We start from the raw sequence: 45,510 nt of genomic DNA, 5'->3' as shown, positions 1-45,510 counted from the left end.
GGCCGCGGCAGCGGTCTTCCTCTTCGCCCTCGCCCAGTCGATCGGCGCGTCCGGCTTCCTCGCCGCCTATCTCGCCGGCGTGGCGCTTCGCTCCGCGCCGAAGCGTCGGGCGGCGGAGGCGACGGCGCGCTTTTCCGACGGGGTGGCGTGGCTTTCCCAGATCGGTCTCTTCCTGATGCTGGGCCTTCTGATCACGCCGAGCCATGCGCTCGCCGTGGCGGTGCCGGCGCTGGGCGTCGCGCTGGTGCTGATCCTGATCGCGCGGCCGCTGGCCGTGCTGATCTGCCTGTTGCCGGAGAAATTCCGGCCCAATGAGCGCGCTTTCATCGCCTGGATGGGCCTCAGAGGTGCGGTGCCGATCTTTCTCGGCGGCTTCCCGGTCCTGGCCGGGGTGGAGAATGCCAATCTCTATTTCTCGACCGCCTTCGCCGTGGTGATCGCCTCGCTGGTCATCCAGGGCTGGACCGCCGGTCCGGTCACGCGCCTTGCCCGCGTTGCCCCGCCGATCGAGGGGCGGAAGCGCTGGCGCGATTATGGCGCGATCGGCGCCGTGATGGCCGGGTTCGCCGGTGTGTCCATCGCCGCTTCGATGGCGGCGGGGCTGATCGACCGCAATGGCCCGGTCTTCACCGCCCCGACGGTGGCCGACTTACGCGAGCTGGTCGCACCGCCGACCACGGCGTCGTCAGGCGGGGTGCGGCTCGGAACGCTGCCGGACGACTGGATGGAGCTCGACATGGCGGAGCGCCGGCGTCTGTTTGCGCGCATCGTCGCCAGCCTGATCGCGGCGGAGAATGAGCGCGTCCTGCACGACCGCGAGACACTCGAGCGCTTCGCGGCGATGGAGGCGGAGGGCAACCGGCTCGATCTGTCGCAGCAGGCTGAACGCGACCGGTTGGCGCGCAAATATGGCGGCAGCTATGGCAATCTCGACGATTTGCTGGCGCGAGCCGACATCATCCCGCCCTCGCTGGCCATTTCGCAGGCGGTTCTGGCGACCGGCTGGGGCGGCAGCGAGGCGGCGCGCGAGCGCAATGTGTTGTTCGGGCGCTTCCCGGGCGCTGGCGGGTTCGACAGCCTCGCCGCCTCGGCAGAGGATTATGTCGGTTATCTCAACGCGCACCCGGCCTTCGCCGGTTTCCGCGCGGAGCGGGCGCAATTGCGCGCGGCGGGCGAGCCGATCACCGGTCCGGCGCTGGTGCACGAGATCGCGCCCTACGCCGACGATCCGGCCTATGTGGACCAGCTGCGCGCGGTGATGACCGGCCCGGATGCGCTGGATCAGTTCGATCCGGTGGCTGAGGAGTAGACCCTGCCGCGTATTCCCCTCTCCTTGAAGCGGGGGGATGCGAGTTGAGCTTCTCCGAACCCTCCAACGCTTGAATTCCCCGCGAAAGCGGGGACCCCGACAGACTGGGGAAGAGAGGCGGAACCGGTTGTGTTCGGCAGTACTCGCGGCGCCTCTGCGCCCTGCCGTTTCGAGGTCCCGGATCGCACTCGCGCGCGTCCGGGAATGCAGAATTGTTGCCCCGCTCTGATCTCCGCTTCGCGAAACCGGGGGCGAGCTTCAGCTCCCCATTTTCATGGTGACCCCATGAAAGCAAATCGACCTGATCTGCAGACGCGCCCTTAACCCTTCAAATCCGCGTTCGACGGGTCGAGCCAGCGTGCCCGTTCCAGGAGCTCGTTGAAGGCGGCAGGATCGGACTTTGCCCGCACGATCAGCGCGGCGAGCTCCCGGTCGCGGTCGAGCCGTGTCTTCGTCTCGTGATAGAGCCGGCCGGCCAGCGCATCGCGTTCGCTGAGGTGGGGCAGGATGGCGGCCAGATAGGCGCTGGCCTCCGCACCGATCCGGGAGGCGTCCGCCGGACCGTCTGCCCCGATTGCCTCATAATCCGCCAGATAATCCGCGACCGTGTTGGCGAAGGGAGCCTCGGCGCGCACCCGCGCCGAGACCCGCGCCGCGTCGTCCCAGTCGATGCCTGCGATCGCCTCGCGCAGCGCCGCCTCATCCGGCGGGTCGGTGATCGCGGCGATGCCGAAATTCTCCTGCCGCAGCGCGTCGAAATTCGCGGTCGTGACCAGCGGTCCGATCTTGCCGTAGTCCGCCAGGATGACGGCACAGCCCGACGCCATCGCCTCGATCGCGGCCCGCGCCTTGGCGAAGACCAGCCCGTAGCGCGGCAATTCGTCTTCCGGCGTGCCAAGGACTTTCCCCGCGCGCCCGGCAAAGTCGAGCGCCAGACCCTGCGCGCCGCAGGCCTTCATGAAGGGCAGGAGGTCGGCGGGCTGTGCGATGTTCGAGAACAGCAGCGCCCGTGTCTTCCGGCCTGCATCATTCGCCGCCGGCTCTCCCCGTTTGAAACGCCCGGAGTCGAAGCCGTTGAGCCGCAGCATAATCCGGTCGCCCGGCACCCCGGCGTCGAGCAGCTTCCGCCGGCAGGCTTCGCTGACCGCGGCATAGCGGCGAATGTTGGAGAATTGCGCCAGCGGTGCCTCCTGCCAGGGCAGCACGCCGTGGCAGACGAAGAGGGCTGGCGTCTGCGGGAAGGCGAGGCAAGCCAGCGCCGTCGTGTGATGGTGGTGGCCGTGCAGGATATCGGGAGCGGCCAGCCCGTCGAGCGTGTCCGTGACTTCGATCCCCGCCGCGCGGATTTCCTCCGCGACAATGCCCAGCACCGGGGCAAAGCAGACCGGCGTATGTCCGGCGGCTTTCAGTCCGAGGGCGAGATCGCGCACGTAAAGCTCGGTACCCGCTCGCCCGTCGAGCCCGTGATTGGTGATCAGGATAATCACGCCGGAACCATCATCTCCGCCAGCACCGGACGGAGATGGCTTCGGTATGTCAGCGCCGCCGTGTACTTGCCCTCGCGCACCCGTTTCAGCCCATGACGCTCGAAGAAGGGCGCTTCGTGGATCCACAACGCATCGTAGCCCCGCCAGCCGAGCGCCGGCCGCAGGATTTCCTGCGCCTGCGCCTGCTCGCCATAGAGCGCCAGCAGGTGATGGGCCTCTCCGGCCAGCTTGGCTCCGGCGAGGTCGATATAGGCCCGGATATGGGCCAGCTTCCGCGCCAGCGCTGCGTCATCGAGCGACCAGATCCGGCAATCCTCCGGCTTTGCGGAGCCGAAATCGCCCGGATCGCCGTCGAGCGCGATGTCATAGACCTCGATCCCGAGCGCGTGACCCAGTTCCAGCGTCATGAAATGACAGAGGTCGTGGGCCGGATTGTAGCCTTCAGCGGAATCCGCGATCAGGAAAGCGGGGCGCAGGCGCGACACAAGGGCCGTCAGATCGCGGCGCAGCCGGTCGAGGATCGTATCGTCCTGGTTCAGTAGCGCCGCGTAGAGCGTGGCATCGGGCACGAAGGGAAAGGCGAGCCGCTCCGGCAATCCCGCCTCGGCCAGAAGGTCGGTCGTCAGCGGGAGGCGCGAGACGCCGGTCGAACCCGACGCATCGGTGAGATAGAGGCAGGACGCCCCGAGCGCGCCGAGCGCATGCAGGATGCGCAGCTCATGTCCCGGATGGGCGAAAACCGCCACGGGGGCATTCGGCGATGTCATCGGCAGCCCCTCCGGTCAGTGCGCCTCGCCCCAATGATGGCCGGAAGCGGCCTCGACCGTCAGCGGCACGGAGATTTCCAGCGCCGGGCGCGCCGCCCCCTCCATGACGTCCTTGGCCAGCGCGATCAGCGCCGGGGCCTCGCTCTCCGGCACTTCGAACACCAGCTCGTCATGGACCTGGAGCAGCATGCGGGCGCCCAAGCCCTTCGCCTCGATCGCGCCGGGCAGGCGGATCATGGCGCGGCGGATGACGTCGGCGGCCGAACCCTGGATCGGCGCATTGATCGCCTGGCGCTCGGCGAACTGGCGCATGTTCGGGTTCTTGTCCTTGATCCCCGGCAGGTGGATGCGGCGGCCGAAAATCGTCTCGACATAGCCGCGGTCGCGCACCTCGGCCTTCTTCGCCTCCATGTAGTCGGCGACGCCGGGGAATTTCTCGAAATACTTCTCGATGAACTCCTTCGCCTCATCCCGGCCGATCGAGAGATTGGCGGCGAGGCCGAAGGCGGAAATGCCGTAGATGATGCCGAAATTGATCGCCTTGGCGCGGCGGCGGACCATCGGGTCCATGCCCTCGATCGGCACGCCGAACATTTCCGACGCCGTCATGGCGTGAATGTCGAGCCCGTCGCGGAACGCCTTCTTCAGCTCCGGCACGTCGGCGATATGCGCCAGCAGGCGCAGCTCGATCTGCGAATAGTCGGCGGAAACCAGCACATTGCCCGGCTCGGCGATGAAGGCTTCGCGGATCTTGCGCCCCTCCTCGGTGCGGATCGGGATATTCATCAGATTGGGGTCGGTCGAAGCCAGCCGCCCGGTCGAGGTCGAAGCCAGCGAGAAGGAGGTGTGCACCCGCCCCGTCGACGGGTTGATCGCCGCCTTCAGCGCGTCGGCATAGGTCGATTTCAGCTTCGCATAGGTGCGGTAGCCGAGAATCGCGCCGGGCAGTTCATGGCCGTCCGCCGCCAGCTTCTCCATCACCGACACATCGGTCGACCAGGCCCCGCCCTGCGTCTTCTTTCCGCCGGGAAGCCCCATCTCGCCGAACAGGATTTCGCCGATCTGCTTCGGGCTGGAAATGTTGAACGACCGCCCCGCAATCCGGTAGGCCTCGTCCTCATGCTCGGCCATCTTTTGCGCGAACTCGCCCGACAGGCGCGACAGACGCTGCGGATCGACCTTCACCCCGGCCAGTTCCATGTCCGCCAGCACGCGCGGCAGGGGGCGTTCCAGCGTCTCGTAGACGGTCAGCTTGCCGCGCGGACCCAGCGCGGGTTTCAGGATTTCATGCAGGCGCAACGTCACGTCCGCGTCCTCGGCGGCGTATTCCGTCGCCCTGTCCAGCGGCACCCGGTCGAAGCTGATCTGCTTCGCGCCCGAGCCGCAGACATCCTTGAAGCTCAGCGGCTTGTGGCCGAGATGCAGCTCGGAAAGCTCATCCATGCCATGGCCGTGCAGGCCCGATTCCATGACGTAGGAGATCAGCATCGTGTCGTCATAGGGGCGCACGTCGACGCCGTAGCGCGAAAGCACCGCGAGGTCGTATTTCAGATTCTGCCCGACCTTCAGCACCGCCGGGTCTTCGAGCAGCGGCTTCAGCGCCGCGAGCGCATCTTCCCGCGAAATCTGTTCCGGCGCCGCCCCGCCACCGAGAAGGTCACCCTCGTCCGGATGGACATGCGCCAGCGGGATATAACAGGCCCGCCCCGGCGCGGTCGCCAGCGAAACGCCGACGAGATTCGCCGCGCAGGCCGACAGCGCGTCGGTCTCGGTATCAACCGCGATCACCCCGGCGGCCTGCGCCTCCGCGATCCACGCTTCAAGGTCCGCCATTGTCGTCACGCAGGCATAGGCCGAGCGGTCGATCGGCGCGGTGGCGCTGCCCGTCTCGTCGGACACCGGCGCGCCCAGCGTCTCCTCGACGCGGCGAGTCAGCGTGCGGAATTCCATCGATTTCAGGAAATCGGTCAGCGTTTCGGCATCCGGGTCGCCGGTGCCGAACGCCTCCATCGGCTCGGGCAGGTCGCAATCCTGTTTCAGGATCACCAGCGTCTTCGACAGGCGCGCCGCTTCGGCGTGTTCGATCAGGTTTTCCCGGCGCTTGGGCTGTTTGATTTCCTCGGCGCGACTCAGAAGCGTTTCGAGATCGCCATAGGTCTCGATCAGCTCCGCCGCCGTCTTCGGCCCGATCCCCGGCACGCCCGGGACGTTGTCGACGCTGTCGCCGATCAACGCCTGCACCTCGATCACCTTGTCGGGTGTGACGCCGAACTTCTCGCGCACGCCTTCGGAATCGATGCGCCTGTTCTTCATCGTGTCGAACAGCGTGACCTGCCCGTCCTCGATCAGCTGCATCAGATCCTTGTCGGACGACACGATGGTGACCCGCGCCCCGGCCTTGCGGGCCTCGTGGGTATAGGTCGCGATCAGGTCGTCGGCTTCGTAATGCTCCAGCTCGATGCAGGGCACGCCGAAGGCGCGCGTCGCGTCGCGGATCAGCGGGAATTGCGGCACCAGGTCTTCCGGTGCGGGCGGGCGATTGGCCTTGTACTGGTCATAGAGTTCGTTGCGGAAGGACTTGCCGGAATGATCGAAGATTACCGCCAGATGGCTCGGCTGGTCCTCGCCCTTCAGGTCTTCCAGCAGCTTCCACAGCATGTTGCAGAAGCCCTGCACCGCCCCGACCGGCGTGCCGTCCGACCGGGTCAGCGGCGGCAGGGCGTGATAGGCGCGGAAGATATAGCCCGACCCGTCGATCAGATAGAGATGCGAGTCCTTGTCGAGCTTGCGCTGCACGGCCATGTTCGGTCCTTCGGGGGAGCTGGTTCGGGTCGGGAGCAAGCTAGAGCATTTTCAGCGGAAGTGGGAACCGGTTTCGCGGTTCGAAAATGCGGCTTCTTGGACAGCTCGCAGGTGGCGGGCAGGAACAATCGCGCCATACTGAAACGGCTGTGACCCATCGCGACTTTCTGCATATCGTTTTACGCTGCCGGCAGTGCGGTACGGACCTGACCGGACCGGTTCAGATGCAATTCTGGTCCCCCGGGCCGGACAGCGTGCCGGCCAGCTGGCCGGACGACCGACAAACCTTCTCGGGTCTCGGCGTCGCTGTGCGCGTGAAGCAGCCCTATGTCTGGCGGCACGGCGACGGACCGAGGCCGCATCTGGGACATCTGCCGATCGATTTCATACACCCGAACGATTTGGCGGACGATGTGCGCCTGACCGAAAAACAGCAATATCGCAACGGATGTTGCGGCCTTGATGGGTGCGATGGCCCGAACCAGCTTTGCCAATGCGGTGCCGAGATCGGCACACTGATGACCGACTGTTGGACGCTCTACGGCTTTGTTCCGGAACCCGGCGAAACCTATTGGGCCGTAGTGAGGCCAGACCCCGATTTTCCACGACGCCGGCCAAATCCCTGATACACTTCAAGCGTGTGAGGGGAGTGCGAGCATGGCTGAAAGGCGCAAACGACTGAAATGGGGACGCTGGCTGCTTCTGGCGCTGGTCGTGCTCTATTTCGCGCCGGTGATTCCGGACACGACGCCCGCGCCGCGGTGCTGGGCCATGGATTCGACGGCAACATGCGGCCCGGAAGACGACATCCATGAATGGGTGTCTCCCTCACGAGAGGTGGCGGGGCAGATATTTGGTATGGTGGTCGAACCACAGCGCCATCCGGGCTGGAGGTATGAGACCTACACCGCAGACGCAGCCGAAGCGCGGGCGGGACGCGCGCGTATCGGCCTGTTTCTGTCGCGGCTATCCACGTTTCGGGGGGCGACTCTGAACCGCCGGGCAAAGCGGGAGCGCGCCTTCCTCGACCAGTATAATGGGCGCCATGAGCGCGCTTCTCGCGCATTTGAGCAGCTCGCCTCAGACCCGCGCTTCAATTGGCCCGGTTATTGGCAAACTCAGATGGACTTCAACGGCGCGCTGCACAACGCGTTCCTCGCGGAGGACCTTCCGCGTCTTTATGCCTTGGCTGAAAGAGCACTCGAATTCTATTCGGAGGAGGATGCCGACGGACGGCTTTCGGTTGTTCTGGCGACGGCAAATTCGGCTATCCGTCTGGAAGACCTGGACACGGCCGAGGACTGGATTGAACGGGCAGTACCGGCGGTCACCACTCCACAGCAGCAAGCACGCCTTTACGAGGAACAGGCCAATCTGTTGCGGGCGCGGTATGCTGAAAGGAGATCGATCGACGACGCAGACGAAGCATTGCGGCTGTATTCCGAAGCGCTTGAGATCGCCTCAAGCCCACCGGGCGATGAACCGCGCCACTGGACGAACGATCAGCTTCAGGACCTTGGAACCGCGAGGGCGCGTCTGTTGTCTGATCTCGAGCGCTGCAACGAAGCCCGCGATGTTATCGAGGGGACAATTGCGAACCTGCTACCGCCGCCAGCCGACGAAATTTCGCTTTGCAGCGAACCGGAAAACGGCGTGAAGCTGGAAACTTGGTCATACGTCGCGCGCCGCTGCGTTCTTCTACAAATGATAGGCGGGGTTGAATCCGCTTCTGTCTGTGCAGAGGCCAATGATTTGGCCGCACGCGGTTGCACGGATGACCGGTGGCACCCCGACAGTGATGTGATGCCCCGGCTTGAACCGACTGAACCCCTCGCCTGTTTCGCGTCAGAGAACGACCCAGATCAGGGCGGCGCCGCCGATGAGGCTGACCGGGGCTAGGGCCGGGTAGATCCAGAGCGGCAGGCGGTCCGCCCACCACACCGCATAGGCCGCATGCCAGCGCCTCGGTGCGAGGGCGATCACGATCGAGCTGACCACGATGAACCCCCCGGCCACGGTCAGGATCAGCGGCGCCTTCGACGCCGAAGCTGCGCCGATCAGGCAGAGGCCGCCCAGCGCACGAACGGCGTGCTCGCCATAATGGATGAGCGGGGTCGACCCCATTTTCGCAAGGATCGCGCGGCAGGCGGCGGGCCGGACCGCCATCCAGCCTGCGGCGAGGATCAGGAACAGCCCGAAGGCGACAACCCCGTAACGGGCGATCTCGGCGAGCATCGCCCTAGCTGCCGAACAGGATCGGGCCGATCAGCGCGCCGACGGCGGTGATCGCCAGCGCGGCCAGCAGATTGAGCCGCACGCCCGCCTTGATCATCTGCCCCTGCGTCACCGCGCCGGAGGCGTAGACGATGGCGTTGGGCGCGGTCGCGACCGGCAGCATGAAGGCGCAGCTCGCCGCGATCGCCACCGGCACGATCAGCTGCTCGGGCGGCACCCCCGCCCCGGCGGCGAGCGCCGCCATGACGGGCAGGAAGGCCGAGATGGTCGCGACATTGGAGGTCAGCTCGGTCAGGAAGAGCACGAACAGGACGAGCGCGAAGACGAGCAGGGCGGGATGCCAGGCGGCGGCGAAACTCATCGTGCCGCCGAGCCAGTCGGCGAGCCCGGTCGAGGACAGCGCCGCGGCCAGCGAAATACCCCCGCCGAACAGGATGATGACATTCCAGGGCAGGCGCGCCGCCGTCTCCCAGTCGATCAGCGCCTGGCCCTTCGCATGTCCGCCCGCCGGGATCAGGAAGGCGGCGAGCGCGCCCATCACGGCGATCTGCATGTCGTTGAGCGCGAGCGTGATGCCGAGCCCGGCCTGTTCCGATGCCCAGGCGAGGAGCGGGTTCCAGCCCCAGTCGCCGCCGGACCACAGACCCGTCCAGGCAATCAGTTCCGGCGGCAGCACCCGGCCCATCCACAGGAGGGCCACGACGCCGAACAGCATCGCCGCGCGCGCTTCCGGTGCAGTGACGGGGCCCAGCCCGCGCAGCTCCTCGCGCACCACGTCGCGGGCGGCGGGATTGCCTTCGCCTTTCACCCGGAAGGCCCATTTCGTCAGCACGAACCAGCCCACGGGGATGACCAGAAGCGCGGCGGGCACGCCGAGCGCCATCCATTCGGGGAAGCTCATCCGCTCGGTGCCGAACTCGCGCGCCATGAATTCCAGCGCGATGAGATTGGTCGGCGTGCCGACCGGCGTCGCCACCCCGCCGATCGAGGCGGCATAGGCGACGCCCAGCGCCAGCGCCGGGGCGAAGAGTTTCGATCCCGCGCCTTCGCGCTGGATCTCCTCGGCGACCTTCAGCGCGATGGGGATCATCATCAGCGTCGTGGCGGTGTTGGAAATCCACATCGACAGGAGGGCCGAGGCCGCCATGAAGCCGGCAATCATCATCGACGGCTTGCCGCCGAAGGCCGACACGACGTTGAGCGCGATGCGCGAATGCAGATTCCAGCGCTCGATCGTCATTGCCACGATGAAGCCGCCGAGCAGCAGCATGACGGTGGTCGAGGCATAGGGCGCGGCCGCGGCGCCCGCGCTGGCGATGCCCAGCAGCGGGAAGAGCGCCATCGGGATCAGCGCCGTCGCGGCGATCGGAATGGCTTCCGTCGCCCACCACGCCGCCATCAGCGCGGCGAGCGAAGCCAGCAGCCAGGCTTCGCGGCTGAGGCCGTCGGGAACGGGGATGAGCTGAATGAGGGCGGCGAGCGCCAGCCCGGTAAAGAGGCCGATCGTTTTCGAATTCAGGCCGGGTTTCGGGCTGCGCGCCACCGGTCCGGTGCCGCTCTACTTCCCGGTATCGGCGGGACCGCCACGCTCGACGAAGCGCCGGTCGCAATAGCCGCATTCGACGAAGCCCTTGTCGTGGTCGATCTCGAGCCAGACTTTCGGATGGCCGAGCGCGCCGCCGCCGCCATCACAGGAGGTGCGGTGACCGTCGATCACGATGGTTTCAGGCGCGGGAATCGCGTTCGCCGTGAATGTGCTCGCCATAGCCCGTCTCCCTGCATGGACTTCATTCGGTGCCGGGCATAGGTATGACGCACGCTTTGACCCGTCAATCGCGAGGCCCCGCCCCATGTCCGAGACCCTGCCCGAATTCGCCCTGGAAGCGGAAGGCCTCAGGAAGACCTATGGCGGATCGAAGAAGCGCCCGCCCAAGGAGGCGCTGAAGGGCGTCGACCTGAAAATCCGCCGCGGCTCGATCTTCGGGCTTCTGGGCCCCAATGGCGCGGGCAAGTCGACCTTCATCAACATCTTCGCCGGGCTGACGAAGAAGACGGCGGGCACGGCCCGCATCTGGGGCCGCGACATCGACACGGACGGGCGCAATGCCCGCGCCGCGATCGGCGTCGTGCCGCAGGAAATCAACATGGATGTCTTCTTCACGCCCTATGAAATGCTGGAGCTGATGGCCGGCTTCTACGGCGTGCCGAAGCGTGAACGCCGGACGATGGATATCCTCCGCGCCGTGGGCCTGGAGGACAAGAAGAACGCCTATGTTCGCCAGCTTTCGGGGGGCATGAAGCGCCGGCTTCTGGTCGCCAAGGCGCTGGTTCACACCCCGCCGGTTCTCGTCCTCGACGAACCGACCGCCGGGGTCGATATCGAGCTGCGCCGCCAGCTCTGGGACTATGTCCGCGAGCTGCACGCGAATGGCACCACGATCGTCCTGACGACGCATTATCTCGAAGAGGCGCAGGAGCTGTGCGACGAGATCGCCATCATCAATGAAGGCCAGGTCGTCGCCTGCGAAACGACCAGCGAACTCCTCAAACGCCTCGACACCAAGACGCTGGTCATCATGCCGGCCGAACCGGTCAGCGAGATTCCCGCCGCGCTGAAGCAATTCGACGCGAAAATCCGCGACACCGGCGAGATCGCAATCAGCTACAAGTTCGGCCAGGTCTCGGTCGCCAAGATCATCGAGGCCTTCCACGCCTCCGGCGGCCGGATCGGCGACCTCCGCACGGAAGAACCCGACCTCGAGGATGTCTTCCTCGCCCTGACCTATCACCGGGGCGACGCGGCGTGAGGGGGGCGGGATTCGCCCTGCAACAATCCCACATTCCTGCGACGAAATGTTGTATATATATAACAATTCGTCGAGGGAGTGAGACATGGTTCACAACCGCCTGCCCGTCCTGAGAGCCGAGCGCGGCCTGTCGCGCAAGGCGCTGGCCGATGCGGTGGGCGTGAACTACCAGACGATCGGCTATCTCGAGCGCGGCGACTTCAACCCCAGTCTCGAACTGGCGCTGAAACTGGCCGGCTTCTTCGATCTGCCGGTCGAGATGATCTTCTCCCTCACCCCCTTCCGGCCTCTGTCCGAGGCCATCAGAGCGGAGCAGGAGTGATGAGCTTCTTTTATCGCGGCCGGTCCGGCCGCGTCGCCGAACGCAGCCCGGCCATGTTGCGCCTGGCCACCACCACCGCGCTGGCAGCCTATCCGGCCGGCGCGCTCCTCATGGTGCTGTCGCCGGAGTCCGGCTCGCCCGCCGCCGTGTGGGGCGATATCGCCGGCCTGGCCCTGATCGTCATTGCGCTGCTCGCGGTCGCCACCTTCGCGGCCTCGCGCCAGCAGCGCATCGCCGGCGAGGAACAGAACAAGCTCGACGAATTCGAACTGGCCTTGCGGCTCAGGGCGCGCGGCTTCGCCTACAATGTCTTCACCGCGCTCGTCCTCATCGGCGTCGTCTATCTCAGCATCGCCTCGGACGTGAACGCCTCGGGCCGCGCCGATCTCTGGGTGCCGCAGGGCTATGACCACTGGAACGGCGTGTTCTGGGGCATATTGCTCTACGCTTTCGTCCTGCCCACCGCCTGGCTCAGCTGGACGCTCCCCGCCCCGCCGCCGGGCGACGAGGCCTGACCGCCGCTTTTTCGCCCCTTATCGCGGCCAGTCTCGAACAGGGCCGAAACAGGGAGGGCCGCACATGCTGGCGATCAGACGCTTCTTTTCCGCGCTTGTGGCGGTCGGCCTCTTTGCCTTCCTGGCCTATGTCTTCACCCTCTTCTTCCAGCCGCAGGGTCAGGGCGGATGGATCACAGCCCTCATCCTCGTCGCGGTGTCGGGCATTGCCAGCCTTTTCGTCTATCGCTGGCTGGCTGTGCCGGGGCGGTCGCGCCGGCGCGAGGACGGCCTGCCGGATGACGGGTCGGGGCTGGGCCTCGGCCTGCTCGGTGCGTCGGCCGCCGACCGCCGCCGCCGCGAGGAAACCGATGGCGACGATTTCGGCTCCGGCCGCCGCGGCCAGCATGACAGCGATGGCGACACGGACGCCGACGACGACCCGTCCGGGCTGCACTGACGTGACAAGCTGGCACCCCACCCTGACCTTCCCCAGAGCGGGGAGGGAACAGGTCTGCGTTCGGATCCAGACCGGGTGCCTGAGTTACTTATAAGGCTTATAAGCAGGATTGCGCGCGCCCGGCCCCGGCCCGGGCCCGGCATGTCTGGCTGTGACATTTGTTTCCTCACCTCTCCTGAGAGGGTCGGGGAGGGGTGCCCCTCACCGTGCCGCGCAACCCTTTCAGGGCCGCCCGTCCTTGCCTCTCCCGAAAGGGCTTTGGCCCGAAACCGAAGGTTCCGGTGGAGTTTTCCGCGGGGCGAAGGCCGGGGAGGGTGAGAGGTCTATTCCTCCGCCTCTTCCACGAGGATGACGCAGCGGCCGGCAGAGAGGTCAATCTCCGGTACGGCGGTTTTCGTGAAGGGGAGGAAGAAGACGCCGTCCGGCCCGTCGATCTCCAGAAGCGTTCCGGCGCCGAAATCGGGCACGGCGACGATCCGCCCCAACGGCTTGCCATTCGTGTCGACCACGGCAAGGCCGATCAGGTCGGCGTGGTAGAATTCGTCTTCTTCGGGTTCGGGCAGGGTCGAGCGCGGGACGTAGAGAAGCGTGCCCTTCATCGCGTCCAGCGCCTCGCGCTGGAAGGTTTCCTCGAAGGTGACGATGAATTCGTTCTTGCCCGGCCGCCAGTGTTTCGGCGTCAGCAATGGCTTGCCCGTCTCGTCCTGCCAGGGGCGGTAGGCGAAACAGCTTTCCGGGTTTTCGGTAAAGCTGAGGACGCGCGCCTCCCCCTTCACGCCGTGGGCGCCTTTCAGGACGGCGATGCAGACGAGGGGGTCGGTCATCTTGCGAGAATTCCCCCCTCCGGTCCTCCGGACCACCTCCCCCGCAGGCGGGGGAGGAAATCCGTCATCGTTTCTTTTCCTCCCCCGTTTACGGGGGAGGGGGACCACGAAGTGGTGGAGGGGGAAGAAAGGCCTTAGCCTTCCTTCTTGTCTTCGTCGGCGGCGGCTTCAGCCGGGGCCTCTTCGTCGGCCGCTTCTTCAGCCGGGGCTTATTAGGCGGCGGCTTCCTCGGCCGGGGCTTCTTCAGCAGCCGGGGCGTTCTTGGCTTCTTCCTCGGCGGCCTTCAGCTCGGCTTCACGCTCGGCGCGCTCGGCGGCGCGTTCCTGGGCCTTCTGGCCCGGCTTGGCCTTGTTCGGGTTGTTGCCGTGTTCCCAATTGAAGGTCTCGCCGTCGAGCTGGGCGAGGAAGCGGGCGACGCGGTCGGTCGGGCGGGCGCCCTTCCTGTACCATTCGCGGGCCTTTTCCACGTCGATCTTCACGCGCTCGGCGTCTTTCGGGAGCATCGGGTTGTAGGTGCCGATCTTCTCGATGAAGCGGCCATCGCGCGGATAGCGGCTGTCGGCCACGACGACGGAGAAGAAGGGACGCTTTTTCGCGCCGCCACGGGCAAGACGGATTTTCAGTGCCATGTCAGTTCAGTCCTTGGGCTTGGGGAGTTTGAGTTGAGAGATACGCAATGCGGTTGGAGTCGCAGGCGTCGGACGCAGTCAGGTCGGGAAGCGGAACTTCCTCGTCCGAGTCGTCGGTCAGCCGAAAAATCAGTTGGGTGTCGAGGTTCAAACGGCCGTAGTCGGCTTCGCCATAACGGCGGCTCGCCAATGAGTCGCGTGAGACGTTGACGAATTGCTGCGTGACGTAGTCCTGCACCGAGTCAGGCAGTTCTCGGGGCGCATCGGTGTTGCAGACGAGGCAGATATTCGTCGTCCGGCCTTCGCCATCGATGTCATAGAGCGCGTTGCAGGATGCCTGGATGCCGTACTGGGCGCCGATGCGCGGGTAGACGACCGGGTCCTGCGAAACAGGCACCGGTTCGCCCGGATCGAATTCCTGAGTTTGCAGAGCAAAAAAGAGAGCAACAGCGATCATTTCTTGCCCCAGCCGATCGGCAGGCCGTCTGGCCCGAGCGGCGGCGTGCCGCCACCGGGCAGGCCAGGAAGCGTGTTGGTCGAGCCCGAACCGGGAAGACCGGGCAGGCCGCCGCCCTGTCCGCCCTTGCCGCCGCCGCGCATGCGCTCGATCAGTTCCGGGTTCGGGCCGCCGCCCGGAGGGGTCAGGCCGCCCATCAGGCCTTTCGGGCCCTTCTTGCCGACCTTCTTCATCATGTCCGCCATCTGGCGGTGCATCTTCAAAAGGCGGTTCACGTCCTGAACCTCGACGCCCGCACCGGCCGCGATGCGGCGCTTGCGCGAGGCCTTGAGGAGGTCGGGCTTGCGGCGCTCCTCGCGGGTCATCGAGGAGATGATCGCGCCCTGGCGCTTGAGCATCTTGTCGTCGAGACCGGCGGCGGCCATCTGGCCCTGCGCCGCCTTGTTCATGCCCGGCAGGAAACCCATGATGCCGGCAAGGCCGCCCATCTTCTGCATCTGGGCAAACTGGTCGGCCATGTCCTCGAGGTCGAACTTGCCCTTCGCCATCTTCCTGGCGAGGCGTTCGGCCTTTTCCTTGTCGACATCTTCCGCCGCGCGCTCGACCAGCGAGACGATGTCGCCGCGCCCGAGGATTCGGCCCGCCATGCGGGAGGCGTCGAACACGTCGAGCCCGTCGACCTTTTCCGACGTACCGACGAATTTCACCGGCAGGCCGGTGACATGGCGCATCGAGAGCGCCGCACCGCCGCGCCCGTCGCCGTCCATCCGCGTCAGGACGAGGCCGGTCAGCGGCAGGCGTTCGTTGAAGCGCCGGGCGGTTTCCACCGCGTCCTGGCCGGTCAGCGCGTCGGCGACCAGCAGGGTCTCGCGCGGGCGGGCGACGTCGGAGATCGCCTTCGCCTCGGCCATCAGCTCCTCGTCGATCGAGGTGCGGCCGGCGGTGTCGAGGATGACGACGTCATAGCCCTGCAGCTTGCCGGCATTCATGGCGCGGCGGGCGATCTCGACCGCGGTCTGGCCCGGCACGATCGGCAGGAAGCCGGCCTCGGCCTGCTGCGCCATCTGCTGCAACTGTTCCATCGCGGCGGGACGGCGCGTGTCGAGCGAGGCGAGAAGAACCTTCTTCTTCCCGGTCTTCTGGATGCGGCGCGCCAGCTTGGCAGCGGTGGTGGTCTTGCCCGAACCCTGCAGACCGGCCATCAGGATGGCGACGGGCGGCTCGCCTTCGAGCGACAGGCCTTCGGGCTCGCCCGGTCCGCCGAGCAGGTCGACCAGCGCGTCGTGGACGATCTTGACGACCTGCTGGCCCGGCGCGACGGCCTTGATCACGTCCTCGCCGATGGCGCGCTCGCGCACCTTCGTCACGAAGTCCTTGACCACCGGCAGGGCGACATCGGCCTCGAGCAGCGCGACGCGGATCTCGCGCAGCGCCGCGTCGACGTCCTTCTCCGACAGGACGCCGCGGCCCGTCAGGCTATCGAAGGCTTTTGAAAGCCGTTCTGTCAGCGTGTCGAACATGCGACCCCGGTCAGTTGCCCATCGCGCAATGGCTATCGCACCCCGGTGGGCGAAAACTTCGCTGACCGGGGGACCTCGCCAGCCTCTTCCGACTGGTCAAGGCAAGCGATAACGCTTGCGCTGTGAGCGGCGGGACATACGCGCGTGAGGCGGGCGAGTCAAGGAAATGCGGTCGGCGCGGCCCGCCCCGTCTCAGAACTCGTAGGGCTCGTGCGAGATCAGGCTGAGCGTGTAGGCCGCATCGCCGAGATCATTGTCATGCGCGTCGCCCGACAGGGTGCCGGTCACCCAGACCGGGGCCCACAATTCCTCGACGACGACTGGCGTATCGGACGTGACATAGACGATCTGGTTGGGCGGCGGCGGCGGAGTGTGAACGCAGGCCCCGAAATAGGGCACGAGCAGAAACTCGGTGATGTCGCCCTCGGGCTGCAGGTCAAGCGGCAGGATGAAACCCGGCATGCGGATCGTCCGGCCGATCAGGCGCTGCTCGACATTGAAGGTGCCGATCTGCGGCATCTGACCGCCGAAATGGTCCATTTCATTCATCGACTGCGCCACGCGGTAGAGCGTTTCGATCCGCTCCATCTCGCCCTCGGGCAGAAGGTGGTCCCAGTTGATCGTGGTGATGCCGTTCTCATCCGGCTCGGGAAAGGCTTCCGGTTCGAGCGGTTCGGCCGCCAACGGAGCGCCGTCGTCGACATTCTGCGCTTCGGCCTCGACCGGAGCTTCGGACGGCCGCGCCGGCCCGGAATTGTCGCCGCCGAGCAAGAGGATGGCGGTCACACCGCCGATCAGGGCCGCGAGGGCCACGGCACCCGCCACGATGAAGATGGGTCTCGGCATGCGAGTCTCCGTTTGGTCGCAAATCAGATCCGGATAGATAGTCCGTCGACGAGGGCATTGCGAAGGGCGCGCCATGCCGGCCACAGTCCGAAGAGTGCCCCCGTCACCGTCAGGCCGCCCAGAACGGCAAGTTCGGTCCAGCCCGGGGCGATCGGCAGGTCGAACCCGTAGCGGCCGGACAGAACAGGTGAAAGCGCTGCAAAGCCGCCGGTCGCGATCACGATGCCGACGAGGGCACCAAGGAAGGCGATCGTCATCGCCTCGAGGATCAGGAGGAAGAAGACGTCGGACGCGCGCGCACCGACCGCGCGCAGCACGGCCATTTCGCGCCGCCGCTCGTTCAGCCCGGCCGACAGGGCAGTGAGGATGCCGCACAGCCCCACAACGATGACGAGGACGGAGACGGCGAAGAAGGCCCGTTCGGCAACGCCGACCACGCGCCAGAGCTGGCTGAGCGCCACGCCCGGCAGAACCGCGCTCAGCGCCTCGCCCTCATAGGTATTGATCTGGCGCTGGAGCGAGAGGACGCGGATCGGCGAGTCGAGTCCGACAAGGACGGCGGTGACCGAGTCCGGCATCAGTTCATGCTCCCCGTCTTCATGACCATGAGACTCCGCACGCGGTGCAGCGCCGGTATTCCAGCCGGCATGGATCGCCTCGATGCTTTCAAGCGAGACCAGAACCGACCGGTCAACGGGGGTGCCGGTCGGCGCGAGGATGCCGACGATCCGGAAGTCGTGATCGGAATGTTCCGCGAAGCTGACCTCGCCAATGCCGTGGGACAGCAAGATCTCGTTGCCGAGCCCATAGCCGAGCTGCCGTGCGACCTCGGCGCCGACGACCGCCTCGCGGCCGTCGCCGAAGGCGCGGCCCTCGCGCATTTCGAGGTCGCGGGCGCGGCCATATTTGTAGTGCTCGAAGAAGCCGGGCGTCGTGCCGACCACACGGTAGCCGCGATGGCTGTCGCCCAGCGAGATCGGCACCGTCCAGGACACGTCCGGCGCAGTGTCGATCAGCTCATAGCTGTCCCAGCTGATATTCGCGGTCGGGTCGCCGAGGTGGAAGACCGAATAGAGCAGGAGGTTGATCGCTCCGCTGCGCGCGCCGACGATCAGGTCGGTTTCCGAAATCGTCGAATTGAAGCTGTCGCGAACGCTGTCGCGGACGCGCTCGACGCCGAGGAAGAGGGCGACGCTGAGCGCGATGGTCGCCACCGTCAGCGTCACCGATACGGCGCGGTTGGCGAGGCTTTTCCAGGCCAGGGACAGGAGCGCCGGTTTCATGCGGTGACCCCGGCCCGGTTGATCTCGCCGAGATCGACCTTGCGGTCGAAATGCGCTGCCAGCGTCTCGTCATGGCTGACGAAAAGCAGGGCCGTACCGCGCGTGCTGCATTCCTGCATCAGGAGCGCGATGAAGCTGTCCCGCGCCGACCGGTCGAGCGCCGAGGTCGGCTCGTCGGCGATGACGAGGCCCGGCCCGCCAATGAGGGCGCGTGCCGCCGCGACGCGCTGCTGCTGGCCGACGCTGAGATCGGTGGCCTTCTTCGTCAGGGACGCCTCGTCGAGGCGAAGCTCGCGCAGGAGGCGGCGCGCCTCGGCCGGGCCGTCCCTGTCCATGGCTTCCAACCGCTGACGGCGCTCGGGAGAGAATTGCAGGGGCAGGAGCACGTTCTCGACCGCGTTGAGGAAGGGGACGAGGTTGAACATCTGGAAAATGACGCCCAGCCGCGAGGCCCGAATGGCGTCGCGCTGCCGGGGCTTGCCTGCGAGCATCGGCTCGCCGAGCACCTCGATCCGCCCCGACTGCACGGGCGTAACGCCGGCGATCAGGCCGAGCAGCGTGCTCTTGCCCGATCCGCTCGGCCCGACCAGGAAAACGCTCTCGCCCGCCGCGACCTCGAAGCGCTCGATGTCGAGCGTGGGTTCGGCGCCGGGCCAGGCATGGCGCAGGGATGTGATCGAAACGGCCGGGGAGGTCATCAGCGCAGTCGGTAATCCGTTTGGCTCGGTGTCCAGACAAAGCTGGTCTGATCGGTGTCGGTTACAAGGACGCCGTCAATCTCTTCGATCCGCGGGAAAAGCGCAAAGATTTCGGTCCCGACGGCGGTAATCCGTTCGGGACGCTCGCATTGGAAGCGGACCGTGATCGTGATGTCGTGATGGCTGTGCGCCCCGGCGTCTCCGCCCCCGCCAGTGCGTGACCCGATCGCCGAACATCCGGCCTGCGGGTTGAAGCGCAGGAGCGCGGCCGGATTGTTTAGGCGTTCATGGGCGGCACGGACGGTTTCCACCTCCGCATCGGTCTGCGGTTCGCGTTCGAAGCCATAGAGCGTGTCGCCGGGGAAGACGAATTCGGCCTCCACCTGTCCGTCGCGCGACACGGCGATCGCAGCGTTTCCGTGCCCGTGGACATGTGCATGCCCGGCCTGGGCCGAGGCGAGGAGCAGGGCGATCAGCGAAACTCCCGGCATGACAAATTCTTTCCCGAAGCCTTGTTTTTTACAAATGATATATCATAACAAATCGCGAAGCGCTGACCATCCCGGCGCGCAGATCGCGGTCCGTTTTCAGGAGACGCCGATGCAGGTTCGTGACGCCATGGGTATCGGCCTTTCCGGCGCATGCGTGGCGCATTGCCTCGCCCTGCCGGTTCTCGTTTCGGTGACGCCCGCGCTTGTGCCGCTCCAGAGCGAATTCGTGCATCTGGGCTTTGCGACGCTGGCGCTCCTTACGCTGGTTTCCGCGGTCCGCCGGTGGCCGGAGGGCCTGCGGGGTCTCGTGATCCAGCTCACCGCCTCGTTCGCGGTGGCCGGGCTTTTCCTCGCCGTGATCGCCGCGCCTTCAGAGGAAGCGGAGACATTGATCACTGTCGTGGCGGCCAGTGCCCTGGCCCTGTCGCACATCGCGGCCTGGTGGTTTGCGCGGCGGCACTCGCACCCGGACGACACACCCCGGACGTGCGCCTGACACATTCCGCGCCAGAGGTTTGATCGCTTCCTGCCCGAGCGCCCTTGACCAAAAGCACGGCGTACAGGCGAAGTCAGCCCATGATTCCTGCTGTCTTTGACCGCCTCGCCGCCCTGCCCGACCTCGATGGCGTTACCGGCCGGACAATCCGGTCGGTCTTTCCGCGTCCCGCCCTGATCAGGCTTGAGGGCCGGCGGCCGAATCCGGTCTTCATCGCCGTGATGCAGCATGGCGACGAGACGGTGGGGCTCGATGTGCTGAAGCGGCTGCAGGCCTGGATGGCCACCCATCCCCTGCCGCGTTCACTGTGGGTCTTCGTCGGCAATGTCGAAGCGGCGGAGGCCGGCAAGCGCCGCCTGTCGCCCGAGACCGACTTCAACCGGTTGTGGGCCGGCGGCACCACGCCGCTGCACGCCATGGCGGGCGGGATCAAGGCGGAACTGGCCGCTGCCAAACCGTTCGCCGCGATCGATTTTCATAACAATACCGGGGCCAACCCGCACTACTCGCTGGTGCATGGCCTCGGCCCCGAGGACCGGCATCTCGCGAGCCTGTTCTCGCCCAACGCCATATTGACGCTGACCCCGCCGGCGATGATGTCGCTGGCAATGCGGAAGCTCTGCCCCTCCGTGACGGCGGAATGCGGACAGGCGAAGGATCCGCAGGGCGGCGAGGCCGGATTCGACTTCCTGATGGCGGTTCTCCATCTCGATCGCTGGCATTCTGAAGAGGACCGCGAATTGCGGCTCTACGAGATCACCGGCCGGGTCGAGGTGAACCCGGAGGCGTCGATCGGCTTCGAGGCCGGGACGGACGCCGATCTCGAACTCCCCGCCAGTCTGGAGAAGTGGAATTTCTTCGAACGGCCGGCGAACAGCGTTTTCGCGCGCCTGCCGCTTGGGCATTGCCCGCTGTCGGTCATCGACGAGGCGGGAAAGGATCTGACCGCCCGCTTCCTGTCTGTCGAGGGCGACCGGGTGGTTCTGAAGCGCGATGTGACGCCGGTGATGCTGACGACATCCGTCGCGGCAATCCGCGACGATTGCCTGTGCTATTTCATGGAACCCCCGGAGGCGCGGAGCTGACGCCGCCGCGCATTGTCCCACGCGACCAGTGCGCCGGCGAAGACCGCAAAGACGGCCGCTCCCGGACCGAGAAACAGCCAGAGCCCGGCTCCGGCCATCACGGCCGTGAGCGCGAAGTCGCGCAGCACCTTCATTGATTCAGTTTAGGGACCCCGGCATCAACGTGTAGCGGTATTGACCCCGCGCGTGTCCCGCAGGGCGCGGACGATGCGCGGCAGGTGGATGGCGAACCAGATCCCGGTCCAGACATTGCCGAGCACGGGCAGGGGCAGGATCCAGAGAATGGCGACCCATTTCCGCGCATGGCTGAACCAGATGATCAGGGCAGACAGGAGGAAGCCGATATAGAGGTCGGCCAGTGTCACCACGCCCCAAGGGTCGGACATCAGCACGGCGCCAAAACTCATGAAGTCACCCGCACCGGCCGCCCAGACAATCAGGGCGGCCAGAACGAGCGCGGCCACGAAGGGGAGGAGTTGGAGAATTTTCATGGCCACGATCCCTGAACAGCGCTAACACCCGATACGTTCCCCTGACCGCTGCGGATCAATTCCGCACGGACCCAAATTGGAAACCCGGCCGCGAACGCGGCTATGCTTGCCTTTGACGGGGAGGGGGAAGCGCATGTTCCGGCACATGATTCTGGCGGCGGCCATCGGCAGCCTGATAACCGCGCCCGCGGTGGCGCAGGGCTGCGACCATGACGACGCGGACGGGCGGCTGGATGTCGGTCTGGTCCTGTCCGGCGGCGGGGCGCTCGCCTCGACCCATATCGGCGTGCTGGCCGTGCTCGAGGAAGAAGGCGTGCCGGTGCATTGCATCGTCGGCACGTCGATGGGTTCGGTCGTCGGCGGGCTTTATGCCTCGGGCTGGTCGCCGGACGACATGCGCGCCGAATTCGAAGCCGCGGATTGGCCGCGCCTGATCCAGAACACGTTGAACCGGGACGAACTGCCCTTCCGCGAAAAGAACGACCAGGACGAGTATTTCTCCGACTATGTCGCGGGCTGGGGTGACGAGGGCCTGATCCTGCCGTCCAGCGTGACCACGCTGCGCGGCCTGCAAGGCTTCTACCGCCGCATGCTCGACCGGGCGCCGCCGGAATTCGATTTCGACAATCTGCCCGTCCCCTTCCGGGCCGTGGCGACCGATCTCGGCACAGGCCGGGCCGTGGTGCTCGACCACGGCGATATCGTCGAGGCGATGCTGGCCTCGATGAGCGTGCCGGGCCTGTTCGACCCGCGCCAGATTGACGGGCGGTTGCTGGTCGATGGCGGATTGTCGAAGCAGTTGCCGGTCGACGTCGCCCGGGCCATGGGCGCGGATGTGATCATCGTCGTCGACACGACGGTCGAACCCTCCGATCCGCCGCTCAACCCGTCCGTGGTGCAGGTCGCCCAGCAGATCGTGCAGGTCCAGGTGTGGACCAACCGGACCGAGCAGGCCGAGCTCCTCGGTCCCGGCGACATCCTCATTCGCCCGGACCTGTCCATGTTGTCGACGGCGAGTTTCGAACGCGCCGGGGAAGGTTTCGAGTCCGGCGTGAACGCCTCTTCCCCGTTCCGCGCCCGCATGCGCGAGATCGCGGCCCAGGCATCACCGCCGCTGGTCAATCCCGATGCGATCGCCGCACGCGGCAATGGCGAGAGCCGGCGCGTCACCCGGGTCGAGATCGTCAACAATACGCGCGTGTCCGACGCCGTGATCGCGCAGCGTTTCGGCATCGAGGCGGGTGACGACGTGACCCGCGACGATATCGAGAACGGCATCACCGAAGTCGCCGGCATGGCGGCCTTCGGCACGATCGATGCCGGCTTCCAGGAGGACGGAACGCTGACGCTCCGCACGCAGGAACGTCCGCTGGGCGACAACCTCTTCCAGGCCGGTCTGACCGTCTCGAACACGTTCGACCGGGATTCCCGTTATGTGCTGCGCGGGCGTTATGTGCGCCGGCCGCTCAACGCATCGGGGGGCGAGTTCGCGGTGTCGCTGGCGCTGGGGTCGGAATACGGATTCGCGCTGGAATGGATGCAGCCCTTCGGACGCGAGGGCCGCTACTTCACCGATCTGGAACTGGGCTTCGAGGGGTATCCGCTTCCGCTCGATTTCGACGGCCAGCGGATCGACGAATACTGGCTGGAAAACGCCTATGTCGAGGTCCAGGCCGGCCGGGATTTCGGCCGTTGGGGCCAGGTCTCCCTCGTCGGAGAGTACCGTTATGGCGAGTATCACTCGGATATTCTAGGTGAGCCGGACGAGTTCGGCGATGTTCGGCTCGACATCGCGCGCTACGGGGCCCGGTTCGAGATCGACACGCTGAACCACCCGGACTTCCCGACGTCCGGCCGGTCGTTGATGGCGGAGTATCTCTGGGTTCAGGATTTCGACGCCGATCCGGGGATTGATGCCAGCACCAACCGCTATCTCTTGACCGGCGCGCAAGCCTTCGGTTTCGGGTCCTGGGGCGGGGTGGTCCGCGCCGAGCGCGGTTCGAGCACCGATACCGGCAATGTGCTGCAATCGCTCTTCTTCCTCGGCGGCTTCCGCAATCTCTCGGCCTATTCGGAGCGCGCCCTGCCGAACAATGACTACCGCTACGCCTCGGTCGAGGCCTATCGCCGCCTGACCGCTTCCGACGCGGTGGGTTCCATCCCGATCTATGTCGGCGGGCTGGTCGAATATGCCGAGTTCACCTTCGATCTCGACGGGCTGATCTGGATGCCTGACCCGGCCTTCTCGGTCACGGGCTATGCCGCGGTGAACACGCTGCTCGGACCGGCCTATCTCGGCCTGTCGGCCGGCGACCGGGGCAACAAGTCCGTCTTTCTCTATGTCGGGCGGAACTTCTGATCAGCGAGGTGAATGCGGGTCCGGGCATTGCCGGACCCGTGCCGAGACTTTGGCATCACACCGTGGCCGGGGCGCGGAAGGTCTCCTCGTCGAGTTCGCCTTCCCATTTCGCGACGGTCACGGCGACGGCCGCGTCGCCGGTAACGTTCACCACGGTGCGGGCCATGTCCATCACCCGGTCGACCGGCAGGATGAAGCCGACGATCAGCGCTGTGTGCTCCGGTGTCACGCCGAACGTGTCGAGCACGATCGCGAGAAGGAAGAGCGAGGCGGATGGAATGCCCGCCGCACCGATCGACACGATGGCCGCGGTCAGCGCGATCAGCAGATAATTCAGGGCCGTCAGCTCATAGCCGAAGGCCTGGGCGGTGAAGAGCGCGAGAATGCCGAGATAGAGCGCCGTGCCGTCCATGTTGATCGTCGCGCCAAGCGGCAGGACCGACCCGGAAACGGACCGCTTCACGCCGAGATTCTCGGTCACGTTCGTGATGGTGACGGGCAGAGTCGCCGAGCTCGACGAGGTCGAGAAGGCCACGGCCTGCGCATCGGTGATGCCGCGGAAGAAGCGGACGAGCGGCAGGCCCAGGACGAGGCGGATCAGGCCGCCATAGATCAGGATCATGTGGGTCAGCAGTCCGAGATAGACCGCCAGTATCAGCCAGCCGATCGAGGCGAAGGCCTGCAGCCCGTAGGCTGCCGTTGTATAGGCGATCAGCGCGAAGACGCCGAAGGGCGCGACCTCCATGACGATGTGGGTGACCTTCAGAACGACGTCAGAGGCGCTGTCGAAGAATTTTCCGAGCATTTCGCCCTTTTCGCGCGCCATCAGTATGCCGACGCCCAGGAGAATGGCGAAGAAGATGATCGCGAGCACGTCCGCATCGGCGAGCGCGGCTACGGGATTGTCCGGCACGATGCCCATGAGACGTTCGACGATGGACGGCGCTTCGGTGCTGGTCGGCACGGCGTCGGCGGCGCTGACGGTTTCGAACGCGCCCTCGCCGGGGCGCATGATCGTGCCGAAGAAGAGGCCGATCAGGTTCGCGAAGAAGGTGGTCACAAGGTAGAGAATGATCGTCTTGGCGCCGAGCGAGCCCAGCCGTGCCGGCTCGCGCATCGCCACCACGCCGGCGACCAGCGTCGTGAAGATCAGCGGTACGACCATCATGCGGATCAGGCGGATGAAGAGGTCACCGACCGGCTGTGCATAGGCCTCCAGCCATGCGGCCGCCGCTTCCTGGCCCATCATCTGGGTCATCAGAAGCCCGAAGGCGATGCCGAGGACGAGGGCACCGAGGACACGCTTCCACAGCGTGACGCCAAACCACCATTTCATGGAAATCGCCCTCCCCCGGCGACGCAAGATTTCACCGTCACACTAAGGACGGTGCGCGAGGCGTCAATCAGAGGAGGAAGTCGCCCCGGTCAGGGACGGACAGGCCGGTCAGGCAGAGCGGCGGCCCTTGCCGGTCGCGAGCTTGATCGCGAGGACGCGCAGCGCCAGCCCGGTCCAGACCACGCCGACGAGGAGGAGAAGAACGGCAATGCCGCCCACCGCCTCGAGCCGGCCCAGGACGAGCGACGCGATCACGAGGACCACGGCACCCATCAGGCTGGTCAGGACGCGCGTCCAGCTGAAGTCCGGATAGTGCTCGGCATCCCAACGCGTGTTCGAGGAGAAGAAACGCCGCGAATCCGCCGCCACCCCGGTGTCGTGACCGTGGCGGTTGGGCAGGTGGGCTGCGTTATGGGCGTTGTTGAGCATTCTCATAATTAGTGACTATACGGACGTTTTACAAAAATGTCAAAGTTCTGTCGCACACGATTTTTGTCGCGGTGAAACAGAGCGTTACCGCAAAATAAATGGGGCCCCGCAGGGCCCCATACACAAGATGTTGTGGTGATAAACGGCGTTCAGCCGCAGGCGTTTCAGGCGGCTTCGGCGCGTTTCACGGCCGCGACGGCGTTCACGACGCTGGCAATCCGCACCACGGCCTGGACCTGTTCTGCGGTCACACCGTGCTTGCGGACTTCATGTTCGTGGCTCTTGATGCACATGCCGCAGCCATTGATGGCGGAGACGGCAAGCGACCACAGCTCGAAATCGGCCTTGTCGACGCCCGGATTGGCGAGCGCATTCATGCGCAACTTGGCCGGCAATTGCTTGTAGTCCGCCGACTTCACCAGGTGCAGGAAGCGGTAATAGACATTGTTCATGCCCATGATGGCGGAGGCGGATTTCGCGGCGGTCTGGGCCTCGGGCGAGAGCTTCGCCTCGGCCTCGGCGGTGAGCGCCTTCAGCGTTTCCGCTTCGCCGACCGCGTGGGCGGCCGCGAGGAAGGTGCCCCATTTCTTCTGATCGTCGAGCACGGTCTCCCGGGCGAGGCTCGACAGGTTCAGCTTCATGTCCTTCGCGTAGTCGGGAAGGCTGTCCTTCAGGGTTTCAAGGCTCATGGCGCACTCCATCATCTCCGCGCGGCGGGCGCGCGGACGGAAGGGTTTCGAAATTCGGGAGAAGAGTCGCACCGGAGCGGGCCGGCGTGCTTGGAGGGCAAGTCAGGACGGGGGATCCCGCCAGCGCCACTCCGGTGCGATCGTGTCAGACGGCGCTTAGGCCGCCAGCGTTTCGCCGCCAACCTGACGGTTGCACGGGCACAGTTCGTCGGTCTGCAGCGCATCGAGGACGCGCAGCGTGTCTTCCGGATTCCGGCCGACATTGAGGTTCGTCACATAGACGTGCTGGATCGTGCCTTCCGGGTCGACGATGAAGGTCGCGCGCAGCGGCACGCCTTCGTCGGAACGGATGCCCAGCGCGTCGATCAGCGAACCGGTCGTGTCGGCGAAGTTCCAGATCGGCAGGCGGTCGAGATCGGGATGGTCGCGGCGCCAGGCCAGCTTGCAGAATTCGTTGTCGGCCGAACCGCCGAGCACGACGGCGTCACGGTCTTCGAATTCGCCCGCGAGGTCGGCAAAGGCCTTGATCTCGGTCGGGCAGACGAAGGTGAAATCCTTCGGGTAGAAGAAGATGACCTTCCACTTGCCCTCGAACGAGGCTTCGGTGATCGGCTCGAACGCCGACTCGCCGTTTTCCTCGTGGTGGTTGAATTTCGGCTTCACGCCGGTGATTTCAAATGCAGGAAGCTTCTCGCCAACGCCCAGCATGGGTTTCTCCTCTTGATTTCGCAGCGAAACGCGGCGCGCCGGACTTCGGGGGGAGGCACCGGCGGCCGCGTTGTCGGAGCCTGATATGTTCGCATTCGCAGCATTTATCCAATGAATTGTTTTTTCCTCTGGTATAGCTACATTCGATAGCCATGAGCGCCACCCTCCCGACCCTCCGCCAGTTGTCCTTCCTGCTGGCCCTTGCCGAGCACGGCAGCTTCTCTCGCGCCGCCGAGGCCAGCTTCGTGACACAGCCGACCCTGTCGGCCGCGATCAAGGAACTGGAAGGCATTCTGGGTGTCATCCTGGTCGAGCGCGGGGCGCGCGGCGCAACGCTGACGCCGGCCGGCGAAGTGGCGGCGGAACGCGCCCGCAAGGCGCTGACCGAGGCGGAAGACCTGGTGCAGGCTGTCCGCGCGGCGGGCGAGCCGCTGACCGGCGCCTTCCGGCTCGGCGTGATCCCGACCATCGCGCCCTTTCTGCTGCCGCAAGTCGTTCCCGCGCTGCGGAAGCGCTTCCCGAAGCTTGAGCTTTTTTTGCGCGAGGACCTGACCGGCCGGCTCTACGAGGCGCTGAAGGAGCGCCGGCTCGACGCCGCGCTGATCGCTCTGCCTTACGAGGGCGGCGCGATCGAGACGGTCTCGGTAGGCCCCGACGAGTTCTTCTTCGCCGCGCCGCACGACCACAAGCTGGCGCAGCAGAAGACCGTCACCCTGTCGGACGTGGCGGGGGAGAAGCTTCTTCTCCTCGAGGACGGGCATTGCCTGCGCGATCACGCCGTCAGCGTCTGCGCGGATTCCTCGGTGCGGAATGATTTCGCCGCGACGAGCCTCCACACGCTGGCGCAGATGGTGCGCTCCGGGCTCGGCGTGACGCTCCTGCCCAGCCTCGCGGTCGAAGGCGGGCTGACCGAGGGGCTCGACCTGACCGTCACGCCCTTCGATCCGCCGATCATCGGGCGCGAGATCGGGGTCGCCTGGCGCAAGGGCTCGGCGCGCGAGGCCGAGGCCCGCATGATCGCCGAAGCGATCCGGGATTTGCTGAAGGGCGGTTGATCGTCCTGCCAGCCGACGTTCGTACACTTCCCTTCTCCCCTTTTTGAAGGGGAGAAGGTGCCCGAAGGGCGGATGAGGGGTTCTGCTCCGAAATAGAAGTCGGTGTTCACCCCCTCACCCCTGACCCCTCTCCCCCAAATGGGGGCGAGGGGAAACTTGCCCGGCGATCCTCGACGAGCAGATACAGATCGAAAACGGGCGCCGGATGACTCCGGCGCCCGCTTCGTTTCAGCCGTGAGGCGGGAATTACTCCGCCGAGCCTTCCGGCGCGTCCTCGTCCATCAGCTTCTGCGTCAGGAAGACGTAGAGCATGGCGTCACGCCGGGCGAGTTCGGGCAGGTTCGCCGCCGCCGAGTGACCGCCTTCCATGTTCTCGTAATAAAGATAGGGGTGGCCGGTCTCCGACAGGAGGTGGGCGAATTTCCGCGCATGGCCGGGGTGGACCCGGTCGTCCGCGGTGGAGGTGAAGAGGTAGATCTCCGGATAATCGCCGTTCGCATCGACATTGTGATAGGGCGAGATCGACTGCAGGAAGGCACCCTCGTCCGGGTTGGACGGCGAGCCGTATTCCCCGACCCAGCTGGCCCCGGCCAGAAGCCGGTCGAAGCGCAGCATGTCGAGCAGCGGCACGGCGGAAACGACCGCATTCCAGAGATCCGGACGCTGCGTGTACATCACGCCGGTCAGCAGGCCGCCATTCGACCCGCCATAGACGCCGAGATGGCGCGGGCTGGTCAGGCCGGTGTCGATCATGTCCTCGGCCACGGCGATCAGGTCGTCATAGATGCGCTGACGGTTCATCGTCAGGCCGGCCTGGTGCCAGGCCGGGCCGAACTCGCCGCCACCGCGGATGTTGGCGACGACATAGGCGCCGCCATTGTCGAGCCAGAGACGGCCGCGCACGCCGGAATAGCTCGGCGTGATCGAGACCTGGAAGCCGCCATAGGCGTAGAGCAGGGTCGGCGTCGTGCCGTCCATCACCGTGTCTTCGCGGCGCACGACGAAATAGGGGATCATCGTACCGTCCGGCGATTGCGCCTCGCGCTGTTCGACGACGAGGCCCTCGGTGTCGAAGCGCTGCGGCGTCGACTTCAGAGGCGAGGTCGTGCGTTCGGCGATATTCACCCGGTAGAGCGAATCCGGCGTCAGGAAGCCTTCGGCATTGAGGAAGGCGACGTCGTGATCCGGGCTGGTCCCGGTCAGGCCCAGCGTCATGTTCTCCGGCGTGTCGATCTCTTCGCGGGTCCAGCCATCCCCGCCATGGGTGAAGGCCGAGAGGCCGCCCACGACATTGGCGTCGATCTGCACCAGCAGGGCCGAGGCCGTGGCCCCTACACCGCCGATGGATTCCCGCTCGCCCGCGACGAAGACGGTTTCGACGGCGATGTCGCCGCTGTCGAGCCAGTCCTGATAGTTGAAGGACAGGAGTGCGCCTTGCGGGAAGGTCTCGTCAGAGCCCTCCGGCGACCACTCTTCTTCGATCGTGAAGACGAGCTGGCCGTCATAGATCGATTGCAGCGAGGACTTCGACGGCAGCGGCAGCTGGACCGGGTCGCGGCCTTCCGGCAGCGCCCACCAGGTGGTGTCGTAGAAGGTGTTGGCTTCGGACGCCATCATGTGGACTTCGCCGTCCGTGCCTTCATTGCGGAAGGCCCAGACGCCGACATCGGTCGTATCGCCGCGCAGCACTTCGACGGCGTCTTCCAGCGGCGTGCCGCGTTCCCAGCGGCGCACGATGTAGGGATAGCCGGATTCGGTCGAGGTTTCCGGGCTGGTCGCCAGCATCACCAGAAGCGTGTCCCGGTCGACCCAGGCAACGCCGCCCTTGGCTTCGGGCGTGACGAAGCCGTCTTCCACGAAGCTGCGGGTCTCCATGTCGAATTCCCGGCGATGGGCAGCGTCACGGCCGCCATCGGACAGGGTGATCATGCAGCGGACATTGTCCGGCGACAGGCAGTCGGCGCCGCGCCACACCCAGTTGACGCCCTCTTCCTCGGACAGGGCGTCGAGGTCGAGAATGACCTCCCATTCCGGGCTGTCGGTCTCGTAGCTTTCCAGCGTCGTGCGGCGCCACAGGCCGTGCGTGTTGTTGGCGTCCTGCCAGAAATTGTAGATGTAGCCGTCGCGGTAGGAACCGTAGGGAATACGGTCCTCGCTCTGATAGATTTCCAACGCCTGCTGGTAGAATTCCTCGAAGCGCGGGTCGTCGCGAAGCCGGGCGAAGGTGCGCTCGTTCTGGCCGCTCGCCCATTCCAGGGCGCGCTCGCCTTCAACCTCTTCCAGCCAGACACGCGGATCGTTCTGCGGGTCGATGGCGACGATGTCGCGTTCGGCGGTTTCGGTTTCGGTCGTACCGGTCTCAGCCTCGGTCATTTCGGTGTTTTCGGCCTCGTCGGCGGTTTCGGTGGACGGGTTGCAGGCGGCCAGCAGGGCGGCGGCGGCAACCGACATCGCGATACGCAGTCTCATGACAGACTCCCCAAATAAAACGTCGCGCAGAGACATAGCGTGAACGGCGTTTGACGCAAAGCCGCGCCGGGATTACCGCTGCGTCATGAACGGGCTTCTGATGAACGGGGCGGGCAACGCCTTTCTGCTCGCCGACATACGCGATGGCGGCGCAGAAGCCTTCACGCCCGAGCGCACGCAGGCGCTCGCCCGCGAACACCGTCTCGACCAGATCCTGCTGATTGCCGGCAGTGCAGAATTCCCCGTCATGCGCGTCCTGAACGCCGATGGCGGCGAGGTCGGCGCGTGCGGAAACGGGGCGCGCTGCGTCGGCTGGTATCTGATGCAGGCGGATGGATCTGACCGCGTGACGATGGGCTCGCTCGGCGGACCGCTGGTCGCCGAAGCGGCTGGCGCGATGCGTGTGCGGGTCGATCTCGGCCCGGCCCGGACCGGCTGGCAGGACATCCCGCTGGCGCGCGAAATGGATACGATCACGCTGGAGCTGGCGGTCGAGGCCCCAGGCCTGTCACTGGCCGGACCCGGCGCGGTGTCGATGGGCAATCCCCATTGCGTCTTCTTCGTCGACGACGCCGAAGCGATCCCCGCCGAAGAGATCGGGCCGGTTCTCGAACACGACACGCTCTTCCCGGAGCGGGCCAATATCGGCTTCGCACAGGTGATCGCGCCGGACCGGATCCGCCTCAAGGTCTGGGAACGCGGCGCCGGGCTGACAAAAGCCTGCGGCACGGGCGCGGCTGCGGCGGTCGTGGCCGGGGCCCGCAAGGGGCTGACCGGACGCGCCGTCACCGTCATCGCCGATGGCGGCGAATTGCAGGTCGAATGGCGCGCCGACAACCATGTCACGCTGGAAGGGCCGGTCGCCATCGATGGCGAAATCGCAATCCCGGTCTGAGCCCGGTTTCTTGCGTCTCCCGGTCAACAGGCGTAAATCGCCCGCCCTGACGGACATGCCCTGGTCCGCCGCGAAGCCCTCAGAGGCGTCTTGCGCGATTTCCGTGTCATCTTCCTGACGTCCGGCTTCCTGCTTGCCGGCATGTCCCTGCTCGCCCTCCTGCACGGCATCGGGTCAAGCCTGGTGCGCGACAGCGAGGCCGGGGCCTTCTACGCGACGGCGATCGTCGGCTTCGTTCCGGCCGCGGTGGCGCTGGCCGCGGGCTGGGGCGCAAAGGCGGAGTTGCGCTTTCGCCAGGCCGTGGTGATCACCGTGCTCGCCTGGTTCGGCCTGCCGGTCTTCTGCGCCCTGCCCTTCATGCTCGGGACCTGGCAGCTCTCCTTCGTCGATGCGGTATTCGAATCCGTATCCGGACTGACCACGACGGGATCGACCGTGGTGAGCGGACTCGACGACAGCCCGCCCTCTCTCCTGCTGTGGCGCTCGGTGCTGCAATGGATCGGCGGGGTCGGAATCATCGGCCTGTCGATCGCCCTGCTGCCCTTCCTCAAGGTGGGGGGCATGCAGCTCTTCAAGATGGAGTCCTCGGACCGGTCCGAGGAAAAGATCATTGCCCGCCCCAACCGGCTCGCCATCACAATCGGCTCGCTCTATCTCGGGCTGACGCTCGCCTGTTTCGCCGGTTACCGGCTGACCGGCATGACCGGTTTCGAGGCGATCAACCACGCGCTGACCACGGTCTCGACCGGCGGGTATTCGACCTCGGATTCCTCGATGGGCCACTTCTCCATCGGCAGCCAATGGGTCAGCATTTTCTTCATGGTGACGGGAGCCCTGCCCTTCCTCGCCTATGTCCGGCTGACCCGGAACAACATGAAGGCGCAGGGATCGGGCGGCTTTGGTCAGATCAGCCTGTTTTTCATCATCGTGGGGCTGGCCGCCGTGATGATGACGGCGCTGCGGCTGATCGAGGACCAGGGTTTCTGGACCGCCCTCAGGGAGGCGTTGTTCAACGTGATCTCGGTGATCACGACGACGGGCTATGCCACGGCGGATTATCAGCTGTGGGGGCCGTTCGCGATGGCGGTCTTCTTCTTCCTCACCTTTGTCGGCGGCTGTGCCGGTTCGACGTCGGGCGGGTTCAAGATCTTCCGCTTCGAAGTCCTCGCGAAGGCGCTGTGGCAGAATCTCAATCGCACCGCGCAGCCGCATTCCCTGTCACCAGCCCGCATCAGCGGGCAGGCGCTGAGCGCAAGCGATGTGGCTTCGGTGGCTCTGTTCTCGGCGGTCTATGTCGCGACCTTCGCGGTCGGCGCGCTGGTGCTGGCGGCCACGGGCCTCGACCTGATGACCTCGCTCTCGGGATCGGCGACGGCGCTGGCGAATGTGGGCCCGGGGCTCGGCGCGATCATCGGCCCGGCGGGGAATTTCTCCGGCCTGCCGGATTCGACCAAGCTGGTGCTTGGCGGGATCATGGTGCTGGGGCGGCTGGAGATCTTCACCGTCCTCGTCCTCTTCGTGCCGCGCTTCCACACGGCTTGACCTCTCACCCCCGCTCGCCCACTTAGTCCGGCTTCATGCCCACGCTGATCGAGAACAAGGCCCCGTCCGCCACGCCGGACGCGACGGCCGGTCCGGATATCCGGACCTTCGGCTGCCGGCTCAATGCCTGGGAGAGCGAGATCATGCGTGATCACGCCAGGGCGGCGGGGCTCGATGACGCGATCATCATCAATACCTGCGCGGTGACGAACGAGGCGGTGCGCCAGGCGCGCCAGTCGATCCGCCGCGCCCGCCGGGACCATCCCGAGACGCCGATCATCGTCACCGGCTGCGCCGCGCAGATCGAGCCGGAACGCTTCGCGGCAATGCCGGAAGTGACGCGCGTCGTCGGCAATATGGAAAAGATGAAGGCCGAGACGTGGGAAACGGTCGCGCGCGGCGATGCGGCGCGCACCCTCGTGAACGACATCATGAGCGTGCGCGAGACGGCCGGTCACCTGGTCGACGGGCTGGACGGGCGGACCCGGGCCTATGTCCAGGTGCAGACCGGGTGCGACCATCGCTGCACCTTCTGCATCATTCCCTATGGCCGCGGAAATTCGCGCTCCGTCCCGGACACGGAGATCACCGACCAGATCCGCCGCCTGGTGGATACCGGACACCAGGAGGTGGTGCTGACCGGCGTCGATCTGACGAGCTGGGGCGCGGACCTCGACGGCGAACCGAAGCTCGGCCGTCTCGTAAAGGCGATCCTGCGCGACGTGCCGGACCTGCCGCGCCTCAGGCTGTCCTCGATCGACGCGATCGAGATCGATCCGGACCTGTTCGAGGCGGTGACGGGGGATGACCGCATCGCGCCGCACCTGCATCTCTCGCTGCAGGCCGGCGACGACATGATATTGAAGCGGATGAAGCGCCGGCATCTACGCGGCGACGCGATCCAGCTGTGCCGGTCGCTGAAGGCCGCGCGGCCGGAGATCGCCTTCGGCGCGGACCTGATCGCCGGCTTCCCAACCGAGACGGAGGACATGTTCGAGAACTCGCTGAAGCTCGTCGACGACTGCGATCTCGCCTATCTGCACGTCTTTCCGTTCAGCCCGCGCCCCGGCACGCCGGCGGCGCGCATGCCCTGGTCGGGTCGCGCCATCGCCAAGGAGCGGGCCGCAAGACTGCGTGCCAAGGGGGACGAGGCGCTGGCCCGGCATCTCGCCTCTATGGTCGGCTCGACGCAGGCCGCGCTGGTCGAGCGCCCCGGCTTTGCCCGCGCGCCGAATTTCGCGGCGATCCGCTTTGACGAGACCTCCCCCGCCCGCGCCGGAGCGATTGTCGATCTCGCCATTACGGGCCATGACGGTCAGGAACTGATCGCAGAGGTGAGTGCGTGAGCGACGGCGAGAAAAAACCCGGCTTCTTCTCCCGCCTGACGTCGGGCCTGCGGCGCTCATCGGAGAAGCTGACCGAGAGCGTCAGCGCGGTCTTCACCAAGCGCAAGCTCGACGCCGCGGCAATCGAGGAACTGGAAGAGCTGCTGATCGCCGCCGATCTCGGTCCCGCCGCCGCGATGCGCGTGACCGACCGGCTGGCCAAGGACCGGTTCGACAAGGACGTCACCGACGAGGAAGTGAAGGACGCGCTTTCCGCAACGATCGAGGAGACGCTGAAACCGCTCGAAGCCCCGCTCGACTTCGCGTCAGGTCCGAAGCCGGAAATCGTCCTCTTTGTCGGGGTGAACGGGTCGGGCAAGACGACGACGCTCGGCAAGATCGCCGCGAAGCTGACCCGCGAAGGCCGGAAGACGCTGCTGGTCGCGGGCGACACCTTCCGCGCGGCCGCCGTCGAACAGGTCTCGGTCTGGGGTGAGCGGGCCGGTGCGCCGGTGGAGAAGCGCGAAATCGGCGCGGATGCGGCGGGTCTCGCCTATGACGCTGTGGCCCGGGCGCAGCGCGAAGGCTTCGACGTCGTGCTGATCGACACCGCGGGCCGGCTGCAGACGAAGACCGCGCTGATGGACGAGCTTCGCAAGATCGTCCGCGTGATCCGCAAGCTCGACGAGACGGCGCCGCACCGGGTTATCCTGGTGCTTGATGGCACGGTCGGCGCCAATGCCGTGTCGCAGGCCGAGGCCTTCCTCGAAGCCAGCAACGTCACCGGCCTCGTCATGACCAAGCTCGACGGCACGGCCAAAGGCGGCGCGCTGGTCCAGGTCGCCGACAGATTCAAGCTGCCGGTCTACGCGATCGGCATCGGCGAAGGGGTGGACGACCTTCAACCCTTCGATGCGCGGGCCTTTGCCCGGGCGCTTGCGGGCCGCACCGCCTGAGCGGGGCGGCGCTCGGCGCGCTCGCCATGCTGGGATCGGCCATGCTGCACGCCGGCATGGGCCTGCTGACGAAGCAGTCGCAGGACCGGCTGGTCTTCCGCGCCCTGATGATGATGGCCGGGGCGCTGCTTTACTCGCCTGTCCTGATCCTGTTTCCGCCGCCGCCCTGGGAGGCGTGGCGCTTCCTGCTGATCGGGGCGGGCCTGCATTTCGCCTTCCAGATGGCGATGATTTCCGCCTTCGAACGCGGCGACATGAATCTGGTCTATCCGGTGATGCGCGGCGGCGCGCCGGCGCTCGCCGGGATCGCCGCCTTCTTCTTTCTCGGCGAGACGCTGAGCCCCGTCCAGATCGCCGGCCTGTCGCTGGCGACGGCGATGATTATCGGCTTTGCCTGGCCGGAGAAGGGTCAGGCCCCGAAGGCCGCGGCCATCGCCTTCGCGCTGTGCGCGGCGAGCATGACCGCGCTTTATTCCGTAAACGATGCATCGGGCGTGCGGGCAGCGCATTCCCCGCTCGTCTATGTCGCCTGGTTTTTCGTCATCTCCTCCATCCCGGTCACGATCGCCTCGCTGATCCGCCGCGGACGGCGCTGGGCCGGGATCGCGAAGGGCGAGTTGCGGATGGCCGGGGTCGCGGCGCTGTTCGGCGCGGCCAGCTATGGTCTCGCGCTCTACGCCTTCTCGCTTGCCGATGTCGCGCCGATGACCGCGATGCGGGAAACGTCGGTCGTGTTCGGAGCGATCCTCGCCGCGCTCGTGCTGAAGGAACCGTTCGGCCTCAAGCGCACCGTGCTTGCAATCCTTTTGGCCGCCGGGCTCGTATTGTTGCAAGTTGGGTAAAACCGGATTCGGAGACAGGACATGAGCGAGACAACCAAGCAGGCCGCCGGACAGGGCGCACGCCTGCTCACCGATGTCGGGCCGGTGGCTCTCTTCATCCTGACCTATTTCGGCGGCAAGCGCGTGGTCGGCGACGATGCCATCTTCTGGGCGACGGGGGTCTTCATCGTGGCGATGCTCGCCGCGCTGGCCTACGCGCGGATGGCGCACAAGCGCTGGCCGCCCATGCTGCTCGCCTCGGCGGTGATCGTGACCATTATGGGGGGGCTGGGGATTGCCCTGAACGATCCGGTCTTCATCTATGCCAAGCCGACGATCGTGAATCTCTTCCTGTCCTATCTGATCCTCGCGGGCTTCGCCTTCGGCGTGAATATCTGGAAATTCTTCTTCCAGGAGATTTTCGATCTGCCGGACCGGGCCTGGACGATCCTGGCGGTACGGTGGGCGCTGTTCTTCCAGTTCCTCGCCTTCCTCAACGAGCTGCTCTGGCGGCATATTTCGGATGGCGATGTTGCAGAGAGCGCGCGCTGGTTTTCCGATTTCTCGGTGACCGAAGGCTTCTGGGTGAATTTCAAGCTCGTCGTCATGGGGCTCAGCGTCGGTTTCGCGATGCTCAACCTGCCGATCGTGATGAAGCATCAGAAGACGGAAGAATCCCCGAAAACCGAATAATCGGCCGTTTCCTCCGTCCCCGGAGGGTTGTCATTGAATTGAGATGCGCCTCGTCTAGACTGTCTTCACAGGACAGCCAGCGGAGGCGATCCCATGGGCAAGACACCGGAATTCGATCTCGCGGCCTCGCCCGGCCATCTCCTGCATCGCGCGCAGCAATTCGCGGCCGAGCATTTCGCCAAGGCGATGCCGGACGACATGAAGCTGACCCAGCGCCAGTTTGCGGTCCTCGCAGCCACGGCGGGGCAGGAAGGACTGACCCAGACCGATCTGGTCCGCGCCACCGGCATCGACCGTTCGACGCTCGCCGAACTCGTCTCACGCATGGTCACGCGAAAGCTCCTGCGCCGGGAACGCGTGCCGGGTGATGCCCGCGCCAATGCGATCCACCTGACCGATGAAGGCCGCACCGTCTACGACACCGCGCTCGCCAGCGCGAAGGCGGCGGACGAGTCGATCATGGAATCGCTGCCGAAGAACAAGCGCTCCAGCTTCCTCGAAACCCTGCGCCGGATCTCGATGTCAATCGAGGAGGCCGAGGCCAAGCTGAAGGCCGAGGCGCTGAAGGAAAAGGAAGCGGTCAAGAAGGCGGCGAAAAAGGCCGCCAAGAAGGCCAAGAAGAAAGAGAAGAAGAAAAAGAAGAAGTGACGACCGTCGGGTCGTCATCCCCGCACCGGCGGGGATCCAGTTCTGGGACGGAGCCCCGGTCATCCCGATATCCATCGGGATCCAGAACTTAGCCAGGTCGTCATCCCCGCGCCTTCCCCCGCTTTGGCGAGGGCAGGCGAGACGCGGCCTGTCGGCCGCTCCTCAGGACAGGTGCAGCCGGGATCAGGCCGCCGAGACTAGGCCGCCAGCAACTTCATCAGGGTTTCGATCTCGGCCAGCTTCACACGTTCGCCATCGGCGCGCGCCTCTTCAAGGCCTGCTTCCGACCGCAGCAGTTTCATCGCCTTCACTTGCGCAGCCGCGACGCATTCGCCGGCCGGCAACACGCCGGTCGTTGCCAGCTTCAGCAACGATGTCACCCGGTCGAGGGCCGGACGGTCGCTGTTTGCGACCTGGTCGATGAGACCGGTGGTTTCGAGCACCTTCTTGCCCAGCTTGTCGAAGGCGCGGGACAGATCGTTCAGGTCTTCCTCCGGGTAGTGACCTTTGTTCGCCCGGGCCTGATGGCGGGCAAGACGGGCCAGCCGGTCGAGCGCATTGCCCGGGCCGCGGGTGTACCAGCTCTCGGTCTTGTGCGCGCCCAGCGCCGCGCGGACATAGCCGGCCAGCTTCTTCTTGTTCTGTTCACCGACGATGTTTTCCTCGAGCGCCAGAAGCCGGGTGATGTCCTCATTGGCGTCCTCGGCGTCTTCCAGATAGTCGGCGATGGTTTCCGGCGTCAGCAGGCGCGCGGACCGCTGCGAAAAGGCGTCCTGCAGCGAATCCACCGGCAGTTCCGGTCCCTGTGCCAGAACCAGTTGCTGGGCGAGGGCACGGGCGAGCTTCACCTCGGAGGCGACACAATCGGGCTTCATCCGGCGCGGCTTTCTGAGCTGAGCCAACAGGCGCTGCGCCACCGCCGTCCGGGTCGCGGACAGGGATTTGATCATGCCGGCCAGTTGCCGGGAGGCCGGAGGGGCGTCGGCGAGAGCCTCGGAATCGGGCTTGCCGCAATAGATGTCGGCCAGACGCTGAACCTCGTCGCCGAGATCGGCAACTTCGCCGACCAGGCCGGAAATTCCACTGTCGAAGCCGAGGATTTCGGACAGGAAGGTATCGGTCTCGGTCAGCGCGATGTCCCGCAATTCGGGATCGGACGGCAGATCGTCCGTGAAGCCGATCAGGCATTTCAGCTTGTCGCGGTAGGAGCGTTCCTCGCTCAGCCGGTCGGCGATCGCGGCCCGCAGCCGGTAAACATTCGGCTTGGCGCAGATTTCTTCAACGGTCCTGGCAAAGGATCGTCCGGCCGGGAAATTTGGCAGTTTCTTGTTGCGGCCGTCCTGATAGATCCGGGTCAGGGCCCGGCCGATCAGATCCTGCAACTGGCGGGTATAGGCATGGACATTCGCGTCGCCCTCGCGCGCGCTGGCCACGGCGACTTTCTGGATGGCGTGCTGAAGCTCGGTGCCGCCGGTTTCCAGCATCTCCACCAGGTCCGGGCGGTGCAGAAGTTCCATCGGGCTGGCCTGCTGGCGTTCGAGCCATTGCGACAGGGTGCGGTGGATCGTGTCGCGGGCGGCCGGGTTGGACAAGTCGTCCGGCGTCAGACAGGGCAGGGAAGCGTCGCCATCCTTGTCCTTTTCCTGCTCGAACTTTTCCGCGCCCTTCTCGAACACGGTCGAAGACTTGAAGGTGCGCGAGGCGTCGTCATAGCGCTCCTTCGATACGCGTACGGAACCGGTGGGCAGGGTCGTCAGAAGCTTCTCGGCCAGCGCGATCGCGTCTTCGCGGTCCTCGCGCGCCTCGGCCAGCGACCAGCCCGCCTTGCGGTGCCGCTTGACGAAAATCTCGTAGTGAATGCCGTCCGCCGCCATTCCCGTCCCCAGTCGCGTTCCATGTCCCGCAGCCGTCCCAGGCCGGTCACGAGAATGCCACAGACAGGTTTAAGACCGGGTGAACCATCGGGGCTTTGTGGCGCGCCCCGGCTTCGTTAGAGTTGCCACAATTTCGGGGAATCGCCTCGGGCGAGGAAGGGCAGACACTTGGCTACGATCGCGCTTGTCGACGACGACGAGAATATCATCACCTCGGTTTCGATCTTCCTTGAAGGCGAGGGCTACAATGTGCGGGTCTACAATGACGGCGCTTCAGCGCTGGCGGCCCTGTCTGAAAGCCCGGCCGATCTGGGGATTTTCGACGTGAAGATGCCGCGCATGGACGGGATGGAGCTGCTCCGCCGCCTGCGGCAGACCTCGAACATGCCGGTGATCTTCCTGACCTCGAAGGATGACGAGTTCGACGAGGCGCTCGGCCTCAATCTCGGGGCGGACGACTACATCACCAAGCCCTTCTCCCAGCGGCTTCTGGGCGAGCGGGTGAAGGCGGTGCTGCGCCGCGCCCGCCCCGAGCCGGCCACGCCGGGCGAGCCGGAACCGGGCGACCGCAAGCCGATCATGCGCGGCCGCCTGCTGCTCGACCCGAACCGCCATGCCTGTTCCTGGGATGGTGAGCCGGTGCGGCTGACCGTGACGGAATTCCTGATCCTGCAGGCGCTGGCCACGCGCCCCGGCTATGTGAAGAGCCGGGATGCGCTGATGGACGCGGCCTATGACGATCAGGTCTATGTCGATGACCGCACGATCGACAGCCATATCAAGCGGATCCGCAAGAAATTCCGCGAGACCGACCGGGAATTCGACGCGATCGAGACGCTCTACGGCGTGGGGTATCGCTATAAGGAATCCTGAGCGGTCCAAGGGCGATGACGCCGGTTTCCGCTGGCCGCGCGCTGTCGGGCGGCGTTGGGCCTGGCCGCGCTGGTCCGCGCCGCGTCTCGCCCAGATCATCCTGGCCGCGAACGGGTTCGCGCTCCTCATCCTGATCATCGGCATGCTCGCCGTGTCGGAGACGCGGCGCGGCCTCGTTGAAGCCAAGATCGACGCGCTGCGCGCCGAAGGCGAGCTGATCGCCAACATCCTGGCCGAGGGCGCGTCGGAAAGCGATCCGGCCCCCGTCCTGCTCGACGCCGAGGCGCGGGCGATATTGCGCCAACTCTACGTCCCCGAAGACGTGCGGGTGCGGATTTTCGACAAGGGCGTGCGCACGGTCGCCGACAGCCATCTTCTGGCCAGCCGCTTCGATGTCGAACGCCTGCCCGATATCGGCGAAGGCGATGGCGCGGGCAGCGACCAGCGCCCCATCTTCACCCGCATGCTGGAAGGGCTCGGCGCCATGCTGCGCACGCGGGAGGAGCGCGAGGCGCTGCGCCGGTCGCTGCGTAACGAGGTTGATCTCGCCATTCTCGGAGAGACCGTGTCCGGCGTACGCCGGCAGGAAGACGGCACGCGGGTCGTCTCGGTCTCTATCCCGATCCAGCCGGTCCAGGCCGTGGTCGGCGTCGTGACGCTGGAAAGCTTCGATCTCGACGAGCTGATCGCCTCGGAACGCCGAGCGCTGGCCCCCTTCATCGTGATCGCCGCGGTGGTGACCATCCTCTCGTCGCTGATGCTCACCGTCTTCATCGCCCGGCCGATCCGGCGACTAGCGCTGGCCGCGCACGAGGCGCGCCTGGCCGGCGGACGGCGGGTGAAGATGCCCCATCTGGAGGGCCGCAAGGACGAGATCGGTGAACTGGGTCTTGCCCTCCACGCCATGACCGAGGCGCTCTACGACCGGATGGACGCGATCGAGCAATTCGCCGCCGATGTCGCGCACGAGCTGAAAAACCCGCTGACTTCGATCCGCTCCGCGGTCGAAGTGCTGCCGAAGGCCAAGGATGCCGAACGCCGCGACCGGCTGCTCGCCGTGATCCAGTCCGACGTCAAACGGCTCGACCGGCTGATCACCGACATTTCGCGCGCCTCGCGCCTCGACGCGGAACTGGCTCGGGAAGATACCGCGCCCGTCGATCTGACCGCCCTCTTGCGCGACATCGTCGACTCCTATCGCGACTCGCGCACCGAAGGGCCGGACATCGTGTTCGACCCGGCGGTCGAGGCCGCGCCGATCAAGGGACGCGCCGGACCGATCGGTCAGGTGGTCCGCAATCTTATCGACAATGCGATCACCTTCTCGCCGGAGGACCGTGTGTCGAAAGTCCGCGTCGCCCTCTATCGCGGGCATTACAATGGCTTCGCGGCCTGGACGGTGACGGTCGAGGATGATGGTCCGGGGATTCCGCCCGACAATCTCGAAACCGTCTTCAAGCGCTTCTATACCGACCGTCCGAAGGGCGCGGCCTTTGGCACGCATTCCGGTCTCGGCCTCGCCATCGCGCGGCAGATCGTCAAGGCGCATGGCGGTTCGATCCTCGCGGAAAACCGTACCGGGCCGGACGGTCAGGTCCGCGGCGCGCGCTTCGTCGTCCTGCTCCCGGCCGAGCGCGGCTGATCCCTGCGACAGGCTGTCAGCGCATAAAGGTCTTTTCCCCGGCGCACAGGCGCGATTAGATGCGTGTTCCCGGGAGGACAAATGATCGGTCTCGTTGTTGTCACGCATGGACGTCTGGCGGAGGAGCTTGTCGCCGCCGCCGAACACGTTGTCGGCGAATTGCCGGCCTGCGGCGCCGTGTGCATCGGACCCGATGACGACATGGAACAGCGCCGGGACGACATCCGCGACGCGGTCGAAGCCGCCGATCGCGGCGACGGCGTCCTGATCCTGACCGACATGTTCGGCGGCACGCCGTCCAATCTGGCCATTTCCCTCCTGGAGAAGGGCCGGATCGAGGTCGTCGCCGGGGTCAATCTTCCGATGATGATCAAGCTGGCCGAAGCGCGCGAGGATCAGGACGTGGCCACTCTCGCCGATACCGGGGCCGCCGCCGGACAGCGCTATATCGCAGTCGCCTCCCGCGTGCTGGACGGCACGGCGAAGTGAGTTCCGTTATCCGCAAGGTGATGGTGCGCAATGCGCGCGGGCTGCACGCGCGCGCCGCGGCCAAATTCGTCGAGACGCTGCGCGGCTTCGACGCGGAGGCACGCGTGGCCACCCATGCCGAGGCGGTCGATGCGGATTCCATCATGGAATTGCTGATGCTCGCCGCCGGACCGGGCACCGAGCTGACGCTGGAAACGCGCGGCCCGGACGCGGAAGCGGCGGCCGATGCGCTCGAAGCGCTCGTCGCCGCCGGCTTTCACGAGACCGACTAGGCGGAAACCGGCCTAGCTGCGGCGTTCGCCCTCGCCTTCAGGGGCGTCGTCGCGCGACATCATCGGATCGTTGTCGTCATCCGAGGCGGGATCGGGCGTGTCCGTCTCGTCCGGCAGATCCTCGACGGCGACCGGAGCCGTCACGACGGCGGCCGCGGTGGGTTCGGGATCGGACACGTCGGGCATCTCCGCCTCACCCGTCTCGTCTTCGCCCGCCTGCGGGGCTGACGCCATCGCGCCCGGCTGGGCGGCGAGGGGCGGGGGTTCCGGCATGGTCATGTCGCGGTCGGAATGGTCCGGCGTTTCGGCTTCCGGCGCGCGCAGGCTGACGACTGCCTCGTCCGGCGCGCCTTCACCGCGGGCCCGGGCCAGGTCGGCATCGGACGGCAGGTCGTCGTCGGCTTCCATGGCCTGAGCGGTGTCGTCTTCCATCGCCGCGGCAAGGGCACCGAAGGCCGCACTGGTCCGCGCGTCGCGGGTCAGCGTGGCGTCTTCGGCAGCCGCACCGGCGCTCAGCGTGCGCGGCGCGTCTTCGGTATCGTCGAGCGTCACCGCGCCCGCGGCTTCCGGCTCACCTTCCGGTTCAGCGGCGTCTGTCTCCGTCGCGGCCGCGTCCATGGTCAGGCCTTCGGCGGCATCCTCGGCCGGATCGGCGTGCGTGCGGTCTGCTTCGTCATTTGCGGCGGCGACGGCTCCGGCGGACAGGGCCGCGGCGGCCATGGCGGGCTCGGGATTGCGGGCCGGCGGCGGGCTGACAACGCTTTCTTGCGGCGGGTTGCGCAGCATGTGTTCGGACAGGCGCGCCACCCGGCCGCGGAAGCGGGAGGCATCGCGCACGCGGTTGATGAAGCCGGCAAGGGCGAAGAAGAGAACCAGGCCGCCGACCGCCATCAGGGCGATCGCGACCGCGCCTTCGGTTCCGGCGAGCACGAGGCCCGTGGCCAGCGAGGCCGCGAGGAAGAGCGGCACCCAGACGACGCGCCAGGTGCGGCCGACATAGGCGATGAGGCCGAGAACCGCGAGGCCGAGGCCGAGCAGGACGGCGTTCGCCGCCTCCGGTCCGGCAAGACCGGTCGAAGCGACAACGCGGTCGAGCCCGCCAATGCTGGCGGCCGGGTCGGCGCCGATCAGGAAGCCGGCCTGCGCCGCGGCAAGGCCGACGAGGTTGAAGTCCGGCAGGCCGCCGAACAGGGAGGGGTTGATCTCGATGAAGGCGGCGCGCAGGGCCGGCCAGACCAGCACGATGGCGAACAGCGCCATGGCGATCATGGACAGCCACCAGTTCGCGCCGCGCGTGATCCCGGCGCGGGACAGGGCGCGGGTCGCGTCGGGGGCGGCCGGTTCCCAGCTGTTGGTGCGGTAGTTGATCACCGAGACCGGGCGCGACTGGCGGTCGGGACCCGACTGCGCGCGCAGGACAGCGATGCTGTCACCGGTCTCCATCGGCGCGTCGCCATTGACGAGCCGCACGGTGTGCATGCCGCCATCCATGTCCTGGAAGCGGCGCTCGGAGGCGCGCTGCTTGCGTTCGGGACTGGCGATATGGCCGGTCGTTGCGAAGAATTCGAGCTGGCGGCGCCCATAGGACTGGCTGGCATGGGCCGTCGGCAGAACTGGCATAAGCTTACTCCCCCTGCGCCGCGAAAACGCCAGAACCGTGCCGCTCTGGCGCATGCGCGGCGAACTCCACTCCATCACCCTACAAGTTTGGGGCCATGTTAGGCCGGAACGGTAACAGTTTGTTCAGTCCTGTGGCAGGGGTTTCGTGTCAGACGCGAAGGTGTGAGCGGTTCAGGGCGGCATCCCGGCGTTTGCGGCGCGCGGCAAAGGCGCTAGCGTGCGCGCCCATGCGACTGATTTCACTTCTGCCCGCCCTTTTTCTGTATGCCTTGTTTCTGGCCGGCTGCTCGACGGCGGCGGCGGTCCTGCCCGATGCGGTGACGCCGGACCGGATCGATCCGCGCGAGCGGCCCTTCCGGCCGCGCTCGGACTATCCGATCCCGCCGAATGTGGACTCGCTGATCGGGCCGGAGGACTGCCAGGGCTCGCAGCTCGCCGCGCAGCAATTCGAACTGCCGGACTATCCGGTCGGGGCCTATGCCCGCGGCCTGCAGGGCTGGGTCGTGGTGCGCTTCCACGTCTACGACACCGGCAATACGCACCGGGTGCGGGTGGCGCGGGCCGTCCCGTCGGGCCGGTTCGACGGCGTCGCGGTCGAGGCGGTGGAGAACTGGCGCTTCCAGAACCTGCCCGAGGGCACGGCGCTGACCAATTGCGTCGTCCTGTTCGAGTTTCGCATGGGCCAGGTGCGGATAAGGTAGGGGTTTGCCCTCTCCTTGAAGGGGAGGGACGCGAGCGGCTTACGAGAGCAAGACGAGAGCGGGGTGGGGTGACGGCTCGCTTGATACCCCCACCCCAACCCTCCCCCATGGGGGAGGGAGACAGACGCCGTGCCTATTCCCTCCCCTTCCAGGGGAGGGTCAGGGTGGGGTGGTATTCTTTTCAATCCGACGTTTCCCGGACGCCCGTCAGGGCGAGCCCGGGATCCAGATGTAGTAAGGCTAAATGGACCCCGGTCTTCGGTTTCCCCGCGAAGGCGGGGACCCCGAAACCGGGGAGCGTCGTTGGATGAAATATCGGGCAACGCTCCCTCGCCCTTCGAGGCTCTCCCGGACACAGTCCGGGATCGCTCCTCAGGATGAGGGAGGCGAGTTTACCCCTCATGCTGAGGTTGCCGCCGCAGGCGGCCTCGAAGCACGAGGGGGCGATCATTGACCAACACACCGAACCGTCACCCCGGCGAAAGTGTTTCGTTTCGGACGATTGTTTTGATTCCCCAGCGATCGTTGCTGGGCTAGCCTATGTTGCGTTGAGACGGAGGGCTGGGTGATGCAGGTCCGGCTTCACGCGAATGCGCGCACGACCCCGGCGA

General features: G+C 66.2%; 44 protein-coding genes and 1 pseudogene. 23 read left to right on the top strand and 22 right to left on the bottom strand.

All coding sequences use genetic code 11. The annotated features are described in order from the left end of the window. A partial coding sequence (locus tag L5876_RS10645; RefSeq protein WP_236956339.1) for a cation:proton antiporter occupies nt 1–1,309 on the top strand: 1,309 nt, incomplete at its 5' end. A gap of 320 nt (nt 1,310–1,629) precedes the next feature. On the opposite strand, the gene L5876_RS10640 is transcribed toward L5876_RS10645, so the two are convergent. Genes L5876_RS10640 through polA form a run of 3 tightly spaced genes read right to left on the bottom strand, consistent with a single transcriptional unit; the run spans nt 1,630 to nt 6,365 of the window. Next, nucleotides 1,630–2,796, bottom strand: coding sequence for a glycosyltransferase (locus L5876_RS10640; protein ID WP_236956338.1), 1,167 nt, complete (start codon nt 2,794–2,796; stop codon nt 1,630–1,632). Continuing rightward, nucleotides 2,793–3,563, bottom strand: a complete 771-nt coding sequence (locus tag L5876_RS10635; protein WP_236956337.1) for a hypothetical protein — start codon at nt 3,561–3,563, stop codon at nt 2,793–2,795. Before L5876_RS10635 ends, L5876_RS10640 begins: the two co-directional genes overlap by 4 nt. A gap of 15 nt (nt 3,564–3,578) precedes the next feature. After that, nucleotides 3,579–6,365, bottom strand: a complete 2,787-nt coding sequence (gene polA / locus L5876_RS10630; RefSeq protein WP_236956336.1) for a DNA polymerase I — start codon at nt 6,363–6,365, stop codon at nt 3,579–3,581. A gap of 86 nt (nt 6,366–6,451) precedes the next feature. Between polA and L5876_RS10625 the strand changes: the two genes are divergently transcribed. Both L5876_RS10625 and L5876_RS10620 read left to right on the top strand, forming a co-directional pair. Further along, the gene (locus tag L5876_RS10625; protein WP_236956335.1) at nt 6,452–6,991 is read left to right on the top strand and encodes a hypothetical protein; all 540 of its coding nucleotides are present in this window, start codon (nt 6,452–6,454) and stop codon (nt 6,989–6,991) included. A gap of 31 nt (nt 6,992–7,022) precedes the next feature. Then, nucleotides 7,023–8,264, top strand: coding sequence for a hypothetical protein (locus L5876_RS10620; protein ID WP_236956334.1), 1,242 nt, complete (start codon nt 7,023–7,025; stop codon nt 8,262–8,264). Here L5876_RS10620 and L5876_RS10615 read toward each other — a convergent pair. Genes L5876_RS10615 through L5876_RS10605 form a run of 3 tightly spaced genes read right to left on the bottom strand, consistent with a single transcriptional unit; the run spans nt 8,211 to nt 10,365 of the window. Beyond that, on the bottom strand, nt 8,211–8,600 hold the full coding sequence (locus tag L5876_RS10615) for a hypothetical protein (protein WP_236956333.1): 390 nt from the start codon (nt 8,598–8,600) through the stop codon (nt 8,211–8,213). The two genes, L5876_RS10620 and L5876_RS10615, sit on opposite strands and share 54 nt — an antisense overlap. Before the next feature lie 4 nt (nt 8,601–8,604). Continuing rightward, on the bottom strand, nt 8,605–10,143 hold the full coding sequence (locus tag L5876_RS10610; RefSeq protein WP_236956332.1) for an SLC13 family permease: 1,539 nt from the start codon (nt 10,141–10,143) through the stop codon (nt 8,605–8,607). A 15-nt stretch (nt 10,144–10,158) separates the two neighbouring features. Next, a complete protein-coding gene (locus tag L5876_RS10605; RefSeq protein WP_236956331.1) occupies nt 10,159–10,365 on the bottom strand; it encodes a zinc-finger domain-containing protein in 207 nt (68 codons plus the stop codon). A gap of 85 nt (nt 10,366–10,450) precedes the next feature. On the opposite strand from L5876_RS10605, the gene L5876_RS10600 reads away from it, so the two are divergent. From L5876_RS10600 to L5876_RS10585, 4 genes are all read left to right on the top strand, one after another. Beyond that, complete coding sequence (locus L5876_RS10600; protein WP_236956330.1) at nt 10,451–11,407, top strand: ABC transporter ATP-binding protein; 957 nt, start codon at nt 10,451–10,453, stop codon at nt 11,405–11,407. Between the two features lie 85 nt (nt 11,408–11,492). After that, nucleotides 11,493–11,729: a helix-turn-helix transcriptional regulator gene (locus L5876_RS10595; protein ID WP_236956329.1), complete on the top strand. Its 237-nt coding sequence runs from the start codon at nt 11,493–11,495 to the stop codon at nt 11,727–11,729. After that, complete coding sequence (locus L5876_RS10590; protein ID WP_236956328.1) at nt 11,729–12,244, top strand: hypothetical protein; 516 nt, start codon at nt 11,729–11,731, stop codon at nt 12,242–12,244. The genes L5876_RS10595 and L5876_RS10590 overlap by 1 nt, the downstream gene beginning before the upstream one ends. A 64-nt stretch (nt 12,245–12,308) precedes the next feature. Further along, entirely contained in the window at nt 12,309–12,683 is a 375-nt protein-coding gene (locus tag L5876_RS10585) for a hypothetical protein (RefSeq protein WP_236956327.1), read from the top strand. A 323-nt stretch (nt 12,684–13,006) separates the two neighbouring features. On the opposite strand, the gene rimM is transcribed toward L5876_RS10585, so the two are convergent. The 8 genes and pseudogenes from rimM to L5876_RS10545 form a co-directional block, all read right to left on the bottom strand. After that, a complete protein-coding gene (gene rimM, locus L5876_RS10580) occupies nt 13,007–13,507 on the bottom strand; it encodes a ribosome maturation factor RimM (protein ID WP_236956326.1) in 501 nt (166 codons plus the stop codon). A 134-nt stretch (nt 13,508–13,641) separates the two neighbouring features. After that, a pseudogene (rpsP, locus tag L5876_RS14875) lies at nt 13,642–14,136 on the bottom strand (30S ribosomal protein S16). A gap of 1 nt (nt 14,137) precedes the next feature. Then, nucleotides 14,138–14,593 (bottom strand): hypothetical protein, encoded by a 456-nt coding sequence (locus L5876_RS10570; RefSeq protein ID WP_236956325.1) that lies wholly within the window; start codon nt 14,591–14,593, stop codon nt 14,138–14,140. Continuing rightward, nucleotides 14,590–16,113, bottom strand: coding sequence for a signal recognition particle protein (gene ffh / locus L5876_RS10565; RefSeq protein ID WP_236956324.1), 1,524 nt, complete (start codon nt 16,111–16,113; stop codon nt 14,590–14,592). The genes L5876_RS10570 and ffh overlap by 4 nt, the downstream gene beginning before the upstream one ends. 192 nt (nt 16,114–16,305) lie before the next feature. Continuing rightward, nucleotides 16,306–16,959: a DUF3299 domain-containing protein gene (locus L5876_RS10560; RefSeq protein WP_236956323.1), complete on the bottom strand. Its 654-nt coding sequence runs from the start codon at nt 16,957–16,959 to the stop codon at nt 16,306–16,308. A 23-nt stretch (nt 16,960–16,982) separates the two neighbouring features. Further along, entirely contained in the window at nt 16,983–18,242 is a 1,260-nt protein-coding gene (locus tag L5876_RS10555; protein WP_236956322.1) for an ABC transporter permease, read from the bottom strand. Then, entirely contained in the window at nt 18,239–18,940 is a 702-nt protein-coding gene (locus L5876_RS10550) for an ABC transporter ATP-binding protein (protein WP_236956321.1), read from the bottom strand. Before L5876_RS10550 ends, L5876_RS10555 begins: the two co-directional genes overlap by 4 nt. Further along, the gene (locus tag L5876_RS10545; protein WP_236956320.1) at nt 18,940–19,431 is read right to left on the bottom strand and encodes a DUF2796 domain-containing protein; all 492 of its coding nucleotides are present in this window, start codon (nt 19,429–19,431) and stop codon (nt 18,940–18,942) included. Before L5876_RS10545 ends, L5876_RS10550 begins: the two co-directional genes overlap by 1 nt. Nucleotides 19,432–19,540: 109 nt before the next feature. Between L5876_RS10545 and L5876_RS10540 the strand changes: the two genes are divergently transcribed. Further along, a complete protein-coding gene (locus L5876_RS10540) occupies nt 19,541–19,927 on the top strand; it encodes a MerC domain-containing protein (protein ID WP_236956319.1) in 387 nt (128 codons plus the stop codon). A gap of 80 nt (nt 19,928–20,007) precedes the next feature. Beyond that, nucleotides 20,008–21,012 (top strand): succinylglutamate desuccinylase/aspartoacylase family protein, encoded by a 1,005-nt coding sequence (locus L5876_RS10535; RefSeq protein WP_236956318.1) that lies wholly within the window; start codon nt 20,008–20,010, stop codon nt 21,010–21,012. A 158-nt stretch (nt 21,013–21,170) separates the two neighbouring features. On the opposite strand, the gene L5876_RS10530 is transcribed toward L5876_RS10535, so the two are convergent. Next, nucleotides 21,171–21,503, bottom strand: a complete 333-nt coding sequence (locus tag L5876_RS10530; protein WP_236956317.1) for a hypothetical protein — start codon at nt 21,501–21,503, stop codon at nt 21,171–21,173. A 133-nt stretch (nt 21,504–21,636) separates the two neighbouring features. Here L5876_RS10530 and L5876_RS10525 point away from each other — a divergent pair, with 133 nt between their 5' ends. Next, nucleotides 21,637–23,862 (top strand): patatin-like phospholipase family protein, encoded by a 2,226-nt coding sequence (locus tag L5876_RS10525; protein ID WP_236956316.1) that lies wholly within the window; start codon nt 21,637–21,639, stop codon nt 23,860–23,862. 55 nt (nt 23,863–23,917) lie between these two features. Here the strand turns inward: L5876_RS10525 and L5876_RS10520 are convergent, their stop codons facing one another. From L5876_RS10520 to L5876_RS10505, 4 genes are all read right to left on the bottom strand, one after another. Then, on the bottom strand, nt 23,918–25,198 hold the full coding sequence (locus L5876_RS10520) for a dicarboxylate/amino acid:cation symporter (RefSeq protein WP_236956315.1): 1,281 nt from the start codon (nt 25,196–25,198) through the stop codon (nt 23,918–23,920). A 108-nt stretch (nt 25,199–25,306) separates the two neighbouring features. Continuing rightward, nucleotides 25,307–25,627, bottom strand: coding sequence for a hypothetical protein (locus tag L5876_RS10515; protein WP_236956314.1), 321 nt, complete (start codon nt 25,625–25,627; stop codon nt 25,307–25,309). 164 nt (nt 25,628–25,791) lie between these two features. Then, entirely contained in the window at nt 25,792–26,316 is a 525-nt protein-coding gene (locus tag L5876_RS10510; protein ID WP_236956313.1) for a carboxymuconolactone decarboxylase family protein, read from the bottom strand. A gap of 156 nt (nt 26,317–26,472) precedes the next feature. Continuing rightward, nucleotides 26,473–27,024 (bottom strand): peroxiredoxin, encoded by a 552-nt coding sequence (locus L5876_RS10505; protein WP_236956312.1) that lies wholly within the window; start codon nt 27,022–27,024, stop codon nt 26,473–26,475. A gap of 152 nt (nt 27,025–27,176) precedes the next feature. Here L5876_RS10505 and L5876_RS10500 point away from each other — a divergent pair, with 152 nt between their 5' ends. Beyond that, entirely contained in the window at nt 27,177–28,079 is a 903-nt protein-coding gene (locus tag L5876_RS10500) for a hydrogen peroxide-inducible genes activator (protein ID WP_236956311.1), read from the top strand. 246 nt (nt 28,080–28,325) lie between these two features. Here the strand turns inward: L5876_RS10500 and L5876_RS10495 are convergent, their stop codons facing one another. Beyond that, a complete protein-coding gene (locus L5876_RS10495; RefSeq protein ID WP_236956310.1) occupies nt 28,326–30,548 on the bottom strand; it encodes a prolyl oligopeptidase family protein in 2,223 nt (740 codons plus the stop codon). An 85-nt stretch (nt 30,549–30,633) separates the two neighbouring features. Between L5876_RS10495 and dapF the strand changes: the two genes are divergently transcribed. The 7 genes from dapF to L5876_RS10460 all read left to right on the top strand — a co-directional run bounded on the left by dapF (nt 30,634) and on the right by L5876_RS10460 (nt 37,428). Next, the gene (gene dapF / locus L5876_RS10490; RefSeq protein WP_236956309.1) at nt 30,634–31,443 is read left to right on the top strand and encodes a diaminopimelate epimerase; all 810 of its coding nucleotides are present in this window, start codon (nt 30,634–30,636) and stop codon (nt 31,441–31,443) included. 90 nt (nt 31,444–31,533) lie between these two features. Further along, on the top strand, nt 31,534–32,985 hold the full coding sequence (locus L5876_RS10485) for a TrkH family potassium uptake protein (protein WP_236956308.1): 1,452 nt from the start codon (nt 31,534–31,536) through the stop codon (nt 32,983–32,985). A gap of 35 nt (nt 32,986–33,020) precedes the next feature. Further along, nucleotides 33,021–34,331, top strand: a complete 1,311-nt coding sequence (gene mtaB, locus L5876_RS10480) for a tRNA (N(6)-L-threonylcarbamoyladenosine(37)-C(2))-methylthiotransferase MtaB (RefSeq protein ID WP_236956307.1) — start codon at nt 33,021–33,023, stop codon at nt 34,329–34,331. Continuing rightward, nucleotides 34,328–35,266: a signal recognition particle-docking protein FtsY gene (gene ftsY, locus L5876_RS10475; protein ID WP_236956306.1), complete on the top strand. Its 939-nt coding sequence runs from the start codon at nt 34,328–34,330 to the stop codon at nt 35,264–35,266. Before mtaB ends, ftsY begins: the two co-directional genes overlap by 4 nt. Next, a complete protein-coding gene (locus L5876_RS10470; RefSeq protein WP_272906950.1) occupies nt 35,263–36,108 on the top strand; it encodes a DMT family transporter in 846 nt (281 codons plus the stop codon). Before ftsY ends, L5876_RS10470 begins: the two co-directional genes overlap by 4 nt. A 21-nt stretch (nt 36,109–36,129) precedes the next feature. Next, complete coding sequence (locus tag L5876_RS10465; protein ID WP_236956304.1) at nt 36,130–36,780, top strand: inner membrane-spanning protein YciB; 651 nt, start codon at nt 36,130–36,132, stop codon at nt 36,778–36,780. 93 nt (nt 36,781–36,873) lie between these two features. Beyond that, nucleotides 36,874–37,428: a MarR family winged helix-turn-helix transcriptional regulator gene (locus tag L5876_RS10460; protein ID WP_236956303.1), complete on the top strand. Its 555-nt coding sequence runs from the start codon at nt 36,874–36,876 to the stop codon at nt 37,426–37,428. Nucleotides 37,429–37,625: 197 nt separating this feature from the next. Here the strand turns inward: L5876_RS10460 and L5876_RS10455 are convergent, their stop codons facing one another. Further along, nucleotides 37,626–39,302 (bottom strand): hypothetical protein, encoded by a 1,677-nt coding sequence (locus L5876_RS10455; protein WP_236956302.1) that lies wholly within the window; start codon nt 39,300–39,302, stop codon nt 37,626–37,628. 168 nt (nt 39,303–39,470) lie between these two features. Between L5876_RS10455 and L5876_RS10450 the strand changes: the two genes are divergently transcribed. From L5876_RS10450 to L5876_RS10435, 4 genes are all read left to right on the top strand, one after another. Next, a complete protein-coding gene (locus tag L5876_RS10450; RefSeq protein WP_039712678.1) occupies nt 39,471–40,175 on the top strand; it encodes a response regulator transcription factor in 705 nt (234 codons plus the stop codon). Continuing rightward, nucleotides 40,156–41,817: a stimulus-sensing domain-containing protein gene (locus L5876_RS10445; protein ID WP_370469066.1), complete on the top strand. Its 1,662-nt coding sequence runs from the start codon at nt 40,156–40,158 to the stop codon at nt 41,815–41,817. The genes L5876_RS10450 and L5876_RS10445 overlap by 20 nt, the downstream gene beginning before the upstream one ends. A gap of 81 nt (nt 41,818–41,898) precedes the next feature. Beyond that, on the top strand, nt 41,899–42,306 hold the full coding sequence (locus tag L5876_RS10440; protein WP_236956300.1) for a PTS sugar transporter subunit IIA: 408 nt from the start codon (nt 41,899–41,901) through the stop codon (nt 42,304–42,306). Next, nucleotides 42,303–42,578 carry an HPr family phosphocarrier protein gene (locus tag L5876_RS10435; RefSeq protein WP_039712594.1) on the top strand — a complete coding sequence of 92 codons (276 nt, stop codon included), beginning with the start codon at nt 42,303–42,305 and terminating at the stop codon, nt 42,576–42,578. Before L5876_RS10440 ends, L5876_RS10435 begins: the two co-directional genes overlap by 4 nt. A 12-nt stretch (nt 42,579–42,590) precedes the next feature. Here L5876_RS10435 and L5876_RS10430 read toward each other — a convergent pair whose 3' ends face one another. Further along, nucleotides 42,591–44,198 (bottom strand): hypothetical protein, encoded by a 1,608-nt coding sequence (locus L5876_RS10430; protein WP_236956299.1) that lies wholly within the window; start codon nt 44,196–44,198, stop codon nt 42,591–42,593. Between the two features lie 227 nt (nt 44,199–44,425). Here L5876_RS10430 and L5876_RS10425 point away from each other — a divergent pair, with 227 nt between their 5' ends. Continuing rightward, nucleotides 44,426–44,899 carry a TonB family protein gene (locus tag L5876_RS10425; protein WP_236956298.1) on the top strand — a complete coding sequence of 158 codons (474 nt, stop codon included), beginning with the start codon at nt 44,426–44,428 and terminating at the stop codon, nt 44,897–44,899. The last annotated feature ends 611 nt before the right edge of the window (nt 44,900–45,510 follow it).

The sequence above is a fragment of the Hyphobacterium sp. SN044 genome, from assembly GCF_021864465.1.
Classification (GTDB): domain Bacteria; phylum Pseudomonadota; class Alphaproteobacteria; order Caulobacterales; family Maricaulaceae; genus Hyphobacterium.
The sequence above is the reverse complement of the archived record's forward strand: the minus strand, read 5'-3'. Positions and strand labels throughout refer to the sequence as shown.

What these genes read in the sequence shown, in the direction of transcription:
- L5876_RS10635 (WP_236956337.1), bottom strand. Translation starts at nt 3,563, where the DNA reads ATGACATCGCCGAATGCCCCCGTGGCGGTTTTCGCCCATCCGGGACAT.
- polA (WP_236956336.1), bottom strand. Translation starts at nt 6,365, where the DNA reads ATGGCCGTGCAGCGCAAGCTCGACAAGGACTCGCATCTCTATCTGATC.
- L5876_RS10625 (WP_236956335.1), top strand. Translation starts at nt 6,452, where the DNA reads ATGCGGCTTCTTGGACAGCTCGCAGGTGGCGGGCAGGAACAATCGCGC.
- L5876_RS10620 (WP_236956334.1), top strand. Translation starts at nt 7,023, where the DNA reads ATGGCTGAAAGGCGCAAACGACTGAAATGGGGACGCTGGCTGCTTCTG.
- L5876_RS10615 (WP_236956333.1), bottom strand. Translation starts at nt 8,600, where the DNA reads ATGCTCGCCGAGATCGCCCGTTACGGGGTTGTCGCCTTCGGGCTGTTC.
- L5876_RS10605 (WP_236956331.1), bottom strand. Translation starts at nt 10,365, where the DNA reads ATGGCGAGCACATTCACGGCGAACGCGATTCCCGCGCCTGAAACCATC.
- L5876_RS10600 (WP_236956330.1), top strand. Translation starts at nt 10,451, where the DNA reads ATGTCCGAGACCCTGCCCGAATTCGCCCTGGAAGCGGAAGGCCTCAGG.
- L5876_RS10595 (WP_236956329.1), top strand. Translation starts at nt 11,493, where the DNA reads ATGGTTCACAACCGCCTGCCCGTCCTGAGAGCCGAGCGCGGCCTGTCG.
- L5876_RS10590 (WP_236956328.1), top strand. Translation starts at nt 11,729, where the DNA reads ATGAGCTTCTTTTATCGCGGCCGGTCCGGCCGCGTCGCCGAACGCAGC.
- L5876_RS10585 (WP_236956327.1), top strand. Translation starts at nt 12,309, where the DNA reads ATGCTGGCGATCAGACGCTTCTTTTCCGCGCTTGTGGCGGTCGGCCTC.
- rimM (WP_236956326.1), bottom strand. Translation starts at nt 13,507, where the DNA reads ATGACCGACCCCCTCGTCTGCATCGCCGTCCTGAAAGGCGCCCACGGC.
- L5876_RS10570 (WP_236956325.1), bottom strand. Translation starts at nt 14,593, where the DNA reads ATGATCGCTGTTGCTCTCTTTTTTGCTCTGCAAACTCAGGAATTCGAT.
- ffh (WP_236956324.1), bottom strand. Translation starts at nt 16,113, where the DNA reads ATGTTCGACACGCTGACAGAACGGCTTTCAAAAGCCTTCGATAGCCTG.
- L5876_RS10560 (WP_236956323.1), bottom strand. Translation starts at nt 16,959, where the DNA reads ATGCCGAGACCCATCTTCATCGTGGCGGGTGCCGTGGCCCTCGCGGCC.
- L5876_RS10555 (WP_236956322.1), bottom strand. Translation starts at nt 18,242, where the DNA reads ATGAAACCGGCGCTCCTGTCCCTGGCCTGGAAAAGCCTCGCCAACCGC.
- L5876_RS10550 (WP_236956321.1), bottom strand. Translation starts at nt 18,940, where the DNA reads ATGACCTCCCCGGCCGTTTCGATCACATCCCTGCGCCATGCCTGGCCC.
- L5876_RS10545 (WP_236956320.1), bottom strand. Translation starts at nt 19,431, where the DNA reads ATGCCGGGAGTTTCGCTGATCGCCCTGCTCCTCGCCTCGGCCCAGGCC.
- L5876_RS10540 (WP_236956319.1), top strand. Translation starts at nt 19,541, where the DNA reads ATGCAGGTTCGTGACGCCATGGGTATCGGCCTTTCCGGCGCATGCGTG.
- L5876_RS10535 (WP_236956318.1), top strand. Translation starts at nt 20,008, where the DNA reads ATGATTCCTGCTGTCTTTGACCGCCTCGCCGCCCTGCCCGACCTCGAT.
- L5876_RS10530 (WP_236956317.1), bottom strand. Translation starts at nt 21,503, where the DNA reads ATGAAAATTCTCCAACTCCTCCCCTTCGTGGCCGCGCTCGTTCTGGCC.
- L5876_RS10525 (WP_236956316.1), top strand. Translation starts at nt 21,637, where the DNA reads ATGTTCCGGCACATGATTCTGGCGGCGGCCATCGGCAGCCTGATAACC.
- L5876_RS10520 (WP_236956315.1), bottom strand. Translation starts at nt 25,198, where the DNA reads ATGAAATGGTGGTTTGGCGTCACGCTGTGGAAGCGTGTCCTCGGTGCC.
- L5876_RS10515 (WP_236956314.1), bottom strand. Translation starts at nt 25,627, where the DNA reads ATGCTCAACAACGCCCATAACGCAGCCCACCTGCCCAACCGCCACGGT.
- L5876_RS10510 (WP_236956313.1), bottom strand. Translation starts at nt 26,316, where the DNA reads ATGAGCCTTGAAACCCTGAAGGACAGCCTTCCCGACTACGCGAAGGAC.
- L5876_RS10505 (WP_236956312.1), bottom strand. Translation starts at nt 27,024, where the DNA reads ATGCTGGGCGTTGGCGAGAAGCTTCCTGCATTTGAAATCACCGGCGTG.
- L5876_RS10500 (WP_236956311.1), top strand. Translation starts at nt 27,177, where the DNA reads ATGAGCGCCACCCTCCCGACCCTCCGCCAGTTGTCCTTCCTGCTGGCC.
- L5876_RS10495 (WP_236956310.1), bottom strand. Translation starts at nt 30,548, where the DNA reads ATGAGACTGCGTATCGCGATGTCGGTTGCCGCCGCCGCCCTGCTGGCC.
- dapF (WP_236956309.1), top strand. Translation starts at nt 30,634, where the DNA reads ATGAACGGGCTTCTGATGAACGGGGCGGGCAACGCCTTTCTGCTCGCC.
- mtaB (WP_236956307.1), top strand. Translation starts at nt 33,021, where the DNA reads ATGCCCACGCTGATCGAGAACAAGGCCCCGTCCGCCACGCCGGACGCG.
- L5876_RS10465 (WP_236956304.1), top strand. Translation starts at nt 36,130, where the DNA reads ATGAGCGAGACAACCAAGCAGGCCGCCGGACAGGGCGCACGCCTGCTC.
- L5876_RS10460 (WP_236956303.1), top strand. Translation starts at nt 36,874, where the DNA reads ATGGGCAAGACACCGGAATTCGATCTCGCGGCCTCGCCCGGCCATCTC.
- L5876_RS10455 (WP_236956302.1), bottom strand. Translation starts at nt 39,302, where the DNA reads ATGGCGGCGGACGGCATTCACTACGAGATTTTCGTCAAGCGGCACCGC.
- L5876_RS10440 (WP_236956300.1), top strand. Translation starts at nt 41,899, where the DNA reads ATGATCGGTCTCGTTGTTGTCACGCATGGACGTCTGGCGGAGGAGCTT.
- L5876_RS10430 (WP_236956299.1), bottom strand. Translation starts at nt 44,198, where the DNA reads ATGCCAGTTCTGCCGACGGCCCATGCCAGCCAGTCCTATGGGCGCCGC.
- L5876_RS10425 (WP_236956298.1), top strand. Translation starts at nt 44,426, where the DNA reads ATGCGACTGATTTCACTTCTGCCCGCCCTTTTTCTGTATGCCTTGTTT.